Origin of the sequence: Pseudomonas sp. GL-R-19, from assembly GCF_019956375.1 — a bacterium.
In the GTDB taxonomy this organism is placed as follows: Bacteria; Pseudomonadota; Gammaproteobacteria; order Pseudomonadales; family Pseudomonadaceae; genus Aquipseudomonas.
Genome location: NZ_JAHBDJ010000016.1, coordinates 1 through 57,671, shown reverse-complemented (window position 1 = coordinate 57,671; position 57,671 = coordinate 1). Strand labels below are relative to the sequence as shown.

The window sequence follows — 57,671 nt, the reverse complement described above, 5'->3', positions numbered from 1 at the left end:
CGGTGATCGCGAGACCAAGAAAAACTACCTGGCCATGCGCGAATTCTGGGTCGGCTACAGCGGCTTCACGCCCTACCCCGGCGAGATCCTGAAACTCGGTCGCCAGCGCCTGCGCAACGACGACGGCCAATGGCGTGACACCAACATCGAAGCCCTGAACTGGACCTTCGACACCACCTTGCTACGCGCCAACGTCGGTATCGCCGAACGCTTCAGCGAGTACCGCACCGACCTCAAGGAGTTGTCGCCGCAAGACAAGGATCGCCTGCACGCCTACGCCGATGCCGCGTACCAGTGGACCCCGGGCAACTGGGTCGGCATTCGCGGTCATCACACCCACGACAACGGCAAGCTCGACTTCCCGGAGCCGGGTGTGCCGACGGATTCGCTGGACAAGAAACAGAACGGCGACATCAGCTGGCTCGGCCTCACCGCCGACAGCGACGCCTACAACTGGCGCAATACCAACACCGTCAATTACTGGGGCAGCATCACCGGTATGAGCGGCGACATCGACAAGGTCAACCCGCTGAACGCCGATGGCACGCCGCCGGCTGAAGCCAAGCGCGGTGAAAACCTCAATGGCTGGGCTACCGATCTCGGCGTGCGTTTGCGCCTCGATCCGCAATGGCAAGTCGGTGCCGCCTACGCCCGCGCCAGCGCCGAGTACGAACAGAACGGCCTGGAAAGCAACCGCTCGAACTACACCGGCACCCGCTCGCGGGTACACCGTTTCGGCGAGGCCTTCCGTGGCGAAATGAACAACATGCAGAGCGCCACCCTGTTCGGTTCGTGGATGCTCAACGACGAATACGACGCCAGCCTGATCTACCACAAGTTCTGGCGCGTCGACGGCAACAAGCCGGTCGGCAGCAATGGCATCAACGCCGTCCAGAACAACACCGACGACGTCACCGGCGCGATCCTCTCCAGCACTTCGCTGCCGCTGAACGATGGCGAGAAAGACCTCGGTCAGGAAATGGACCTGGTGGTCACCAAGTACTTCAAGCAAGGCTTGTTGCCCGCGTCGATGAGTCAGGCGATCGATGAGCCTTCGGCCCTGGTGCGCTTCCGTGGCGGCGTGTTCAAGCCGGGCGATGCGTACGGCAAGGAAGTCGATTCGTACATGCACCGTGCGTTCGTCGATGTGATCTGGCGCTTCTGATGCGAACCGCGAAGGGAGTGCCCGACATGAACAGTGCCAAGAAAGGTTCCTTGACCTTGCTGGCCGGCGCAATGCTGCTGGCCAGCGCGGCTGCCTTCGCCAATGTGGAGCCGGCGGTGCCTCAACAAGGCAAGCCGGCCACCGTCGCCAAGGGACTGCAACAGGCCAAGACCTATACCGTCAGCAGCGCACCGACCGCGCCGCTGGAACTGGCCAAGCCGAAACTGCCGGACGTTTCCGGCTACACCGCTGAGGCTATCGCCGCGAAAATCGTGCGCAGCAAGGCCGGCAAGATCAGCGTGCGCCGGATGATGCAGGAAGACGCCCTGAAGGACTTCATCGGTGGTGACAACAAGATGGCCGAGTGGGTGGTGCGTCAGCACGGCATCCCCCAGGCGATCTTCGTCGACGACGGCTACATGAACCTCAAGGACCTGGCGAAGAAGCTGCCCAAGCAGTACTTCAGCGAAACCTCGCCGGGTGTGTTCCTCTCGCGGTTGCCGATCGTGGTCGGTCGCCACGGCATCCTGGAAATCGACAAGCAGACCCAGGAACTGCGCCTGTCCCAGGAGGCCGGTACGTTCCTGGTCAACGACGGCCAGCTGTTCGTTCGCGATACCAAAATCACTGGCTGGCGCGAGAAAGACAACGGCCCGGCGACGTTCACTTCGCCCAAGGAATTCCGTCCGTTCCTGCTGGCCTGGGGCGGTACCGAGACCTACATCGCCAACAGCAAGATCGCCAGCTTCGGCTACGCCAACAGTAAGTCCTATGGCGTGAGTATTTCCCAGTACACGCCAAACATGGCCAAGGTGCTCAAGCGCCCTGAGCCGACCGGCTGGATCGTCGGCTCCGAATTCTCGGACATGTGGTACGGCTTCTACTGCTATGAAACCCGCGACTTCGTGGTCAAGGGCAACACCTACAAAGACAACATCGTCTACGGCATCGACCCGCACGACCGTTCCCACGGCCTGATCATTGCCGACAACACGGTGTATGGAACGAAGAAGAAGCACGGGATCATTATTTCCCGTGAGGTCAACGACAGCTTCATCTTCAACAACCGCAGCTACGACAACCACCTCTCGGGGCTGGTGATCGACCGTAACAGCGTCAACAACCTGATTGCCCACAACGAGATCTACCAGAACCACACCGACGGCATCACCCTCTACGAGAGTGCTGACAACCTGCTGTGGGGCAACCGCGTGTTGAGCAACAAGCGCCACGGCATCCGCATTCGTAACAGCGTGAACATTCGCCTCTACGAAAACGTCGCCATGGCCAACGGCCTGACCGGCGTCTACGGGCACATCAAGGACCTGAGCAACACCGACCGTGACATCAAGCTCGACCCGTTCGACGCCCAGGTGTCGCTGATCGTGGTCGGCGGTGAGCTGGCGGCCAACGGCAGTGGCCCGCTGTCCATCGACTCGCCACTGAGTGTCGAGCTGTATCGCGTGTCGATGCTCGCGCCGACCAAATCCAGCGGCATCAGCTTCACCGGCATCCTTGGCGAGCGCCAGGATGAAATTCTCGACCTGCTGGTGCGCCAGCAGAAAGCCGTGCTGATCGACCCCGTCGAACGCCAGACCGAAATGCGGGACTGAGGATAATCTTATGCACCCACACCTGATCAAATTACTCAGCCTGTCGGCCCTGACCGCCGGCATTCTCGCGGCCAGCGGTGGCGCGCGTGCCGATGAAGTTGCCCCACCAAAATTCTCTGCCGAACCGTGCTGCAGCCTGTGCCCGGCTGCTCACGATCCGAAAAACTACACCACCCGTTACCAGCAGAACTTCACCACGCTGGTACAGGCCCAGGGTGACTGGTTGTTCCGTACGCAAGAAGACTTGCGCACCGAATTCGACACCACACCCGCCGGCTACAAACGCATGAAACAACTGCACGATGCGTTCAAGAGCAAAGGCGTGGAACTGGTTGTCGTGTACCAGCCGACCCGTGGCCTGGTGAACCGCAACAAGCTCAACCCGGCGGAGAAAGCCAGCTACGACTTCGACAAGGCACTGAGAAACTACAAGTCCATGCTCGGTCGTTTCGCGCAGATGGGCTACGTCGTTCCGGACCTGTCGCCGCTGACCAACGAGTCATTGCCCGACACCCTGCCCGCCCACGACTTCTACTTCCGTGGCGACCAGCACTGGACCCCGTACGGTGCCCAGCGCACAGCGAAAATCGTCGCCGAGAAGGTCAAGCAATTGCCTGAATTCGCCGACATTCCCAAGCGCGAATTCGAGACCAAAAAGTCAGGTCGCATGGGCAAGACCGGAACATTGCACAACATGGCCGGTCAACTCTGCGGCACCAGCTACGCGATCCAGTACATGGATCAGTTCACCACAGAGCCCAAGGGCGAAGCGGGCGATGGCGATCTGTTCGGCGACTCCGGTAACCCGCAGATCACCCTCGTGGGCACGTCCCATAGCGGCAAGAACTACAACTTCGCCGGATTCCTCGAAGAAGCCATCGGCGCTGACATCCTCAACGTGGCGTTCCCCGGCGGTGGCCTGGAAGGTTCGATGCTGCAGTACCTGGGCAGCGACGAGTTCCAGAAGAACCCGCCGAAGATTCTCATCTGGGAATTCTCGCCGCTGTACCGCCTCGACCAGGAAACCATCTACCGCCAGATGATGGCGCTGCTGGACAACGGTTGCGAAGGCAAGGATGCACAGATGTCCGGCAGCGCCACGCTCAAGCCGGGCAAAAACGAGTTGATGGTCAACAGCAAGAACATGGACCTGCGCAACGGTAGCCACCAGGTCGACATCCGCTTCGCCGACACTTCGGTGAAAACCCTGCAAGCCACCCTCTGGTACATGAACGGTCGCCACGAGGACATCAAGATCGACAAACCGGAAACCTCCGAGACTGACGGGCGTTTCGCCTTCGAGTTGCGCACGGACGAAGACTGGGCCTCGCAGAACCTGCTGGCCGTCGAAGTCCAGGGCCCGGAACAAGCCGGTGCCGCGCCACAGAAAGTCGAAGCGAAAATTTGCAAACGCAACGTGTTCCCGGGCGCCGAGCAGCGTACTGCTTCGGTCGGGCAATGAGGTCTGCCATGCGCAATCCGAAATTTTCAACACTGTTGGCACCGACGCTTTTGAGCCTGGCGATGTTCGCCGGAGCCACACAAGCGGCTGCGCCACTGCGTCCACCCCAGGGCTATTTTGCGCCTGTGGATAAATTCAAGACGGGCGACAAGAGCGAAGGCTGCGATGCAATGCCGACGCCGTACACCGGCTCGTTGCAATTTCGCAGCAAGTACGAAGGTTCGGACAAGGCCCGCGCGACCCTGAATGTGCAGTCGGAAAAAGCCTTTCGCGAGAGCACCGCCGACATCACCAAGATCGAGCGCGGCACCAGCAAGCGCGTGATGCAGTTCATGCGTGACGGTCGCCCGGAACAACTGGAATGCACGTTGAGCTGGCTGACGACCTGGGCCCAGGCCGATGCATTGATGTCCAGGGACTTCAACCACACCGGCAAGTCGATGCGCAAATGGGCATTGGGCAGCATGGCTTCGGCGTATATCCGCCTGAAGTTTTCCGACTCCCACCCGCTGGCCACCCATCAGCAGGAAGCGCAGTTGATCGAAGCCTGGTTCAGCAAGATGGCCGACCAGGTGGTCAGCGACTGGGACAACCTGCCGCTTGACCAGACCAACAACCACTCGTACTGGGCTGCCTGGTCGGTGATGGCCACTTCCGTCGCCACCAACCGTCGCGACCTGTTCGACTGGGCGGTGAAGGAATACAAGGTCGGCGCCAATCAGATCGATGCCGACGGCTATCTGCCCAACGAACTCAAGCGCCAGCAACGGGCGCTGGCCTACCACAACTACGCCCTGCCGCCGCTGACGATGATCGCCAGTTTCGCCCAGGTCAACGGCGTGGACTTGCGCCAGGAAAACAATGGCGCACTCAAACGCCTGGGTGATCGGGTGCTGTCCGGGGTGAAAGACCCGGATGAGTTCGAGGAAAAGAACGGCAAGGAACAGGACATGACCGACCTGAAAGAGGGCATGAAATTCGCCTGGCTCGAACCGTTCTGCTCGCTCTACACCTGTACGCCGGACGTACTGGAGAAGAAGCACAAGATGCAACCGTTCAAGAACTTCCGCCTAGGCGGTGACCTGACCAAGGTCTACGACCCGGCCAATGAAAAGGGCAGCAAGGGTTCTTAGGACAAACACCCCCCTGTAGGAGCTGCCGAAGGCTGCGATCTTTTGATCCTGCTTTTAAAGATCAAGATCAAAAGATCGCAGCCTTCGGCAGCTCCTCCAAGGGCGGTGTCGGGTTTTAGATTTGTGTAATCCCCCCGGATTTTTGTGGGGGGTTTGGGGGGGCCGCTGGCCCTTGACTGTTGGTTCAAACAAGGAGAGACCGGGATGGTTTTTTCATCCAACGTGTTCCTGTTTTTGTTCTTGCCGATCTTCCTCGGCTTGTACTACCTGAGCGGGCAACGCTATCGCAATCTGCTGCTGCTGATTGCCAGTTACGTGTTCTACGCCTGGTGGCGTGTGGACTTCCTCGCGCTGTTCGCCGGCGTCACGCTGTGGAACTACTGGATCGGCCTGAAAGTCGGTGCCGCCGGGGTCAGGACCAAACCGGCACAGCGCTGGCTGCTGCTCGGCGTGGCCGTCGACCTGTGCATCCTCGGCTACTTCAAGTACGCCAACTTCGGCGTCGACAGCATCAACGCGATGATGACGTCGGTGGGTCTTTCGCCGTTCATCCTGACCCACGTGCTGCTGCCGATCGGGATCTCGTTCTACGTCTTCGAGTCCATCAGCTACATCATCGACGTCTACCGTGGCGATACCCCGGCGACCCGCAACCTGATCGACTTCGCGGCGTTCGTGGCGATCTTCCCGCACTTGATCGCCGGCCCCGTGTTGCGTTTCCGTGACCTGGCCGACCAGTTCAACAACCGCACCCACACCCTCGACAAGTTCTCCGAGGGCTGCACGCGGTTCATGCAGGGTTTCATCAAGAAAGTCTTCATCGCCGATACCCTGGCGGTGGTGGCCGACCACTGTTTCGCCCTGCAAAACCCGACCACGGGCGATGCCTGGCTCGGCGCGCTGGCGTACACCGCGCAGCTGTATTTCGACTTCTCCGGTTACAGCGACATGGCCATCGGCCTGGGCTTGATGATGGGTTTTCGCTTCATGGAAAACTTCAAGCAGCCTTACGTCAGCCAGTCGATCACCGAGTTCTGGCGGCGCTGGCACATCAGCCTGTCGACCTGGCTGCGTGACTACCTGTACATCACCCTCGGCGGTAACCGCAAAGGCACGCTGATGACCTATCGCAATCTGTTCCTGACCATGCTGCTCGGCGGTCTGTGGCACGGCGCGAACATCACCTACATCGTCTGGGGTGCGTGGCACGGCATGTGGCTGGCGATTGAAAAAGCCATCGGCCTGAATACTTCTCCACGCAGCTTCAATCCGATCCGCTGGGTGATGACCTTCCTGTTGGTGGTGATGGGCTGGGTGATCTTCCGCGCAGAAAACCTGCACGTCGCCGGGCGCATGTACGGCGCGATGTTCAGCTTCGGCGACTGGTCGCTGTCGGAACTCAACCAGGCCAGCCTCACCGGCCTGCAAGTGGCAACGCTGATCGTGGCTTACGTGACCCTGGCGTTCTTCGGCCTGCGCGACTTCTACACCAATCAGCCACCGGCCAAGACCAAGCCTGCAGTGAACGTCGACGCCGACGGCCCGGCCGCTGCGACACCGGGAACGATCAAGGCCGTGCCTGGGGATAACCCGGCAAACATCCACCAGCCTGGCTACACCGTCGGCGTCGAAGCCCAGGTGCAACCGGCCTACTGGACCGCTGACTGGTCGCGCTACGTGATGCGTGCGCTGGTGCTGCTGCTGTTCATCGCCTCGATTCTCAAACTCTCGGCGCAAAGCTTCTCGCCGTTCCTTTACTTCCAGTTCTGAGGGATCTGACCATGACCCGCTCATTACGCATCTTCTACATCGCGCTGTTCCTGGTGACCCTGCTGGTGCTCGGTCTGTGGTCGGTGCGCAGCTTCTTCGGCTTCAGCACCAACGCCGATGCGACGGTGCTCAACGGTCGCTGGACCAAGGCCGTGGAAACCCACTACGACGACGAGTTCCCGATCAAGCGCCTGGGCACCAACCTCTGGGCCGCGCTGGATTTCAAGCTGTTCAACGAAGGTCGTCCGGGCGTGGTGCTCGGTCGCGACCAGTGGTTGTACAGCGATGAAGAATTCCACCCGGTGGTCAACGAAGAGTTGAACCTGCAAGGCAACTACGCGCTGGTCGAAGGCGTGCGCCAGACCCTGAAAGAGAAAGGCGTGCAACTGGTAATGGCGGTGGTGCCGGCCAAAGTGCGCCTGTACCCGGAACACCTCGGTGAGGTGAAGCCGGCGAGCATCCACGCCAACCTCTACAAGGACTTCCACCAACGCCTGGCCGCCGACCGGATTCCAGCCCCTGACCTGCTCGGCCCGCTGCAACAGGCCAAACAGGATGGCCAGCAAGTGTTCCTGCGCACCGACACCCACTGGACGCCGCAAGGTGCCGAGATCGCTGCCAACCGTCTGGCCAAGACCATTGCCGACAAGTACCCGCTGAGCGGCGAGCCGCAGCGTTTCGTTACTGAACCGGCGGAGACCATCACCCACAAGGGTGACCTGCGTCTGTTCCTGCCACTGGACCCGCTGTTCGAAAACCTGATGCCCAAGGAAGAACCCTTGCAGAAGCGCAATACGGTCGCGGCTGAAGATCAGCCCGCTGGCGACGACGCGCTGTTCGCCAACACCGAAGTGCCGGTAGCCCTGATCGGCACCAGCTACAGCGCCAACCCCAACTGGAACTTCGTCGGTGCGCTCAAGCAGGCGCTGCACAGCGACGTGGTCAATTACGCCGAAGACGGCCACGGCCCGATTCTGCCGATGCTCAGCTACTTGAAAAGCGATGCCTTCAAGAACAGCCCGCCACAGGTGCTGATCTGGGAGTTCCCTGAACGATATCTGCCTGTGAACAACGAAATCGGCGACGCCGACCCGCAGTGGGTCGCAGAGCTTAAACAAGCCGGCGCGCGCCAACAAAACGTAGCCATCACCAACAAATCCGAGACGCCCGACCGGGCGCAAAACTGAAAGAGAGGTACACCATGACTTTCACTACAACTCCGCGTCGTCTCGCCAAACGCTTTGCCCTGGTTGCCGGCCTCAGTGTGCTGTCGGTACAGGCTTTCGCCGGTGGCGACGCTGCCCTGTACGGCCCGACCGCACCGAAAGGCTCGACCTTCGTGCGTATCTACAACGCCAGCAACGCCGAAGTCAGCGCCACCGTCGGCAGCACCAACCTGAGCGACGTCGCGCCGCTGTCGAGCAGTGACTTCAGCTTCATGCCGGGCGGCGACTACAGCGCCAAGGTCGGTAGCCAGACCCTGCCGGTGAAACTGGCCGGCGACCACTATTACACCCTGGTCAACAACGCCAGCGGCGCACCACAACTGATCGAGGAACCGCCGTTCAAGAACAAGCAGAAGTCCCTGGTACGCATGCAAAACCTCAGCGACAAGGCGCTGACCCTGAAGACCGCCGATGGCAAGACCGACGTGGTCCCGAACGTGGCAGCCAAAGGCCGTGGCGAGCGTGAAATCAACCCGGTGAAGGTCAGCCTGGCGCTGTATGACGGCACCACCAAAGTCGGCGACGTGAAACCGGTCGCCCTGGAACGCGGTGAAGCCGCGGTGCTGTACGTCACCGGCAGCGGCAGCAGCCTGTCGCCGGTCTGGGTCAAACGCCCGGTGTCGACGCGCTAATACATTTTTCAGGCTGACCAAGACCCTGTAGGAGCGAGCTTGCTCGCGATGAACTCAAGGGCACCGCGTTGCTTCTGGTGCCCAACATCATCGTTAGCCTCCATCGCGAGCAAGCTCGCTCCTACAAAGGCCAGCCGGACACGGAACAAAAACAAGAGTGAAACGACAGAACTTTCGTGGCTCTAACCAATCGATATTCAAGGAGTAACAACATGATTCCGGTGATCTTGTCAGGTGGTAGTGGCTCACGTCTTTGGCCGCTTTCCCGCAAACAATTCCCTAAGCAGTTCCTGGCCCTGACCGGCGAACACACCCTGTTCCAGCAAACCCTGGAACGCCTGGTGTTCGAAGGCATGGATTCGCCAATCGTGGTCTGCAACAAGGACCACCGTTTCATCGTCAACGAGCAGCTGGCCGCCCGCAAGCTGGAATCCCAGCGCATCCTGATGGAGCCGTTCGGTCGCAACACTGCGCCGGCCGTGGCCCTGACCGCGATGATGCTGGTCAGTGAAGGTCGCGACGAGCTGATGCTGGTATTGCCGGCCGACCACGTGCTGGAAGACCAGAAAGCCTTGCAACGCGCCCTGGCCCTGGCCACCGTCGCCGCCGAAAACGGTGAAATGGTGCTGTTCGGCGTACCGGCCACCAAACCGGAAACCGGTTATGGCTACATCAAGTCGACCAACGACTCGCTGCTGCCTGAAGGCGTCAGCCGCGTCTCGCACTTCGTCGAAAAACCCGACGTGAAGCGCGCCACCGAGTTCGTCCAGTCCGGCGGTTACTTCTGGAACAGCGGCATGTTCCTGTTCCGCGCCAGCCGTTTCCTCGAAGAGCTGAAAAAGCACGATCCGGACATCTACGACACCTGCCTGCTGACCCTGGAACGCAGCCAGCAGGATGCCGACACCATCACTTTCGACGAAGCTACCTTCGCCTGCTGCCCGGACAACTCCATCGACTACTCGGTGATGGAAAAAACCCAACGCGCCTGCGTCGTGCCGCTGACCGCTGGCTGGAGCGATGTCGGCTGCTGGTCGTCGCTGTGGGAAGTCAATAAAAAAGACGCCAACGGCAACGTCACCAAAGGCGACGTGGTGATCCAGGACAGCAAAAACTGCATGATCCACGGCAACGGCAAACTGGTGTCGGTGATCGGCCTGGAAAACATCGTCGTGGTGGAAACCAAGGACGCCATGATGATCGCCCACAAGGACAAGGTCCAAGGCGTGAAACAGATGGTCAACACCCTCAACGAACAGGGCCGCAGCGAAACCCAGAACCACTGCGAGGTCTACCGTCCGTGGGGCTCCTACGACTCGGTGGACATGGGCGGGCGCTTCCAGGTCAAGCACATCTCGGTCAAACCGGGCGCGTGCCTGTCGCTGCAGATGCACCACCACCGCGCCGAACACTGGATCGTGGTCAGCGGCACTGCTGAGGTGACCTGTGACGAGAACGTGTTCCTGCTGACCGAGAACCAGTCGACCTACATTCCGATTGCTTCGGTGCATCGCCTGCGTAATCCGGGGAAGATTCCGTTGGAGATCATCGAGGTGCAGTCGGGGAGTTATCTGGGAGAGGACGATATCGAGCGGTTTGAGGATATCTACGGGCGGTCGACGCCGATTGAGCGTGGGGTTGCGGTGAAGACTATCGCGCAGTAAGCGATTGGTAAAAATAGCCCCCATTCAGTCTACTGCGTCCCTATCCGCAGTGGGTTGGGTGGGGGCTTTTTCTTGCCTGGATTATGTGTTGCTCGCGATGGAGCCCAGCCAACCGTCGCTGAATGAATGCCCGTTCTTCGAGGAGCCGGGGTCGCAGAGGAGCGCTCGAATCGAAGCGGTGGTGATGGACATGAACACCGCTTTTGACCTGGAGGTTCGTGAGCACTGCCCCAAAGCGCGAATTGTCTACGACCTCTTCCATGCGGTGGCCAAATCTAGCCGAGAGGTGATTAACCGGGTCTGTGTCGATGAAGCTAATCAGCTGCGTCATGACAATCCTGCTCGAAAGGTCATCAATCGGATGGCGTACGGCTACCTAAATAGCAGAAGTGACACACAATATTGCGAGCGCTCACACACAATAGATGCCCCTTTTCAAACCACATTAACTGACGCGCTAGCCAAATTATGTGATTTCCACCCACATGATGGACACTTCATTGAGACAGTCAAATCTACCAAGAAAACGGCCGGTTTTATGAGGTTGTTTCAGTCATCATCAGAAAGTGGGTAGAGCAAGCTGCCGTGTCATCAGCAGACATTTGAGTATGTCAATCCTTCCCAGTCCGAATTAGTCAGTTTATTCGAACGTAGAGAAGCATGAGCAAGATGAGAAAACTCCGGCATGGGGACTACATTTTTGTCCAAAAGGAGATTTCATCAGAGTCCCCCCTCGGAGAAAGCAATTCCGGGCGATTACAAAACTAAACCTTACATAAAACATGGGATAATTGCCACTCCACACGCCCCCACTTAAATTACCCGCCCTTCATTTTTCGGTGTCTATTTTTCTATATTCCTTCCTCCAGTTTGAGTATGCACTTCTTAATGTTGCTGAAATAACCACCCTGACATTTTCCATGGTAGGAATTAAATCTGCGTTTTTGAACACCTCAAAAGTTTTCGGATGCCTGACCTCTGTAATAACGTCTTCAATAACGTATATAGGATTGGGACCCAGCAGCACCTCTCTTTCACCGGGAAAAGCTGAAAGTGCAGATATAATAGATATCTTAATACCTTCAGGAATTTTCAACATTAAAAGTGTGTCCTTATCTATTGTAATGCCTGCCGCACGCCCTGAAGAGAAACTCTCAAAACCTTTGTTTTTTATCTGTGCGCCGTCTGCCGTATTTTCATTGAATCCAGTAAAGCCATTAACCCCTCGATATATAATATCAAATTTTGGATCAGGGAGTTTATCCATCCCCACCAGCAATGCTGTCACCACATTATGTATTTCCTTATTGTTTTTTGCCATCTTGCTTTGCCCTCCGCCAACTCTTAACTGCCTAACCAGATCTTGAAATTCCGTACCCGTGTATTTAGCGACAGCATTGCGCTCATCATAAGATAGTGTTTTTTTGGCCACATCAAACTCAACATCATGGGTTTCATTTCTGACATCACTTGGCTTCCAAGTTTGTAATTTCCATTGTCGCCTGAGCACCTCCTGCGCAATATCCCCCACGTTTTCATTTATAAGTATTTCTAACGCATCCTCTAAAGTGTCTGGTGCTAAACCGTTTTTATCTGCGAGACTGACAGGATTATTCCGAACCATCCTGTAAAGGTTCAATCCGTCTATCGTCCCCGCTGGGTCGGAGCTCAACCAGCGTCCGGCCCCTGACTGATAATACCGGTAGCCGTAGTAATACAACCCCGTCACGTCCTGCTCTTTCCCCGAATAACGCACTGTTCTGTAACTCGCTTCTACCTCGCCGCGTCCGGCGAACCACGCGGTAGTGCCAAACGGGTGATAACGCTCCTGGCTGATCACTTCACCATCGTCGTCGAGTTCCAGGGTGCAGGAGCCCAGATGATCATTAAGGTGGTAGCGGTATTGATCATTGGCGCTGTCCTTCGGTGGCTGAGAGTCCCAATGCAACACCCGCACACTGCTGCGCCCGGCCTGGACGCTGATCACCTGCAGCTCTTCGCCCGTGCCACTGTCATTGCGCAGCTCCAGGTTCGGCAGATAGCGGTTTTCAGCGATCAGCGTCCGGGCATTGGTGTGGGCCTCACGGACTTTGCGCAGGCGCATGCCGTCGGCGCCGTAGACATAACGTTCGCGGTCGTTGAGACCTGAGTCACGTTCCACTGGCCGCACTTCACGCAGCTGGTTGCGCAGGTCCCATGCCAAGGCCTGCCCCGGTTGCAGGTTGAGCAGGTTGCCGTTGCCGTCGAAGCCTCGGCGGAAGTCGTCCTCACCCGGCTCCACACCTTCCAGCACCGGCAGGCAACGGTTGCCGTGCGCTGCCGCGACCAGTCGATGACCGTGGTTTTGCGGGCCTTCGTGAGTCAATTCCAGCAGATTGCTGCCCGCATCGTAGCGATAGGTCTGGCGGTAATTGGCGCGGGGCGCGGGGTCATCGAAAGTCGAAAACTGTGGGCCTTTATTGGCGCCGCCCGCTTCCCAGCCGGTGGCTTCGATCAATTGCGACAGGCTGTCGTATCCATAACGATTGACCGGCTCAATCCGCTGGTTGGCGAAGTAGTAAATCGGTAGCGCCGCATCCTCGATGCTCAGCACGTTGCCTACCGGATCGTAGGCATAGCGCAGGTCTTGCAGGGCTTCGTTGTTGCGTTGGGCCCCGAGGCGGGTCAGACGGCCGTTTTGTGAATCGTACTCCAGCGTAGTGACCACGCCGTTGCCGGCGACCTCCCGTTCGGTCTGACCGTGAGCGTTGTAAGTGATGGCGCTGACCAGCGTTTTCGGAGTGGATGCACCGTTGAGTTGCAGACGCACCGCGCGCAACTGGCCGTCGAGGGTCTGACTGAATAACTGGCGGTGGCCTTTGGCATCGGTTTGATGGGAAATCTCGCCCGCCGCGTTGAAGTGCGATCGGGAGGTTGCGCCCTCACCCGGTTCCAGCAGCAACTCGCGATCCGCTATTGACTCGGGCCAGTCCGGCAGCGTCAAGTCGGTCAGAAAATGCCGCGTCTGCTCCAGCACCGCGCCGTGCAAGCCGAACTCGGTAAACCGCTGCGTGCCCGCCGGGTCATCATCGCGAATCAATTGGCCGCACTGGTTGCGCTCGGCAAAAGTCGGTCCGCTCGCGCCGTAACTCAAACGCTCCGCGCAAAGCGCTTCGCCGTCCATCGCCTGCTCGAACACCGATATGAGACGCAACTGAGCGTCGTATTGCAGCCAGCGCTGCGAACCCCGGCCATCCCAGGCATGAACCGATTGCCCCGCCTCACCCAGCAGCGTCACACGCCACCCGGCATCAACGCTGTCCGTACTCAATACCGCGCCGGACAGGGCATAAATCGTTTGTAAATTGGCCGGTGCCGAAGCGTCCAGAAACAACCGCGGGTCCCACTGCGCAATCGCTCGCCCTGCCCAATCATGGACCGTACGGTTGACCCGTGCCTGAGGGGACACGCCGTCGATATCACGCCAAAAGCCCACGCCGCACACTGCCAGTCCCCGAGGGTCAATCGCGGTCAAGGTCGGCGTGTGGCGGTGGACTGAAAGGGTTGCCGGCACAGTGGGCGCTCCTGAGGCACTTATCCATCAAAGACAGCCATCAGAAATCTGTCTACTGTCAGAAATTACAGGTCAGACAGATGGTCATCAGTTCGTCAAATACACATTCTTGTCATCTGTGCCACCCGCGGAAAATTCTGCTGGAGATTATTGAATCCGCATTTCAACTTATACCCATCTACTTATAAACTTTTGGCGCTATTAAATTCGACTTACCAGACCTTATAGATTTCACTCCCCCGGACTCCTCGATTAAAGCCACAGTAGCCGCAGCGAAAGAGTCGGCATTAGCATACGCGACATCGCTAAAATTCAAGCTTCCACCAGCGCTGGCAATTAAATCATTAAGCGCCGGCAACCGACTATCCGCACTGGGGCACCCGACAGCCAAATCAAAGAGAGGCGTGTGGTTCTTTCCTTCCAAGATCTTCTTGTACACATAGTCTTCAGTACCTAAAGCCACATGTGAAAACTCGTGAATCATCGTTAACACCAGATCAACTACCCCCCTGAGATCCTTTACAACTTTCCAGTTTTTCTCATTCACCAGCAAAAACTTTTTATTTCGCTCAGCCTTATACTGTGTTTTCTTTTCTTTTAATTGTTCGGCGAGCTCTTTTTTATTATCAGCGAAATTTCTTAGCGTGCGGCCAACGCTATCAGTGTAAATTTTGAACTCTGAATACTCTTTTCCATCAACCATTGCGACGGCCTTCTTATACATTCCGCCTTCATAATCATCACCAATCAATTCCAGATTACGATGTATTTTAGTACTTTTCGCAACATCTATGACTTTTAATAAATCAGCAGACCACCGAGCAATACGCTGAGGACTGGCATCATTGAAATATTTAATCATCACATTCTGAATCGCAACAGAGCCACTATTCCTTAGAACCTCAACTGCTGCTTCGGCATAATTTATTGATTCTTTTCGTGCGTTTTCAACCTCATTTTTAACCCCAAACAAAAAAGGTTTCAAACCATCAATATCTATCCTATTAACTGGATTATTAGTCACCATTACATACAGATTAATACCATCAACTTCACCGGCAGGATCTGGATTCAACCACCGCTGCCAGGCCGCCATGTAGTATCTGAACCCATAGTAATAAAGCCCCGTAGCATCCTGCTCCTTCCCTGAATAACGCACTGTTCTGTAACTCGCTTCTGCCTCCCCGCGGCCGCCAAACCACGCGGTGGTGCCATACGGGTGATAACGCTCCTGGCTGATCACTTCACCGTCATCATCGAGTTCCAGGGTGCAGGAACCCAAGTGATCGTTCAGTTGGTAGCGGTATTGATCATTGGCGCTGTCCTTCGGTGGCGCCGATTCCCAATGCAACACCCGCACAGTGCTGCGCCCGGTCTGCACGCTGATCACCTGCAACACTTCGCCCGTGCCGTTATAATTGCGCAGTTCCAGGTTCGGCAAATAACGGGTTTCAGCGATCAGTGTCCGGGCATGGGTGAGCGTTTCGCGGACTTTGCGCAGGCGCATGCCGTCGGCGCCGTAGACGTAGCGTTCGCGGTCATTGAGACCCGAGTCGCGCTCCACTGGCCGTACTTCACTCAACTGGTTGCGCAGATCCCATGCCAAGGCCTGCCCCAGTTGCAGGTTGAGCAGGTTACCGTTGCGGTCGAAGCCATGGCGGAAGTCGTCCTCACCGGGTTCTATCCCTTCCAGCACCGGCAGGCAACGGTTGCTGTGCGCCGCCGCGACCAGTCGATGGCCATGACTTTGCGGACCTTCGTGGGTTAGCTCCAGCAGATTGCTGCCCGTATCGTAGTGATAGGTCTGGCGGTAGTTCGCGCGGGGCGCGGGGTCATCGAAAGCCGAAAACTGTGGGCCTTTATTGGCGCCGCCCGCCTCCCAGCCCGTGGCTTCGATCAGTTGCGAGAGACTGTCGTACCCATAACGATTGACCGGTTCGATACGCTGGTTGGCGAAGTAGCGAATCGGCTGCGCGGCATCCTCGATGCTCAGCACATTGCCCACCGGGTCGTAGGTGTAGCGCAGGTCTTGCAAGGCTTCGTTGCCACGTAGCGCCTGGAGGCGGATCAGGCGCCCATTCTGCGCGTCGTATTCCTGCGTGGTGATCACGCCGTTGCCGACGACTTCCCGTTCGGTCTGGCCATGGGCATTGTAGGCGATGGCGCTGACCAGCGTTTTCGGAGTGGATGCGCCGTTGAGTTGCAGACGAACCGCGCGCAACTGGCCGTCGAGGGTCTGACTGAATAACTGGCGGTGGCCTTTCGCATCGGTTTGATGGGAGACCTCGCCCAATGCGTTGAAGTGCGAATGGGTGATGGCACTCTCGCCCGGTTCCAGCAGCAACTCACGCTCCGCTACCGGCTCAGGCCAATCAGGCAGCGACAACGCTTGCAGAAAATGCCTCGTCTGCTCCAGTACCGCGGCGTGCAAGCCGAACTCGGTAAACCGCTGCGTGCCCGCCGGGTCATCATGGCGAATCAGTTGGCCGCATTGGTTGTGCTCGGCGGCGAACTGATCGCTCGCGCCGTAACTCAAGCGCTCCGCGCAAAGCGCTTCGCCGTCCACCGGTTGTTCGAACACCGATTCCGGGCGCAGTTGAGTGTCGTACCGCAACCAGTGCTGCGAGCCTCGACCATCCCAGTGGTGAACTGATTGCCCCGCCTCGCCCAGCAGCGTCACACGCCACCCCGCATCAACGCTGTCCGTACTCAACACCGCGCCGGACAGGGCATGAACCGTTTGCAGATTGGCCGCTGCCGAAGCGTCCAGAAACAGTCGTGGATCCCACTGCGCAATCGCGCGCCCTGCCCCATCATGGGCCGTGCGGTTGACCCGTGCCTGAGGAGGCACACCTTCAATGTCACGCCAGTAACCCACAGCGCGGACTGGCAACTCCCGAGGGTCCCTTGCCGTCAGGCTCGGGATGTGGCGGTGGATTGAAAGGGTTGCTGGCACTGGCGCCGCTCCTCGAACACTTCCCCTCATCTAAGCCTGTCGATCAAGTGCCCGGCTACTGTCAGAAATTACAGGGCCGACAGACGGCCTTCTGTACCATCGGCACGCCCCGCCCATCGCCAACCCCACCTGTGCTTAGGTAGGATGACCCTCTCTATTCCCGAGATTTACGTCATGTTCATCGGCGTCCTTCTGGTCATCACCTGGCTAATCCTGTTGCTGCGCTACCCGGCCAAGGCCTTGCCCGTTTCCATGGCTGCCGCCGCGGGGCTGGGCATCGTCGCCACCTGGGTCATCTGGATGGACCACCGCGAACTCAAGCAGCTGCAACGCCTGGAGTTGCGCATCAGCTACGCCCCGCAGCAATGTCCCGCCGATCGGCCACTGCAATTGACCCTGAACAACGGCAATGACGTGCCGCTAACCGAGCTGCGCTGGCGAGTCGCGGCTTATGCACCGGGCGATACGGTGAACCTGGCCGACAACCAATACACCGCCCCACGCTATCGTGGCCCCGGCGAATTGCAGGCCGGTGGCAACTGGGAAGACTGTTTGCCGCTGCCGCCACTGCGCCCTGGCTACCGTCCGGAAACCCTGGAGTTTCGCGCCGAGCGATTGCAGGGTAGTTTTTCCGACTGATCCTTCCCCATTTTTTTTGCACAAGGAATGCGCCATGCCCGTTGCGTTGATTACCGGTTGCTCCAGCGGCATCGGCCGTGCCCTTGCCGATGCGTTCAAGGGCGCCGGCTATGAAGTCTGGGCCAGTGCGCGCAAGGCCGAAGATGTCGCCATGCTGAGCGCTGCCGGATTTACCGCCGTGCAACTTGACGTAAACGACGGTGTTGCCCTTGAGCAGTTGAGCGACCGCATCAACCAGGAGCGCGGTGGTCTCGACGTGCTGATCAACAACGCGGGTTATGGCGCCATGGGACCACTGCTCGATGGCGGCGTACCGGCCATGCAACGCCAGTTCGAAACCAATGTGTTCGCTGTCGTCGGCGTCACCCGCGCGATGTTTCCTGTGCTACGCCGGAGCAAAGGATTGGTCGTGAATATCGGCAGCGTTTCGGGTGTGCTGGTCACGCCATTCGCCGGCGCCTACTGCGCGTCGAAAGCCGCCGTGCATGCCTTGAGCGATGCCTTGCGCATGGAACTGGCGCCGTTCGGCGTGCGGGTGATGGAAGTCCAGCCGGGGGCCATCGCTTCCAGTTTCGCCAAGAATGCCGGGCAAGAAGCCGAGCAACTGATCAGTGAGCAATCGCCATGGTTCCCGCTGCGTGAAGGCATTCGCGCCCGGGCCAGGGCTTCCCAGGACAAACCGACGCCGGCCAGTGAATTCGCTGTCGGGTTGCTCAAGGCTGTGCAACAGGACAAGCCACCGCGACTGATTCGCCTCGGCAATGGCAGTCGTGCGTTGCCGCTGATGGCAAGTCTGTTGCCCAAGGGGTTGCTCGAATCCGGGCTGATGAAGCGGTTCGGGTTGCGTGGGCAGCTCTGAGACCGATTCGGTCGAGCGCGACCCCGGCCCATCGCGAGCAGGCTCACTCCTACATTGAAATGCGTTTCCCTGTAGGAGTGAGCCTGCTCGCGAAGGCGTCAGAACAGACACCACAGAATTTCAGGAAACAACATGACCGACTACACCGAATACTTCGACGAAGTGATCCAGGCCCACGTGACCATCGAACAATGGCTGGCCGAAGAGCGGGACGCGTCCGAGCTCGAAAAGCTGCTGGCCCGTTTTTCGCCACAGTTCTCCATGGTCTCGCCGCTCGGTCGGGTGCTGGATTTTGACGCGCTGAACGAATTGTTCACGTTGGCGGGCGGCAAGAAACTCGGGTTCCGCATCGAGCTCAGTGAGTTGCGTGGTATTGCGTTGTACGACGGCGGCGCGACCGTGAGTTACCGCGAACAACAAACCGATGCGACCGGACTGCACTCGGATCGTCGCTCCACGGTGGTGTTCGAGAAGGTAGATGACAGGATTCTTTGGCGGCATTTGCAGGAAACTTTCTGCTGAAACCGAGGGCGATCAACTGTAGGAGCGAGCTCGCTCGCGATGGACGTCAACGATAACGCGGACATTCGGGTAAGCCTGCGTCGCTCTCCGGTTTTTCGCGAGCGAGCTCGCTCCTACAAGGGTTAAGCACCATCACCTTGCTTCACCACCACCGTACACGTAATCCCCGCTGCCAACACCACACCCTCCGGCACTTCATCGATGTGAATGCGCACCGGCACCCGTTGCGCCAGGCGCACCCAGTTGAAGGTCGGATTGACGTCGGCGATCAACTCGCGGCTCTCCGGGTTGTCGCGGTCGTAGATACCGCGCGAGATGCTTTCCACATGGCCCTTGAGCACTTCGCCGCTCATCAGTTGCATGTCGGCCTTATCACCCACGTGCACATGGGGCAGCTTGGTTTCTTCGAAGAAGCCGTAGACCCAGAACGAGTTCATGTCGACCACAGCCATTTTTGCCTCACCGATGCGTGCGTAGTCGCCGCGATGCACGTTGAGGTTGGTGACGTAGCCGTCCACTGCAGCGCGCACTTCAGTGCGTTTGAGATTGAGTTCGGCGGCTTCCAGTTGCGCCTGAGCCTGCTGGTAATCGGCCAGGGCCGAGTCGGCGAGATTACTGGCATCGTCACGGTTTTCCCGGGAGATCACCAGATTGTCCATATCGGCTCGACGGTGGGCGTTGACCTTGCGCATCTCCCAGGTCGCCTTGCGCGATGCCACCAGACTTTGCGCCTGCTTGACTGCAAGGCGGTAGTGTTCGGGGTCGATCTGCATCAGCAAATCGCCCTTCTTCACCAGTTGGTTGTCACGCACCGGCACGTCTACCACTTCACCGGTGACGTCGGCGGCGACATTGATGATATCGGCGCGCACGCGGCCGTCGCGGGTCCATGGCGTGTTCATGTAGTGCTCCCACAAGGAGTGGCCGACCCACAGCGCGAGGGCCAGCACCAACAGGGTCGCGAGCAGGCTGAAAAACTTTTTCATCGGGGCATTCTTCAGAGATAGAGAGTCAGTGATAGAGAGTCAACGGTAGACAGTCAGCGCCAACGCGCCGAACAAACAGGTAAACAGACTCAGGCGCAGTAACGCCGGGTGCCAGAAAAAACGGTACAGGTCGAACCCGGACAGGAACCGGTCCAGCGCCCAGGCAATCGCCGCCGCGATGAAAAACATCAGGGTCATGGTTGGCATGTACACGCCATGGAAGGCGATTTCACGAGGCATGTTCAAGTCCTTGTCGCTGGCTGCTTGAGAAGGCGGCGAGCGGTGATTGCGGATCGAGTAATGAGGTGCGGATGAAGTGCAGATAGCTCTTCACCCGGCGCAACGCCGAGGTATCGAAGTGCGGGGCGAAGGGTTCGTCAGTGGACTGCACACGACTGATCGCGTGATCGACGGCGACCAACGCGCGCTCGAGGTTGCTGCTGTTCGGTTGCAGGAACAGCCGCACCAACGCACGCCCCATCACCCGGATCGCCTGGCGCCACGGCCGGGATTCGGCATAGGCCGGATGCACCGGCAGAATCGCCTGCTCCTTGCGCAACTCGATGATCGCGTGACCGACTTCCAGCACCACGAACATCCAGCGCAGCAAGTCCCGCTGCACTTGCGGTTGCCCCGCCGCGAAGCCGTAGGCCTGATGCACCAGATCGCGGGTGCGGCTTTCGAAACTCGACGCCAAACCCTTGAGCTTGCCACTGATGGCGTACACCACCTGACCGCGCAAATCCTGCTCCAGCCGACGCCAAAGCCAGCGGCTGTTGGGCGGCAGAATGATCGCCCCGGCCGCTGCGCACACCAGCATGCCCATTACCATGGCGATGTAGTCGTTGATGAAGGTGTAGGGGTTGTAGACCGTGAGGTTGTCCGGCACCGAACCGGTGCTGAAGAAGATCAGCAAGCCCAGGCCGACGCCGACGTATTGCGGCCGCGAAGTCAGGAACGAGCCCAGTACGATCACCGGTGCGAGCATCACGCACAGCAACGCAAATCCGTCGATCCACGGAAAAATGAAAAACATCTCGACGAAGCCGATCAGCGCCCCGAGCAACGTCCCGCACGCCATCTGAAAGGCCATGCGTTTCGGGTTCGGGGTGGCGGCGGACAAGCCCACGGTTGCAGCGGCGATCAGGGTCATGGTCGCGCCGCTCTGCCAGGCGGTTGCCACCCAGTAGCTGCCCAAAACCACCAGGATGAACGCCGCGCGAATCCCCGATGCCGCCGCGGCCATCCAGTTGGTTTGCGGGGTGAACGGCTCGTCCCAGCGCTCCCGTTCGTGAGTGTGATCGGCCAGGGAGGCGTGGGTCTGTGCATAACTGTGCAGGTCGTCGACGAAGCGATAGAGCAGCTCGTACGCGGTGTGGAAGTCCAGCAGTTCGTCGTCGCTCGGTTCGCTCTCCTGAAAGATCGCCCGCAGGCTGCGTACCCGCGCCGGCAACCCTGCCCTGTATGCGCTCAGCGCCGAAACCAGACGCGCCGCATCGGCGCTGGTCAGGGCACGACCACTGAAGCCGTCGAGCAGTTCGGCGAGGTCTTGCAAGCCCGGTTTTATCGCCGCCACGGCATGGTCCGTATTGTTGTTGCGCAAGCGTTCGAGCAACTGATGCAGGGCATTGAAGCGCGTGGTGATGCCCATGAACTCACTGTTCAGGCGACTGAGTCGTCCATTGCGCCGACGCATGTGCGGGTCTTCGAACACGGTGACGCTGCGCAACCCTTCCAGTCCGACTGCCTCGGCAATGAAACGCACGTTGCCGGCCTCGAACGCCTCGCGCTGACTGCGGCCACGCAAGCCGTCGGTGACGAACAGGGCGAACACGCCGAAGCGCTGATACAGGGCATTGCGCATGGCGGCGCTGGCGGTTTGCGGCAGGATTGCAGCGCTGATCAATGTCGAACAGAGAATGCCCAATGAGATTTCCAGCACCCGCCAGACCGCCGCCATGAACGCACCCTCCGGATGGGCCAACGCGGGCAAGCCGACCATCGCGGCGGTGTATCCGGCGAGTACGAAACCGTAGGCGCGGAAGTTGCGGCAGCGGGCGGCACCGGCCGTGCAGATACCGACCCAGATCGCCAGCGAGCCGAGGAACAGTTCAGTGTTCTGCGCAAACAGGGCGATCAGCGCGACCATCACCGCCGACCCGGCCAGGGTGCCGAGAAAACGATAGAAACTCTTGGCGAACACCTGGCCGCTTTGCGGCTGCATGACGATGAACACGGTGATCATCGCCGTGCGCGGTTGCGGCAGTTCCAGGCGCATGGCCAGCCACAGCGCCAGGAATGCCGCGAACAGCACCTTGAAGATGTAAACCCAGGTCACGCCGTCGCTGCGTGCCCAGTCGAAGAACCCCCGGCGCCATTCCAGGGAGTACAGCCAGCGCAAGGGTGCGGGCAAGGGAGTCATTAAATCCTGCTCAGTGAAATTCGATGAAAACCGGCACCTTGTAGGAGTGAGCCTGCTCGCGATAGCGGTGAGTCAGGCAATACAAATTCTGACTGATGCGCCCTCATCGCGAGCAGGCTCGCTCCTACAGGTATTGCATTCACCTCAAAAGGCTCGGAGTTTTCGGCGCCTGGGTCTGGCTGTCGTTCGGTACTTCGTCGCCCGCGCCCAAACCACCACCCAACGCCGTCACCAGCTCTGCATGAGCACTCAATCGCGCCGCCTGAACCTGCTGCTGCACTTGCTGCTGCTTGAACAGCAGAGTCTGGGCGTTGAGCACGTTGAGGTAATCGGTCAAACCGCGTTGGTAGGCGATCATCGCGATGTCGTAGGTCTTCTGCGCGGTGGCCACCGACTCGGCGGCGAAAGCCTGTTGCTTGTCCATGGACTCGCGGCGGATCAACTGGTCGGAGATGTTTTTCAGGGCATTGACCAGGGTCTGGTTGTACTTGGCCACGGCGATGTCATACCCGGCCGAGGCTTCGCCCAGTTCCGAGCGCAAACGCCCGCCGTCGAAGATCGGCAGCGAAATCGCCGGCCCAACGCTGTAGTTGAGTTTCTTGCCGGTCAGGAACTCCAGCGCCCCGCCGCCGGTGGCCATGTAGCCGAGGCTGCCGACCAGATCGACGTTCGGGTAGAAACCGGCATGGGCGACATCGATGCCCCGTGCCTGCGCCGCCACTTGCCAGCGGCTGGCGACCACGTCCGGGCGCTGCCCGAGCAATTGCGCCGGCAGCGAAGACGGCAGTTTCAGCGGTGCACCCAGCGACAGCGTTGGCCGCTGCAACTGCGCGCCCTCCCCCGGCCCCTTGCCAGCGAGGGCGGCGAGCTGGTTGCGGCTCAAGGCGATTTCTTCGTCGAGGGCGTCGATCTGGCGATGGGTTTCCGGCAGCGGCGTCTGGGCCTGGCTGACCTCGAAATGAGTGCCGATACCCCCGCTCAGGCGTTTTTGCGCCAGCTCGAGAATCTGCTGTTGCTGCTTCAAGGTCGCTTCAACGATGTCCCGTTGCGCGTAATGCAGCGAGAGCTCGATGTAGACCCGGACGATGTTGTCCTGCAATTCGAGCTGGGCCTGGCGGGCTTCAGCCACGGTCATGTGCGCCAGGTCCACGGCGCGCTCGGAGGCATTGCTTTCGCGGCCCCAGAGGTCGAGGGCATAGCTGAAGCCCAGCGCGGCATTGTTGTCCCAGGTGGTGCTGTTGGCCAGTTCGCCAGGGCCATAGAACTGGTCGGTCGGCCAGTTGTGGCGCTTGAGAGTGGCATCGCCATTGATCTGCAGCGACTCGGCCGCTTCGGCCACGCCGGCCATGGACCTGGCCTGACGCACCCGGGCGGCGGCCATGGCCAGGGTCGGACTGCCTTGCAGGGCGAGGTCGATCCAGCGATTCAGTTGCGGGTCGCCATAGGCTTGCCACCATTGCGCCGTGGGCCAGTGCGCATCTTGCGCGGCGCTCTGGATCGCTTCGTCGGTGGCCAGGGAATTGGCCTCCAGCGCCTTGCCCTGCGGGGCAATACCTCCGGTTCCGATGCAGCCGCTGATTGCCAGGGTTAAAGCCAAAACACTGAGCGGCTGAAGCGCTCTGCTGATGCGACGCGGCACTGCTGCGATTTCCTGAGGTGGGGTGTTCTTGAGGTGAGCGCAATTCTATGGGGCTGCCTGAAGGGCGATAAGCTGGGATTCCTGTGAATCTTTGTTACCGTTAACGAGATAATCCGTTGGTAGATCTTTAGTCGCCTGTAAATAAACAGAAACTTCGTGTCACAATTTGTCATTCGACGAGAGAGCACCCCATGGACACTTTGCAAAACATGCGCGCCTTCAGTTACGTGGCCGAAGCCGGCAGCTTCACCGCCGCCGCCGTGCAACTGGACACCACCACGGCCAACGTCTCGCGCGCGGTCTCCAACCTGGAAGCCCACCTGCAAACCCGCCTGCTCAACCGAACGACCCGCCGTATCGCCCTGACCGAAGCCGGCAAGCGTTACCTGTTGCGCTGCGAACAGATCCTGGCCTACGTCGAAGAAGCCGAAGCCGAGGCCAGCGACGCCCACGCCCGTCCGGCCGGGCAACTGAAAGTGCACACCATGACCGGCATCGGCCAGCACTTCGTGATCGACGCCATCGCCCGCTACCGCAAGACCCACCCGGACGTGACCTTCGACCTGACCATGGCCAACCGCGTGCCGGACCTGCTCGACGAGGGTTACGACGTGTCCATCGTCCTGGCCCGCGAACTGCCGGACTCGGGTTTCGTCTCCCAGCGCCTGGGCATCACCTACAGCATCGTTTGCGCCTCGCCGGCCTACGTCAAAGCCAACGGCTGCGCACAAAAACCCAGCGACCTGCTCAACCACGCCTGCCTGCGCCTGGTCAGCCCGGTGATTCCGCTGGAGAAATGGGCCTTCGACGGTCCTGACGGCCAGGAGATGGTCACCATCAACAGCTCACCGTTCCTGGTGAACTCCGCCGACGCGATGAAATCCGCGATCATCAGCGGCATGGGCGTTGGCGTGCTACCGCTGTACGCCGCGATAGAAGGCCTGCGCAACGGCACGCTGGTACGCATGATGCCCAAATACCGCTCGCAGGAACTGAACCTGTACGCCATCTACCCGTCGCGCCAGTACCTGGATGCGAAGATCAAGACCTGGGTCGAGTATTTGCGTGGATCGTTGCCGGAATTGCTGGCGGCGCACCAGGCGGAACTGGCGGCGTATGAACTGAGCGGGAGTCTGGGTGGGGTTCGGGTGGCGAATTGACAGGTCCCACGTAGGAGCTGTCGAGTGAAACGAGGCTGCGATCTTTTGATCTTGTTTTTAAAAGGCAAGATCAAAAGATCGCAGCCTTCGGCAGCTCCTACCAGGCCGAGTGTCAGCTCGCCTGCAGCTGTTGAACCAAACCGCAAACTGACAGCGCCGTCAGTTAGCCGTCACCCTCCTGACCGGCAAACAGGTTTATAAAGGAAAATACCAACCGAACACCCAGCCCCGGCGCCCCACTCGCATGCGAATCCAGAAAAAATCGGCCCTGCTCGTCGCCCTTCTGATCGTCCTGGCAGCGCTGGGCCTGTGGTATGCCGCCAAACCGGCCAAAGCCAAACTCGCCCCCCCCACCGCCATCCCCGTGCGAGTGGTCGCCGTTGCCGAAAAAGACGTGCCGCGCTATGTCAGCGGCATCGGTTCGGTGTTGTCCCTGCACAGCGTCGTGGTCCGCCCACAAATCGACGGTATTCTCACCAAAATCATGGTCAAGGAAGGCCAACTGGTGAAAAAAGGCGACCTGCTTGCCACCATCGACGACCGGTCGATCCGCGCCAGCCTCGATCAGGCCCGGTCACAACTGGGCGAAAGCCAGGCGCAGCTCCAAGTGGCGCTGGTCAACCTCAAACGCTACAAACTGCTGAGCGTCGACGACGGCGTGTCCAAGCAGACTTACGACCAGCAACAGGCCCTGGTCAACCAGCTCAAGGCCACCGCCCAAGGCAACCAGGCGGCGATTGATTCTGCCGAGGTACAGCTTTCCTACACACAAATCCGCTCACCGGTCAGCGGTCGTGTCGGTATTCGCACGGTGGACGAAGGCAACTTCCTGCGCATGACCGACACCAAGGGCTTGTTCACTGTCACCCAGATCGACCCGATCGCCGTGGAGTTTTCCCTGCCGCAGCAAATGCTGCCGACCTTGCAGGGCCTGATCAACGATCCACAGCACGCACAGGTCAAGGCCTACATCGGTGCCGACACCGACGGCGAAACCGGCAACCTGCTCGGCGAAGGCCACCTGACCCTGATCGACAACCAGATCAATGCCAGCACCGGCACCATCCGCGCCAAGGCCGAGTTCGACAATCCAGGGCAGAAGCTCTGGCCAGGCCTGCTGGTAACGGTAAAGATTCAGACGGCCCTGGAGAAAAATGCGCTGGTGGTGCCGCCGACAGTCGTACAACGCGGCCTCGACCAGCACTTCGTGTACCGGGTCAATGGCGACAAGGTCGAAGCCGTGCAGGTGCAGATGGTCTATCAAGGCAGCGGCCAGGACATCATCAAAGGTGTGAAGCCCGGTGATGTGCTGGTCAGCGATGGTCAGTCGCGGCTCAAGCCCGGCGCTACTGTGCAAGTGCTGACCGAGCCGCCGCAAGTGGTGCGATCGGAGGCGGCGCAATGAAGGGTCATGGTTCGATTTCAGCCTGGTGCATCGACCACCCGGTGGCCACGGTCCTGCTGACGTTCGCCCTGGTGCTGCTGGGTGTCATCGCGTTTCCGCGCCTGCCGGTAGCGCCGTTGCCGGAGGCAGAATTCCCGACCATCCAGGTGGCCGCGCAACTGCCCGGCGCCAACCCGGAAACCATGGCTTCCTCGGTGGCCACGCCTCTTGAAGTGCAATTCAGCGCCATTCCCGGCGTGACCCAGATGACCTCGAGCAGTGCACTGGGCTCGACCAACCTGACCCTGCAATTCACCCTCGACAAGAGTATCGACACCGCCGCCCAGGAAGTGCAGGCGGCGATCAATACTGCCGCGGGCAAACTGCCCAAGGACATGCCGAACCTGCCGACCTGGCGCAAGGTCAACCCGGCCGACAGCCCGGTGCTGATCCTCAGCGTCAACTCCTCGCTGATGCCCGGCCCGCAGCTCAGCGACCTGACGGAAACCCTGTTGTCCCGTCAGCTCAGTCAGGTCGACGGTGTAGGCCAGGTCGTCATCACCGGTCAGCAGCGTCCGGCGATCCGCGTTCAGGTTTCGGCGGACAAGCTCGCGGCCATTGGCCTGACCCTCGCCGACATCCGCCTGGCGATCCAGCAGACCAGCCTCAACCTTGCCAAGGGTGCGCTGTACGGGGAGTCGAGCATCTCGACCCTGTCCACCAACGACCAGTTGTTCCACCCTGAGGACTACAGCCAGCTGATTGTTTCCTACAAAGACGGTGCGCCGGTTCATCTGCGCGATGTCGCCAAAGTCGTCAACGGCTCGGAAGATGCCTACATCCAGGCTTGGGCAGGCTCGCAACCGGGGGTAAACCTGGTGATCTTCCGCCAGCCGGGGGCCAACATCGTCGAAACCGTGGACCGCATCCAGGCCGCCTTGCCGGCGCTGGAAGCGATGCTCCCCGCCTCGGTGCAGGTCAAGACGCTGATCGACCGCACCCAGACCATCCGTGCCTCGTTGCATGAAGTGGAAATCACCCTGCTGATCGCCATCATGCTGGTGGTGGCGGTGATGGCGCTGTTCCTGCGTCAGTTGTCGGCGACCTTGATCGTCTCGGCGGTGCTGGGGGTTTCGCTGATCGCCAGCTTTGCCCTGATGTATGTGATGGGCTTCAGCCTGAACAACCTGACGCTGGTGGCGATCGTGGTGGCCGTGGGCTTTGTGGTCGATGATGCGATCGTGGTGGTGGAAAACATTCACCGGCACCTGGAGGCCGGCGAAGGCATGCGCGAAGCGGCGATCAAGGGCGCCGGGGAGATCGGCTTCACCGTGGTGTCGATCAGTTTCTCGCTGGTGGCTGCGTTCATTCCGCTGCTGTTCATGGGCGGCGTGGTCGGGCGGTTGTTCAAGGAGTTCGCCCTGACTGCCACCTCGACCATCATGATTTCGGTGGTGGTATCCCTGACCCTGGCGCCGATGCTGGCCGCGCTGTTCATGCGCGCGCCGGTGCATCACGCCCACGACAAACCGGGCTTCGGTGAACGCCTGTTGGCCTGGTACGAAAAAGGCCTGCGCCATGCCCTCGCCCACCAGAAAACGATGATCGGTGTGTTTGCTTTGTCGCTGGGTCTGGCCGTCGCCGGTTACATCTTCATTCCCAAGGGTTTCTTCCCGATCCAGGACACCGGTTTCGTCTTCGGCACCACCGAAGCTGCTGCCGATATTTCCTATGGCGACATGGTGAAAAAACACCTGGCGATGGCCGAAATCGTCGCTGCCGATCCCGCAGTCGAAACGTTTTCACATTCCGTCGGTGTCTCGGGCAGCAACCAGACCATCGCCAATGGCCGCTTCTGGATCACCCTGAAAAAACGTGGCGACCGCGACGTCTCCGCCAGCCAGTTCATCGACCGGATTCGTCCGCAACTGATGAAAGTACCGGGTATCGTCCTGTACCTGCGCGCCGGCCAGGACATCAACCTCAGCTCCGGCCCAAGCCGTGCCCAGTACCAATACGTACTCAAGAGTAACGACGGCGGCACACTCAGCACCTGGACCCAGCGCCTGACGGAAAAACTGCGCGCCAGCCCGGCCTTCCGCGACATTTCCAATGACTTGCAACTGGGCGGCAGCATCACCCATATCAGCATCGACCGTAGCGCCGCTGCCCGTTTCGGTCTGACCGCCAGCGACGTCGACGAAGCGCTGTACGATGCGTTCGGCCAGCGCCAGATCAATGAATTCCAGACCCAGGTCAACCAGTACAACGTGATCCTGGAACTGGACACCAAGCAGCGCGGCAAGGCCGAGAGCCTCAATTACTTCTACCTGCGCTCGCCCCTGAGCGGGGAAATGGTGCCGCTGTCGGCCCTGGCCAGGTTTGATGCGCCAACCATCGGCCCGCTATCCATCGCCCATGACGGCATGTTCCCGGCGGCCAACCTGTCATTCAACCTGGCCCCCGGTGTGGCGTTGGGCGATGCGGTGATCATGCTCAACCAGGCCAAAGTCGACATCGGCATGCCGACCGCCATCAGCGGCAATTTCCAGGGCGCGGCCCAGGCGTTCCAGAGTTCGCTGGCCAGCCAGCCGTGGCTGATCCTGGCAGCGCTGGTGGCGGTGTACATCATTCTCGGCGTGCTCTACGAGAGTTTCGTGCACCCGCTGACGATCATTTCGACCTTGCCTTCAGCGGGCCTCGGCGCGGTGATCATGCTGTGGATCTGCGGCCAGGACTTTTCGATCATGGCCTTGATCGGCCTGGTGCTGTTGATCGGTATCGTCAAGAAAAACGGCATCCTGATGATCGACTTCGCCCTCGAAGCGCAGCGCAATGGCGGACTGTCACCTGAAGAAGCGATCTTCAAGGCCTGCATCACGCGGTTCCGGCCGATCATCATGACCACCCTCGCCGCCCTGCTCGGCGCCCTGCCGCTGATGCTCGGCTACGGCACCGGCGCCGAGTTGCGCCAGCCCCTGGGGATCGCGGTGGTCGGCGGCTTACTGGTGAGCCAGGCGCTGACGCTGTTCACCACGCCGGTCATATACTTGTGGCTGGAGCGTCTGTTCCATCGGCCTAAACCTGCGCCAGTACCGGTGCTGGCGAGCACAGACTGAGGCGGGTCATGCGCGTTCTGATTATCGAAGACGAAGAAAAAACCGCGGACTATCTGCATCGCGGCCTGACGGAACAGGGTTTCACCGTGGATCTGGCCCGCGATGGTGTGGAAGGCCTGCACCTGGCGCTGGAGAGCGACTACGCGGTGATCGTCCTCGACGTGATGCTGCCGGGCCTCGACGGCTTCGGTGTGTTGCGCGCCCTGCGTGCACGCAAGCAAACCCCGGTGATCATGCTCACCGCCCGCGAGCGTGTGGAAGATCGCATCAAGGGCCTGCGTGAAGGCGCCGATGACTATCTGGGCAAACCGTTTTCCTTCCTGGAACTGGTGGCGCGCCTGCAAGCGCTGACCCGCCGTAGCGGTGGCCATGAACCGGTGCAAGTGAGCATCGCCGACCTGTGGATAGATTTGATCAGCCGCAAGGCGACTCGAGGTGGCACACGGCTGGACCTGACCGCCAAGGAGTTCTCGCTGCTCAGCGTGCTGGCCCGACGCCAGGGTGAAATCCTGTCGAAAACCGCCATTGCCGAAATGGTCTGGGACATCAATTTCGACAGCGATGCCAACGTCGTCGAAGTCGCGATCAAACGCCTGCGGGCCAAGCTCGACGGGCCGTTCGAAGAGAAACTGTTGCACACCATTCGCGGCATGGGTTATGTGCTGGAGAGCCGTGGTGTCCAGTAACTCGATCGCGCTGCGTTTAAGCGGGATGTTCACGCTGGTGGCGCTGTTAGTCTTTCTGTTGATCGGTTGGGCGCTGTACCAGCAGGTCGACAAGGGCCTGGGCCTGTTGCCCGAAGCCGAGCTGGACGCGCGCTACAGCGTGCTCGAATCCACGGTCGGCCGTTACGGCACGCCCGAGCACTGGGTGAAGATCAACAACAAGCTCAATCTGCTGAGCGAAGAAGACAAGCGCATCCGTTTCTGGATCATCAGCGGCGATCCACACTACGAATACGGCAGCCTGACACCGCAAATCCGCGCCTTTGCCCAAGGGCCGCTGGGCACCCGCGACATGCATCTGCCGGATCACCCCTATCCGCTGAAAGTGCTGGTCAGCGAATTCCCGGCCAAGGATCAGCGTCCACCGCTGCGTTTCATGATCGCCATCGACACCGAGACGTTTTTCCAGACCCAGCATCAACTGCTGACCGCGCTGATCAGCCTGGCGATTGTCGGCGTGCTGCTGGCCTCGGCACTGGGATACTGGGTGGCGCGGATCGGGCTCAAGCCGCTGATCAAACTGTCCCAGGAAGCCCAGCGCCTGGCCCCGCCGTTGCGCTCGGGGCGCTTGCGACTCTCACCGTTGCCGCCGGAACTCGATCAATTCGTCAGTTCGTTCAACTCGACCCTGGAACGGGTTGAACAAGCGTACTCGCGCCTTGAATCGTTCAACGCCGACGTCGCCCACGAACTGCGCTCGCCACTGACCAACCTGATCGGCCAGACCCAGGTCGCATTGACCCGCGGACGCTCCGCCGAGCATTACTTCGAAGTGCTGCAATCGAACCTCGAAGAGCTTGAGCGACTGCGTTCGATCATCAACGACATGCTGTTCCTCGCCAGCGCCGATCAGGGCAGCAAGGCGACCAAACTCACCTCAACCTCACTGGCCGATGAAGTGGCGACGACCCTGGAGTACCTGGATTTCATTCTCGAAGACGCTCAGGTCCGGGTTGAGGTCAGTGGTGACGCGCAAGTGCGGATCGAGATCGCTCATCTGCGCCGGGCGTTGATCAATCTGCTGAACAACGCGGTGCAGCACACCGCGCCCGGGCAGGTGATTCAGGTGCGCATTGAGGCCGCAGAACACCAGGTCAGCATCGGCGTTGCCAACCCCGGTTCGCCGATTGCCCGTGAACACCTGCCACGGCTGTTCGAGCGCTTCTATCGGGTCGATGCTTCGCGCAGCAACAGCGGTCAAAACCATGGATTGGGACTGGCCATCGTCAAGGCCATTGCGTTGATGCATGGCGGCGATGTGTTTGTGCGCAGTGACCATGGCATGAATACCTTCGGTATCCATCTCCCGGTCTGATACACCTGGAAAGTCAAAAGATCGCAGCCTGCGGCAGCTCCTACTGCTGGACTGTTTTTCTGTAGGAGCTGCCGCAGGCTGCGATCTTTGCTTTTGCTGTAACAGTCCTTTCATGAATCCGCTCTTTTTCCCCTCACCCCATATCCTTATCTTTGCCCGCACCAAACAGCACTTGCCAAGCAAGAAGGTTTTAAAGATGTCCAACAGTATGGGTATTGCCAGCGCTTTCGTTTTGTCCTCTTTGTTCCTGTCACCCTTGGCGATGGCGGAAGAGTCGCAAACTTTCGTCGCGCATAACACCGCACGCGCTGCGGCGTTCAAAGAGCATCGGATCGAGATGTCCGCCAAGGCTGCGCAAGACGCCCAGGCCCCGCAAGCATCCAGCACTCAGGCCCAGCCACGGGTCGAGAAAGACAGCTGATCTGCACTGTTCACTCACGTTTCCCTCGACACTTTTCATCGGCTCTTCCCTTTGCAAAGTTGTCTTCAAAGCCGCTGCTGTCAGCGGCTTTTTTTTATAGTGGCGACTCAACCTTCATTGCAACTTTTGCAACGAAAGTCACTGACGCCCACCCCATCGATCAATCGTTCGAGCAACAGAAACGATTCATTCGGCTGCTACGTTTATGCAACTACGCTTACAACGTCCCTCTAGCAGACGCCAGCCCTATGACCGCAAGCCGCACCCCACACTTTCAAGGCCCGCCCGGGCGACCCGAGATCATGGTGATCCTCGGCAGCACCCTGACTGTCATCTCGATCCTGTGCATTGTCACTTACCTGCTGATCCGCGAGCACGCCAATGCCCAGCAGACCGCCACACGCAGCGCGACCACCATTGCGCAACTGATCGATGCCGATGTCCTGCGTACGGTCGAGCTCTATGACTTGACCTTGCAGGGCCTGATCGCCGCCGCCCAACGGGACGACCTGAAACAGGTTTCGCCGCAGATCCGGCACCTGGTGCTGTTCGACCGCTCCACCACCGCGCGCTACAAGGGCGACATCCTGCTGCTGGACAAGCACGGCGACGTGCTGGCCGACTCATCGTTGATCGAACCGAAACCGGGCAACTTCGCTGACCGCGATTATTTCCTGGCCCATGTCTTCAATCGCGACGCTGGAATGTTTGTCAGCCGACCGTTCAAGACACGTTGTGACTGCGATGACAGCGACGAATGGCGCATCAGTTTCAGCCGACGCATTTCCTCGCCCACAGGTGAATTTCTGGGGGTCGCGGTGGCGTCGATGCGCATGAGCTACTTCGACCAGCTGTTCAACAGCCTCGAAATCGGCTCCGGCAGTACGCTGGGCATCATCAACGACGACGGGATTCTCCTGGCGCAGAAGCCGTACCGGGAACAAAACGCCGTCGGCAAAAACTTCTCCAGCCGCCCCAACGTCGCACGCATGCTGCAGGAGCGCAGTGGGACCTTCGAAAGCGTGTCGAGTGTCGACCATCAGCGGCGCCTGTACACCTTTTCCCGGGTCGGCAATCTGCCGCTGACCGTCATCGTGGCCCTTTCTATCGATGAAGTGTTCGCCACCTGGAACCGCACGGCCTATGTGATCAACGGTGCGACGGGGGTTTTGTGCATCGGTCTGTTGTGGCTGACCTGGCTGCTCTGCCGCGAGCTGCGACTGCGCCAATATGCCGAGCTGGAATTGTCGCAATTGGCGGCCACCGACGCCTTGACCGGCGTGGCCAACCGTCGATCTCTTGATCAGACCCTGCGCCATGAGTGGTTTCGTGCGCAGCGCAGCGGCAAGCCGCTGTCGTTGCTGATGATCGATGCCGATCACTTCAAGGCCTTCAATGACCGGCACGGGCATCAGGCCGGCGACGACGCCTTGCGGGCATTGGCCGAGGTCATCCGCGCCAGTGTCCATCGCCCGGCAGACCTGGTGGCTCGCTATGGCGGTGAAGAGTTTTCGGTGGTCCTGGCCGAAACTGACAGCGAAGGCGCGCGGCAGATCGCCGAGCATATCCGTGAGGCGGTGCAAAAACTGCTGCTGGCGGATGCCGGTGAACCACCGATGAGCGTGAGTATCGGTATTGCCACCTGGACTGAAGCCAGCGATATCAACCTGGAGCAATTGCTGTTCAGTGCCGACAAGGCGTTGTATCAGGCCAAGGAAGGGGGGCGTAATCGGGTGGTGTGCGCGGATTGAAGCAAAGATCTTTTGCTTCATAAAAAAAGGCCACCCGAAGGCAGCCTTTAAAAACTAGAGAGGTTTTTACTTACACGGCCGCAACCGGACGCATGTAAGAGATCGGTGCAGTGCTGGCGTCTTCGAACGTCACGACTTCCCAGGCATCTGTCTGCTCAATCAACTTGCGCAGCAGCTGGTTGTTCAGTGCGTGGCCGGACTTGAAGCCCTTGAACTCACCGATCAGGCTATTGCCCAGCAGGTAGAGGTCACCAATTGCATCGAGAATCTTGTGCTTCACGAATTCGTCTTCATAGCGAAGGCCGTCTTCGTTCAGTACGCCATCGGCGTCGACCACAATAGCGTTTTCAACACTGCCGCCGAGTGCGAGGTTGTGCTTGCGCAGGTACTCGATGTCACTCATGAAACCAAAGGTACGGGCGCGGCTGACTTCTTTTACGAACGAAGTGCTGGAAAAATCCACGCTTGCACTTTGTGTGCGGTCACGGAAAACCGGGTGATCGAAATCGATCTCGAAGCTCACCTTGAACCCTTCGAAAGGGACGAAAGTGGCGCGCTTGTCGCCGTCTTCCACTGTCACTTCACGCAGGATGCGGATGAACTTCTTGGCGGCGTCCTGTTCTTCCAGTCCAGCCGATTGAATCAGGAATACGAAAGGTCCAGCGCTACCATCCATGATCGGGACTTCGGACGCGGAGAGCTCGACGTAGGCGTTATCGATGCCCAGGCCTGCCATGGCCGAGAGCAGGTGCTCTACCGTGTCCACTTTGACGTCACCATTAACGAGCGTGGTCGACATAGTGGTTTCACCAACGTTTTCCGCGCGGGCAGGAATCTGCACGACGGGGTCGAGGTCGGCGCGACAAAACACAATGCCGGTGTCGACAGGCGCTGGCTTGAGGGTCAGGTAGACCTTCTCCCCGGAGTGCAGGCCGACACCTGTGGCACGGATAATATTCTTCAGGGTGCGTTGTTTAATCATGGCATGGGCCGCTTCAGCGCAAATTGCGAACTGGTATCAACAAAGGCTGGCGATGATAGCAGACCAGACCTTTGCTGAACACCAATCACCCTAATACCCCTGATACATTTCATCAATCGGCCTGACGACGCAGAAATGCCGGGATGTCCAGGTAGTCCAGGTCATCTTGCGGATTCATCTTCGCGGCAGCCGCAGCACCGGCCTGGGCCTGGTTGCGCATGACGGTCGGACGGTCCAGGTCACGGTAGTTCACCGCTGGAGCTTCATGACGAACAGGGGCCTGTTGTTGTGGCTGTGCAGCCATCGAAGTATGGACAGTGTTGTCGATGACCTTCACAGGCTTCTCGATTTTGGCGCCCAGACCCGTGGCAACGACCGTCACGTGCAGCTCGTCGCGCATGTCCGGATCGATAACGGTACCGACCTTGACCATCGCGTGCTCGGAAGCGAACGCCTCGATGATGCTACCCACGTCGGAGTATTCGCCCAGGGACAGATCGGGACCCGCGGTGATGTTCACCAGGATGCCGCGAGCGCCTTGCAGGTTCACGTCTTCCAGCAGCGGGTTACGAATGGCCGCTTCGGTGGCTTCGCGTGCACGGTTCGGACCGCTGGCGCAGCCAGTGCCCATCATCGCCATGCCCATTTCGCTCATCACGGTACGCACGTCGGCGAAGTCGACGTTGATCATGCCCGGACGCTTGATGATGTCGGAGATACCGCGAACGGCACCGGCCAGTACATCGTCGGCCTTGGCGAAAGCCGACAAGAGGCTTGCGTCTTTACCGAGGATGGTCAGCAGCTTCTCGTTGGGAATGGTGATCAACGAGTCGACGCTTTCAGACAGCAGACGAATACCTTCGTCGGCAATCTGCATGCGCTTGCGGCCTTCGAACGGGAACGGACGAGTCACCACCGCGACGGTGAGAATGCCCATTTCCTTGGCCACTTCAGCAATGATTGGCGCAGCACCGGTACCGGTGCCACCGCCCATGCCCGTGGTGATGAACACCATATTGGTGCCCTGCAGGACTTCGGCAATGCGCTCACGATCTTCGAGAGCGGCCTGACGACCTACTTCAGGGTTGGCGCCAGCGCCGAGACCTTTGGTCACGCCGGTGCCCAGTTGCAGGATGGTCCGCGCGCCGATGCTTTTCAGCGCTTGAGCATCGGTGTTGGCGCAGATGAACTCGACGCCTTCGATGTTGCTCTTGACCATGTGGTTGACAGCGTTGCCGCCGCCACCGCCGACACCGATAACTTTGATTACCGGGCTTGCGGGGATGTTGTCTACGAGTTCGAACATTTTCCCTCTCCTTTACATTCTCTAGTTTTTTCGCCTACTGCGTGCTTCGGTGTAACGGTGTAACGGTAAATCTTCAGAAATTGCCCTGGACCCACTTCTTCAGGCGGTCCAGCAGCGGAGCCTGCGGCTCTTCGTTGCTGTAGCTGTCGCGGCTGCCGATGCCCGAGAACGAGATGCCGTCGGACTGCTTCTGCAGGCCGTACATCAACAGGCCGACGCCGGTGGAATAGATCGGGTTGCGCACCACGTCATCCAGACCTTTCACGCCGTGAGGCACGCCCAGACGCACCGGCATGTGGAAGATTTCCTCGGCCAGTTCGGTAGCGCCTTCCATCTTCGACGTACCACCGGTCAGCACGATGCCGGCCGGGATCAGGTCTTCGTAGCCGCTGCGGCGCAGTTCGGCCTGGATCAGCGTGAACAGTTCGTCGTAGCGCGGCTCGACCACTTCGGCCAGGGCCTGGCGGGACAGCTCGCGTGGTGGACGGTCGCCAACGCTTGGCACCTTGATGGTTTCACCGGCACCGGCCAGTTTGGCCAGGGCGCAGGCGTAGCGAATCTTGATTTCCTCGGCGTACTGGGTCGGAGTGCGCAACGCCATGGCGATGTCGTTGGTCACCTGGTCGCCGGCAATCGGGATTACCGCGGTGTGACGGATCGCACCTTCGGTGAAGATCGCGATGTCGGTGGTGCCACCGCCGATGTCCACCAGGCACACACCCAGCTCTTTCTCGTCATCGGTCAGTACCGAGTACGCGGAAGCCAGTTGCTCGAGAATGATGTCGTCGATTTCCAGGCCACAACGACGCACGCATTTTTCAATGTTCTGTGCGGCATTGACGGCGCAGGTGACCACGTGGACCTTGGCTTCCAGACGCACACCGGACATGCCCAGTGGCTCGCGGACGCCTTCCTGGTTATCGATTACGTAATCCTGCGGCAGGGTGTGCAGCACGCGCTGGTCAGCCGGGATCGCCACGGCCTGGGCGGCGTCGAGTACACGCTCAAGGTCCGCCGAGCTGACTTCGCGATCACGAATCGCCACGATGCCGTGGGAGTTCAGGCTGCGGATGTGATTGCCGGCCACGCCGACGAACGCCGAGTGAATGCGGCAACCCGCCATCAGCTGCGCTTCTTCGATGGCGCGCTGGATCGATTGCACGGTGGATTCGATGTTCACCACCACGCCTTTTTTCAGGCCACGGGACGGATGGGTACCGATCCCGACGATTTCCAGCGTGCCGTCGTCCGCGACCTCGCCCACCAGCGCCACCACCTTGGAGGTGCCGATATCGAGACCGACGATCATTTTGCCGCTTTGCACGTTTGCCATGGGTCCTGCCTCTTCTTAATTCTTCGCGACAGCGGGTTGGGCTGCCGTGGGCGCTACAGGTTCCCGCCAGCCAACAGCGAGGCCGTTGGCGTAGCGCAGATCGATGCGCGCAATGTTCGTAATCTGTTCTTTGAGCGTCTTGTCATAGATGGCGATGAAACGGCGCATCTTTTCCACCTGGTTGCCGCGTCCCAGCAGCAGTTCGATCCCGGGACCCGCGCTGCCGGGGCCGGTGGTCAGGAACCAGCTGCCGCGATCACGCAGTTCCAGGCGTGCAATCGAGAAACCCAGCGGCCTGAGCATCTGGCTCAGCACCTGGTATTGCTGCATCACTTGCTGTTGAGCCCGCTGCGGGCCAAACAGCTGAGGCAAGTGTTCGTAGTTCGCCAGCTCGCGTGGAGTGAACGCCTGGCCCTGGTTGTTCAACAGCGACTCGTCACCCCATCGGGCCACCGGCAGTTGTTCTTCCAGGCGGATCACCACTTGATCCGGCCACACCCTGCGCACTTCGGCGTGGGCAATCCATGGCATCGTTTCCAGCTCGGTGCGCATGCTCGCCAGGTCGATGGTGAAGAAGCTCGACGCCACGTACGGGGCGATCCGCTGCTGCACCGCTTGCTGGCTGATGTAACTCAAGTCGCCCTGCACATTGATTTTGGTGATCGGCCGGTCGGCATACGGCAACAGCCGTGTCGCGCCTTCGTAAGTACCGAACCCCAAAGCCACCAGCACTACCGGCCAGAACAACGCTTTGAGAAAACCGAAGTTGGCTTTCGGCAGGCGCGCGGACATCGGCTCTTTGGCCACCATTCGGCTGGCACCCCGCGGCACCGGCTTGCGGCCGGGCGATGCGGAGGGCTGATGTCTGAGCTGAGCGCCTTGCATGGCCTTAACCTCTCGTCGACTCTTGGTTACCGGCAGTGTTGCCGGCAACGCTCTCGGCCAGAATGGCCAGAACCAGTTGCTGGAAATCCAGACCGGCGGCACGGGCCGCCATCGGCACCAGGCTGTGATCGGTCATGCCCGGTGCGGTGTTGACTTCCAGGAACCAGAACTGCCCTTCGGCGTCCTGCATCACGTCTGCCCTGCCCCAACCGGCGATACCCAGCGCTTCACAGGCTTTCGCCGTGAGGTCCATGAGTTCCTTTTCCTTGGCGCTGTCCAGACCGCACGGAATGCGGTACTGGGTATCGTTGGCGATGTACTTGGCGTCGTAGTCGTAGAAGCTGTGCGTCGTGCCCAGGGCAATTGGTGGCAACACCTGGTCACGCAGGGTGGCGATGGTGAACTCCGGACCGTGAATCCATTGCTCGACCAGCACTTGCGAATCGTAGGTACTGGCCGCTTTCCATGCGTCGATCAATTCGGACGCGGAGCTCACTTTGGCCATACCGATACTTGAACCTTCATGGGCCGGTTTGACGATCAAAGGGAAGCCCAGTTCCGTCGCCGCCGAAATACAATCGGCTTCGCTGCTCAGTACCGCGTGACGTGGGGTCGGAATGCCCAGGCTGTGCCAGACCTGCTTGGTGCGCAGTTTGTCCATGGCCAGGGCCGAAGCCAGGATGCCGCTGCCGGTGTACGGAATGCCCAGGCATTCGAGCAGGCCCTGTATGCTGCCGTCTTCACCGCCACGGCCGTGGAGGATAATGAAGGCGCGGTCGATCTTTTCGTCGAGCAGGCGCTGCAGCAGGTCATCGCCCACGTCGAGGCCGAATGCGTCCACACCGGCGCTTAGCAATGCGTCCAGAACGGCGTTACCCGATTTCAGGGAGACCTCACGCTCGGCACTCTTGCCGCCGAACAGCACGGCGACGCGGCCGAAGTCTTTCGGTGCGATCGTGGAGACCAGGTTGGCGTAGACAGCAGTCATTTCAACTTCCCCTTCTCCGGCGCGGCAATGGCACCTGCGAACAACTCGCTTTTCAACAGTTTTGGTGCGAGACCGCCGATATCGCCGGCGCCCTGGCACAGCAGGATGTCGCCGGCGCGCAGCAGCGGCTTGACCACTGGCGCAAGGTCGACACCACGCTCGATGTAGATCGGGTCGAGCTGGCCACGCTGACGGATGCTGTTGCACAGCTTGCGGCTGTCGGCGCCCGGAATCGGCTCTTCGCCGGCCGGGTAGACTTCCATCAGCAGCAGTACGTTGGCGTCGGCCAGCACATTGACGAAATCGTCGTACAGGTCACGGGTGCGGCTGTAACGGTGCGGCTGGTAGACCATCACCAGGCGGCGCTCCGGCCAGCCACCGCGCACGGCCTTGATCACGGCCGCGACTTCGGTCGGGTGGTGACCATAGTCGTCGACCAGCATCACATTGCCGCCGTCTACCGGCAGTTCGCCGTAGACCTGGAAGCGTCGGCCGACACCCTGGAACCCGGACAGGCCCTGGACGATGGCTTCATCGCTGACGCCTTCGTCGGTGGCAATGCAGATGGTCGCAAGGGCGTTCAATACGTTGTGGTTGCCCGGCATGTTCACCGAAACATCCAGTGGCTCGCGGTCGGGACGCAGTACGGTGAAGAAGGTCTGCATGCCTTGCTGGCGCACATTGATGGCACGCACGTCGCAGTCTTCGCCGAAGCCGTAGGTAACGGTCGGACGCTTGACCTGCGGGAGGATTTCACGCACCACCGGATCGTCCAGGCACACCACAGCCAGACCGTAAAACGGCAGGTTATGGAGGAATTCGACGAAGGTTTTCTTCAGTTTGTTGAAGTCACCGTCGTAGGTCGCCATGTGATCGGCGTCGATGTTGGTGACCACGGCCACCAGCGGCTGCAAGTGCAGGAAGCTCGCATCGCTTTCGTCGGCCTCGGCGATCAGGTAGCGGCTGGTGCCGAGCTGGGCATTGGTGCCCGCGGCATTCAGGCGGCCACCGATCACGAACGTCGGGTCCAGGCCACCGGCGGCGAACACCGAAGCGATCAGGCTGGTGGTCGTGGTTTTGCCGTGGGTACCGGCAACGGCGATGCCGTGGCGATAACGCATCAGCTCAGCCAGCATCTCTGCGCGCGGCACCACCGGAATGCGGCGCTCCAGTGCGGTCGCGACTTCCGGGTTGGACGTGTTCACGGCGCTCGACACCACCAGCACATCGGCAGCAGCGGCGTTCTCGGCGCGGTGGCCGATGAAGATCTGCGCCCCAAAGGACTCCAGACGCTCGGTCACCGGCGAAGCCTTCAGGTCGGAACCGGACACTTCATAGCCCAGGTTCAACAACACTTCGGCAATCCCGCACATGCCCACGCCGCCGATCCCGACGAAGTGGATGCGACGGATACGGCGCATTTCCGGTTGCGGCATGGCTTTCTGACTCTCAACCATGGGCCACCTCCAGGCAGCTGTCGACCACGTTACGGGTGGCATCGGGTTTGGCCAGGCGGCGCGCCGCGGTAGCCATTTCATTGAGTCGTTGTGGTTGCATCAGGACCTCTGTCAGGCGAGCGGCAAGATCCGCTGCGCCAGTCGTTCTTTGCGGCATCAGGAAGGCTGCGCCTTCACGGGCCAAATATTCGGCGTTGCGGGTCTGGTGATCGTCGATGGCATGAGGCAAAGGCACCAGCATCGAGGGCAGACCGGCGGCGGCCAGTTCACTGATGGTCAGCGCGCCTGCGCGACATACCACCAGGTCGGCCCAGCTGTAGGCTTGGGCCATGTCTTTGATGAAGGGCTGCACCTGCGCCTCGACGCCAGCCGCGCGATAGCGCTCTGCAGTCACTTCATCGTGGTTTTTGCCGGCCTGATGGAACACTTCCGGACGCAAATCGGCAGCGACTTGCGACAGGGCTTCAGGCAGCAACTTGTTCAACGGTTCTGCGCCCAGGCTTCCGCCCAGGATCAGCAAACGCGCCTTGCGACCAGCCAGGGCAGGTCGCGATGTCTCGAGGAACAGCTCGGTGCGCACCGGATTACCGGTGGTCCGGCGGCTGCTCGACAGGGTAAAGGTGTCGGGGAACGCTTCACAGACCCGGGCGGCCAACGGCACCAGCAACCGATTGGCGGTACCGGCCACGGCGTTCTGTTCGTGAACAATCACCGGCACGCCGGCCAGTTTGGCTGCAACGCCACCAGGACCGGTCACATAACCTCCAAAGCCGACCACGCAGACCGGCCGCAGCCGACGAATGATCGCCCGCGCCTGCCAGACCGACTTGAGCAACATGAACGGTGCCTTGAGCAGGGACAGCTTGCCCTTGCCGCGCAGCCCGCTGGCATTGATCCGGTGCAACTCGATACCGGCCGCCGGCACCAGATCGTTCTCGATGCCACGCGGGGTGCCGAGCCAGTGCACGGTATAGCCGCGCGCCTGGAATTCGCGGGCACAGGCCAGCGCCGGGAACACGTGGCCACCGGTGCCGCCGGCCATGATCATGACGTTAGCGCCCATGGTGCGGCTCCTCGGCGAAGTCGCTCTCATGGAACTCCATCTCTTCACTGCCCAGGTGGGTTCGACTTTCCCACTCAATGCGCAGCAACAAGCCGAGACAGGCACAGCAGATCACCAACGAACTACCGCCATAACTGAGGAACGGCAGGGTCAGTCCCTTGGTCGGAAGCAGGCCCACGTTCACGCCGATATTGATCAGGAATTGACCAATCCACAGGAACGACAGACCGTAGGCGACATAAGCAGCAAAAAACTGCTTGGCCTTTTCAGCCCATAGTCCGATGTACATGCCACGAATACACACGAAGACGAACAATGCCACTGTGCACAGTGAACCCACCGCGCCCAGTTCTTCGGCCAGGACCGAGAATACGAAGTCAGTGTGGGCTTCCGGCAGGTAAAACTGTTTCTGCACGCTGTTGCCCAAGCCAACGCCCAGCCATTCACCGCGACCGAAAGCGATCAATGCCTGGGACAACTGATAGCCGGCGCCGAACTGGTCGGCCCACGGGTCGGCAAAGTTGGTCAGACGCGCCATTCGATAGGGCTGCATTTGAATCAACAGCACCACTGCACCGACGGCCAAGACCACCATCAGGGAAAAACGGAACAGGCCGACGCCGCCGAGGAACAGCATCGCCGCGGCAGCGCCCATCATCACCACGGTGGCACCGAAGTCCGGCTCCATCAGCAGCAGGCCCGCCATCGGCAGCAGCACGATGAACGGTTTGAAGAAGCCCATCCAGCTTTCGCGCACTTCTTTCTGGCGACGCACCAGATAACCGGCGAGGTAGATCACCACGAACACCTTGGCGATCTCGGAAGGCTGGACGTTGAAGAAACTGAAGCCGATCCAGCGCATCGAGCCGTTAACCTCACGACCGATTCCCGGGACGATCACCATCACCAGCAAGCCGAACGCCCCCAGTAGCATCAACCAGCCCAGGCGTTGCCAGGTGGCAATCGGGATCATCATGGTGACGATGCAGGCACCCAGGCCCAGCACCACGTAAATAAGGTGGCGAATCATGTAGTACAGGGCGCTGCCTGACTGCACGGCCGCCACTTCAGTCGATGCCGAGGCGATCATGATCAGCCCAAGGCCGAGCAGCGTCAGGCAACCAGCGAGCATCGGGAAGTCGAGGTCGATACCGCGCCCGGTGATGATCGGCGAAGGGTATGGCTTAATGATATCTTTCAGGCTCATGCCAGATCCTCCACGGCTTGGACGAACTGGTGACCGCGGTCTTCGTAGTTCTTGAACATGTCGAAACTGGCGCAGGCTGGCGACAGCAGCACCACGTCGCCCGGCTGGGCGGCGGCGCGGCATTGCTCGACGGCTTCGACCAGGGAGCCGGCGCGGATCAGCGGTACGGCGTCGCCGATGGCCTCACCGATCTTGTCGGAGTCACGCCCCATCAGCACCACGGCGCGGCAGTTGGCCGCCACCGGATCGCGCAGGTCCTTGAACTCGGCACCCTTGCCGTCGCCGCCGGCGATCAGCACGATCTTGCCTTCGATGTCCGCGCCCAGGCCTTCGATGGCCGCCAGTGCGGCACCGACGTTGGTAGCCTTGGAATCGTTGTAGTAGCCCACGCCGTCAAGATCGCGGACCCATTGGCAGCGATGTTCGAGACCGGCGAAGGTGCGCAGGCTCGACAGCATGGCATCGAATGGCAGGCCGACCGCATGGCCCAGGGCCAGGGCTGCCAGGGCGTTGGACTGGTTATGGGCACCGCGAATCTTCAATTCGCGCACCGGCATCAGGTTCTGGAACTCGAAGGCCAGGTATTTTTCGCCGTCTTCTTCACGGATACCGAAGGATTTGAAGTCGGGTTTGCTCAGGCCGAAGGTCCAGCATGGCTGCCCTTCGCCCATCAACGGACGACTCAGGGCATCCTGACGATTGACCACGAACTGTCTGGCGCCACGGAAAATCCGGTGCTTGGCCAGGTGATAGGCCGGCAGACCGCTGTAACGGTCCATGTGGTCTTCGCTGATGTTGAGCACGGTCGCCACTTCGGCGTTGAGTTGGTCGGTGGTTTCCAGCTGGAAACTCGACAACTCCATCACGTACAGCTCGACGTCGTCGCGCAGCAGATCCAGCGCCGGCGTACCGAGGTTGCCGCCAACGGCAACACGCTTGCCCGCCGCAGCGGCCATCTCGCCGACCAGGGTGGTCACGGTGCTTTTCGCGTTGGAACCGCTGATGGCCACGATCGGCGCCTTCGCGTTACGCGCGAACAGTTCGATGTCGCCGGACAATTTCACGCCACGGGCGGCGGCGGCCTGCAGGGCCGGGGTCGCCAGCGCCAGGCCGGGGCTCACGTAAAGCTCGTCGGCACGGCACAGGAACTCGACGTCCAGCTCGCCACAACGCACTTCCACGTGCGGATAGTCACGCTTGAGCGTGGCCAGTTCCGGTGGATTTTCCCGCGTATCGGCCACGGCAAACGCCACGCCCTGGTTCGCCAGGAAGCGAACCAGGGACATGCCGCTCTTGCCGAGGCCGACAACGATGCGGAAGTGGTCAGAAGCGATCAGAGACACGAGTTTCTACCTCAGCTTCAGGGTGGCAAGGCCGACCAGCACGAGAATCACGGTGATGATCCAGAAACGGACGATCACGCGCGGCTCGGGCCAGCCCTTGAGTTCAAAGTGGTGGTGAATCGGTGCCATGCGGAATACGCGGCGACCGGTCAGTTTGAAAGAGGCGACCTGAATGACCACTGACAGGGTTTCCATCACGAACACGCCGCCCATGATGAACAGGACGATTTCCTGACGGACGATCACCGCGATGGTGCCCAGGGCCGCGCCCAGCGCCAGTGCGCCGACGTCGCCCATGAAGACTTGTGCCGGATAGGTGTTGAACCACAGAAAGCCCAGGCCGGCTCCGATCAGTGCGCCACAGAACACGATCAGCTCGCCTGCGCCCGGTACGTAAGGGATCAGCAGGTATTCGGCGAATTTCACGTTACCCGACAGGTAGCAGAAAATGCCCAGGCCGCCGCCCACCATCACCGTCGGCATGATCGCCAGGCCGTCGAGGCCATCGGTCAGGTTGACCGCGTTGCTCGAACCGACAATCACGAAATAGGTCAGGACGATGAAGCCGGCGCCCAATGGAATGCTGTAGTCCTTGAGCATCGGCAGGATCAGCGTGGTTTCCACCGGCGTGGCGGCGGTCACATACAGAAAGATCGCTGCGCCCAGACCGAATACCGACTGCCAGAAATACTTCCAGCGGCTTGGCAGGCCGCGGGAGTTTTTCTCGATGACCTTGCGGTAGTCGTCGACCCAGCCGATGGCGCCGAACAGCAGGGTCACCAACAGTACGACCCAGACGTAACGGTTGCTCAGGTCAGCCCAAAGCAGGGTGCTGACCCCGATGGACGACAGAATCAGTGCGCCGCCCATGGTCGGGGTACCCGACTTGGACAGGTGCGACTGCGGGCCGTCATTGCGAACGGACTGACCGATCTGACGGTTCTGCAGGGTGCGGATCATCCACGGGCCATAGCACAGCGACAAGACCAGCGCGGTCAGTACACCGAGAATCCCGCGCAGGGTCAGGTACTGGAAGACCGCGAAGCCTTTGTAGAACTGTTGCAGATACTCCGCTAGCAGCAGCAGCATTAATGTTTCTCCAGACTGGACCCGCACAAGGCGGCGACGACGTTTTCCATCGCAGCGCTGCGCGACCCCTTGATCAAAATGGTGGTGTTTGTGTCTTGTTCGGCGCCCAGGGCCTTGATCAGCTCAGCCTGCGTGCTGAAGTGAAAAGCCTGTGGACCGAATGCGTTCACGGCGTGAGCCATCATTGGCCCGACGGCGTACAGCGCAGAAACCTTGCCACGGGCGTACTCGCCCACGTCGCGGTGCCCCTGCTCCGCCCATTCGCCCAACTCGCCGATATCCCCGAGCACCAGGACGGTGCGACCGGAAAAGCCGGCCAGTATATCAACGGCAGCGCACATGGAGGTGGGATTGGCGTTGTAAGTGTCATCGATCACGCGCATGCCATTGCTGGCCAATTGCGCAACGGTACGCCCCTTGACCGGTTGCACCGCGCCAAGGCCAGCGGCGATACCGGACAGCGACACACCCAGGGCATGGGCGGCAGCGGCGGCGGCCATGGCATTGGTGACGTTGTGGGTGCCGAGCAGGTTCAGTTGAACGCGCGCCACACCTTCAGGGCTGTGCAGGTTGAACGCCGGGCAGCCGCGAGCATCGGTGGCCAGGTCACTGGCATGGAAATCGGCGCTGGCGTTGCTCAACGCAAACGTCAGCACTTTGCGGTCACCGGCGCGCGCTTTCCAAATACCGAACGCCTTGTCGTCAAGATTGAGAACGGCGACGCCATCGGCATCCAGCCCTTCGATAATCTCGCCTTTGGCTTCGACGATTTTTTCCGGACCGCCGAACTCGCCGACGTGGGCGGTCCCGGCGTTATTGAGAACGGCCACATGGGGTTTGGTCATGCTCACGGTGTAGGCAATTTCGCCTAGGCGCGAGGCACCCAACTCGATCACCGCAGCGGTATGTTCCGGCGCCAGTTCGAGCAGGGTCAGCGGAACGCCAAGGTCGTTGTTCAGGTTCCCACGGGTGGCCAGCACCGGACCATGGGTGCGCAGGATGCTCGCAAGCATCTCCTTGACCGTAGTCTTGCCGCTGGAACCGGTAATGGCCGCGACCGGACGGGTGTAGGCGGCGCGATTCAGCGCGCCTAACTGGCCAAGGGCCTGGCGAGTGTCGCTGACCAGCAATTGCGGCAACGTGCTGTCGGCGACTTCACGCTCGACCAGCGCAGCCACGGCGCCCTTGGCGGCGACTTCATTGAGATAGTCATGACCGTCAAAACGCGGACCGGCCAGGGCAATAAACAGCTGACCCGGCTTGATTGCACGGCTGTCGATACTGACGCCGTCGAAGCTGGCATTGGCAGACACCAGGCGAGCATTCAGCGCGCCGGTCAGTTCACTCAGCCTCAAGGCCTTAAGCATGGGCCACCTCCCACGCGGTCAAGGCACGATCGGCCTCGACCAGATCGGAAAAGGCATGGCGTTCGCCGTTGATTTCCTGATAGTCCTCGTGACCTTTACCGGCCAGGACAATCACGTCATCCACCGAGGCGCTGGCGATCAACCGGGCAATCGCCTGACCGCGACCGGCAACGAACTCCACTTTATCCACAGCCGTGAAACCGGCGCGGATGTCATCGAAAATCACCGATGGATCTTCAGTGCGCGGATTGTCATCGGTCACCAGCACGCCATCGGCCAGGCGCTCGACCACTTCGGCCATCAATGGACGCTTGCCGCGATCGCGGTCGCCGCCACAGCCGAACAGGCACAGCAACCGGCCCTTGGCGTGTGGACGCAGGGCCAGCAGTACTTTTTCCAGCGCATCCGGGGTGTGGGCGTAGTCGACCACCACCAATGGCTGCGAGCCACCGCCCAGACGCTGCATGCGCCCGGCAGGGCCTTCGAGCTCTGGCAACACCTTGAGGATTTCGTCCAGGGCGTAATCCAGTCCGAGCAACGCGCCGACCGCCGCCAGGACATTGCTCAGGTTGAAGCGACCGAGCAAGGTGCTGCGCAAGAGGTGCTCGCCCTGTGGCGTGACCAGCGTGGCGCGCACACCTTCGTCGTCGAATTGCGCCTGACGGCAATACAGGTAGGCGCTGGAATCTTCCAGGCTATAGGTAATCAGCCGCGACTCGCGCTTGTCGGCTGCCAGTTGCCGACCAAATTCGTCGTCGAGGTTGACCACGCGGCATTTCAAATCATTCCAGGCAAACAGCTTGGCCTTGGCTTCGCCGTAGACCTGCATGGTGCCGTGGTAATCCAGATGATCGCGGGACAGGTTAGTCATCACCGCCACATCGAAGGCCAATGCCGTCACGCGCCCCTGGTCCAGGCCATGGGAAGACACTTCCATCGCCACGGCTTTGGCCCCGGCCTTCTTCAGGTCCGCCAGGGTCGCTTGCACGGCAATCGGATTCGGCGTGGTGTGCAGGCCGCTTTCCAGCGCGCCGTAGAAACCGGTACCGAGTGTGCCGACCAGGCCGCAGTGCTGGCCGAGCAGGTCCAGTGCCTGGGCGACCAATTGCGTCACGCTGGTCTTGCCGTTGGTGCCGGTAACGCCCACCAGGTTCAGGTGATGGCTCGGCTCGCCATAAAAACGCCCGGCGATGTCCGACAGTTGAGCCGCCAGGCCCTTGACCGGAATCAGCGGCACTTCAGTGATCGGCAGGATCGTGGCGCCTTCTACTTCATAGGCCACCGCAGCCGCGCCGCGTTGCAAGGCGTCGGCAATATGAGCGCGCCCATCGAACTTCCCGCCCGGGACGGCCAGGAACAAATCACCTGCGCGCACATTACGGCTGTCCAGGGCGAGTTCGCGAATCAGCAGATCGTGGCCGGCGTGAGGGAAAATCTTGTTCAGGCTCAGAGACATCAGCCGCGCCCTCCATTGGCTTTCAGCGGAACGACCGGTGTTGCGTTCGCTTGTTGAGTAGGTGGCAGGTTGTCCGGCGTAATGTTCATCAGGCGCAGGGTGCCCGACATCACGCGGCTGAACACCGGCGCGGAAACCAGGCCACCGAAGTAACCGGCCTTGGTCGGCTCGTCGATCACCACCACGATGGCGTAACGCGGATCGCTCATCGGGCCGAAGCCGGCGAACAGCGACCGGTAGGAGTTCTCGGCGTAGCCCTTGGTGCCAACCGAGGTTTTACGCGCAGTACCCGACTTGCCGCCCACGTGATACGCCGGCACCTGCGCACGGAATACGCCGCGCGGGGCTTCGATCACTTGTTGCAGCATGCCTTGCATGGTTTTCGCGACGGCCTCCGGCAACACCTGGGTGGTTTGCGGCGCCTTGTCGGTCTTGATCAAAGTCAGTGGTGCGAGGCGACCGTTGTTGGCCAGGGCCGAGAAGGCGTGGACCAGCTGGATTGCGGTCACGGAGATACCGTAGCCGTAGGACAGCGTGGCGGTTTCTGCCTTGCGCCACTCGCGGTAGTTCGGCAGGTTGCCGACGCGCTCGCCCGGGAAGCCCAGGCCGGTGTCCTGGCCGAGGCCGACTTTCTGCGCGAGACGGAAAATGGTTTCGCCGCCAATGTCGAAGGCAACCTTGCTCATGCCGACGTTACTGGAGTTGATCAGAATGCCGGTCAGGTCGAGTACCGGGCCCTCAGTCTTGGATACGTCCTTGATGGTGTACTTGCCAATCTGCAAGGAGCCCGGATACACCTCGACGGTGTCGCTCGGTTTCCAGCGGCCGGTTTCGATGGCGGCGCTCATCGAGATCGCTTTCATGGTCGAACCCGGCTCGAACACGTCGATCATCGCGCGGTTACGCATCATCGCCGGTTGCAGGTTGCGACGGTTGTTCGGGTTGTAGGTCGGCTGGTTGACCATTGCGAGAATCTCACCGGTCTTCACGTCCATGATCACCAGACTGCCGGCCTTGGCGCCGTTCTCGATGATCGCGTTGCGCAATTCGCGGTTGGCCAGGTATTGCAGGCGCAGGTCAATGGACAACGCCAAGGGCTTGCCGGCCTTGGCGTTTTTGGTGACCTGGACATCCTTGATCAGCCGGCCGCGCCGGTCCTTGATCACCTGACGCTTGCCAGGGACCCCGGCCAGCCATTCGTCGTAGGCCAGTTCGACGCCTTCACGACCATGATCGTCGATGTCGGTAAACCCGACCATATGGGCGGTGACTTCGCCGGCAGGATAAAACCGCCGGAACTCTTCGATGCCGTAGACACCTGGCACCTTCAGGTCGAGCACGGCCTGGCCCTGCTCAGGCGTCAGCCCGCGCACCAGGTAAATGAATTCCTTGTTGGCCTGGGCTTCGAGACGTTCGGCCAGGGCTTTCGGGTCCTGTCCCAAGGCAGCCGCCAGTGCTGGCCACTTCTCTTTGGCCGTTTGCATTTCCTTGGCATTGGCCCAAAGGGTGGTGACCGGAGTACTCACGGCCAAGGGCTCGCCGTTACGGTCGGTGATCAGACCACGGTGGGCCGGAATCGGAATATGACGAACACTGCGGGCATCGCCCTGTCCTTTGAGGAAGGCACGGTCGACTACTTGCAAATCGATGATGCGCCAGGCAATCGCGACCACCATGATGCCGAGCAAACCCAGCACCACGCGGAACCGCCAAGGAAAGAGTGCACCTTCGAGCTTCATCATGGCGCCACCATCTTCACGTCAGCGGCACCGGGAATGTGCATTTTCAGTTGTTCGGTGGCCAGCACTTCGATACGGCTGTGGGCGGTCCAGGTGCTCTGCTCCAGAATCAACCGGCCCCACTCGGCTTGCGCCTTGTCGCGCACGCTCAATTCGTTGTACAGCGAATTCAATAGCTGACGGTTCCAGTGGGCGCTGTAGGACACGCCAATGGCCGAAATGAGCACGCCGACAAACAGCAGCAGCATGAAGAAGCTTCCGCCGGGCAATGGCTTGGCGAAAAGCTTGCTCACCGCAGCTTCTCCGCCACACGCATGACAGCACTACGGGAACGTGGGTTGGCTTTGAGTTCGGCGTCGGAGGCCGTCTGCGCTTTGCCATGGACTTTGATTTTCGGTTCGAAGGCGACATGCCGAACCGGGAGGTTGCGCGGCAGGTTGTCGGCTTCGCCTTTCACCAGCTTGCGCATGAACAGTTTGACGATGCGGTCTTCCAGCGAATGGAAGCTGATGACGACCAGACGACCGCCCACTTCCAGGCACTCCAGGGCGGCTTCGAGGCCGGCTTCCAGATCACCCAGTTCGTTGTTGACGTGAATACGCAAGCCCTGGAACGCACGGGTTGCAGGGTTCTTGCCCTTTTCCCACGCCGGATTGGCGACCTTCAGGACTTCTGCCAGGTCACCGGTGCGCTCGAATGGCTTGATGTCGCGGCGCTCGGCCACTGCTCGGGCCATGCGACCGGAGAAACGCTCCTCGCCGTATTCCTTGAACACCCGGGCGATTTCTTCCACGGGCGCGGTGTTGACGAACTCGGCGGCGCTGATGCCACGGGACGGATCCATGCGCATGTCCAGCGGACCATCATTGAGGAAGCTGAAACCGCGCTCAGGATCGTCGAGCTGTGGCGAAGACACGCCCAGATCCAGCAGAACGCCACTGACCTTGCCGGCCAGACCGCGTTCGGCGACCTCCGAACCGAGCTCGGCAAAGCTGCGCTGCACAACGACAAAGCGGCCGTCTTCGGCCGCTAGCGTTTGCCCGGTGGCAATCGCTTGTGGATCTTTATCGAATCCGAGCAACCGACCATCGGGACCGAGCTGGCTGAGAATCAACCGGCTGTGTCCGCCGCGTCCGAACGTGCCGTCCAGATAGCAGCCATCAGGACGTACGGCGAGAGCCTCGACGGCTTCGTCAAGCAGTACGGTGATGTGGTTAAAGCCGCTATCAATAGTCACAGGATCAAATCACGCAGTTCATCAGGCATAGCGCCCGGTTGTTGAATGGCAGCCAGGTCAGCGGCAGAAACCGCGTTCCAGGCATCCTCGTCCCACAATTGGAACTTGTTCAGTTGGCCTACCAACATCGCGCGCTTATCCAACCTGGCATATTCACGAAGACGCGGCGGAACCAGAAAACGACCACTGCCATCGAGCTCGAGGTCGACGGCATTACCAATCAGTAAACGTTGCAGGCGACGGTTCTCTTCGCGAAGCGAAGGCAGTGCGCGCAGTTTGGTTTCAATAATTTCCCACTCATCGAGGGGGTAAACACACAAACATGGATCAACGGCATCAATCGTGACGATCAACTGCCCGGAACTCCGCGAATCGAGCTCGTCACGGTACCGACTCGGCATTGCGAGACGGCCCTTTGCATCGAGACTGATAGCGTTGGCTCCGCGAAACACGTCAGCGTCTCTCCAAATTCTAGCGTTTTGAGTTCAAAAAACCCACTTCATGCCACTTTCCGCCACTTACGCACACTATAGGAATGCCCCCACCACACCGTCAAGGCGCGGATTAAAGGAAAATCCTTACAGAACTGAGATTTAGGAGCATTAACGGAGAGGCAACGAAAATCCGACAGATGAATCCACCCGATAACTTGAATCAGCACAGAAGGCTGCGTTCGGAAGTTAAAGTGTTTTATTAAGAGTAAGATTTTTTTGGTATTACAAAAGAGGTTCTGCTGACGATTGTGTAAGGAGGGAAACCGGTGCTTCGTGGAGTTTATGCGATCACTACAAGCGCGGGCTAATCGATATCACAAAACCGCTTCTCCTGACGTTTGTGCCTGGAGAAAATTGCTATCACCAACACTCTGCCCAATGATTTAAGCAGAGGAGAAAAAAGGTGGAGAGTCGATCTGTAAGCCGGGTTCTGTCTTGAACAGTCATTCGTCTACGATGGCCATCACTGGACATCTTTAGCAACCTACCCGGTCCCAGCGCGGGCCACGCCTTGGGACCCTATTTGGTCTTGCTCCAAGTGGGGTTTACCTAGCCACGAACTGTTGCCAGACGTGCGGTGCGCTCTTACCGCACCTTTTCACCCTTACCGGCGCCGAAGCGCTTAGGCGGTTATTTTCTGTGGCACTTTCCGTAGGCTCGCGCCTCCCAGGCGTTACCTGGCACTTCGCCCTATGGAGCCCGGACTTTCCTCCCCCCCCTAATTTTCATAGGGGGCAGCGACTGTCCGATCGACTCTCCGCCGCGAAGGTTACCGGCAGAGCGCCCGAAGAACAAGCACCAAGCGCCATAGAGCACGCCTGCGCGTCGGGTTTTACTCGCCCTTCTGCTGATCCAGCGCGATCTGGTACAGCACATTCTTTCGTTCGCCGGTGATTTGTGCCGCCAAAGCCGCCGCTCGCTTGAGCGGCATTTCTTCGAGCAACAGGTTGAGGATGCGCATCGCCTCGCTGCTGACGGCGCCCTCCTCCTCGGGCGCAGACCAGCCCGCCACCAACACCACGCACTCGCCGCGCTGCTGATTGCTGTCCGACTCGACAAACTCGCGTAGCTCAGCCAGTGGCAGGCCCTTGAGCGTTTCAAACGTCTTGGTCAACTCACGGGCAAGCAGCGCCGGACGCTCGGGACCGAACACCAGCTCCATGTCTTGCAGGCATTCAAGGATGCGATGCGGAGCCTCGTAGAAGATCAAGGTGCGCGGCTCTTCCTTTACCTGTTCGAGACGCGCCCGCCGCCCCACCGCCTTGGCCGGGAGGAAACCTTCGAAAATGAATCGGTCGGAAGGCAGACCCGCCGCCGACAACGCTGCAATCAACGCGCAGGCACCTGGAACCGGCACCACATTGATGCCTGCAGCCCGAGCCTGCCGGACCAGGTGATAACCCGGATCGGAAATCAGCGGCGTCCCGGCGTCGGAGATCAACGCCACGTCGTCACCGGCAAGCAGGCGAGTGATAAAGCGGCTACCTTCATCCCGCTCGTTGTGCTCATGGCAGGCCGCCAATGGCGTCGCAATGCCGAAGTGCTGCATCAGGCGCTGGGAATGGCGGGTGTCTTCCGCGGCAATCAAGGCCACTTCACGCAGGATCTTCAGCGCCCGCGCACTGATGTCATCCAGGTTGCCGATGGGCGTCGCCACCACATAAAGCGAGCCAGCAGCGGAATTCAAAGCACCTGGAGCAGTCAAAGCGCACACCTCATGATCGGTAAAAGTCGCCATTGTAGCGCGTAGCGAGGCTCACGATACGCGCAACCAAAGGAGGCCTCGGCGTCTGTTTGTGCGCTGGTGCAACATTTACACCAGCTAAATTGATCGATTCACACCAGTAACATCGCGCCCCGGCCAGTGCTTGGGTACAATTCCACGCTAATTTGATCGAGTATCAGGAACGCTTACATGATCGCTTGCCTGCGGCTGTTATCTGCCCTCTGCCTCGCTGCCTTGCTGGCGGCTTGCGCCAGCTCGCCCTCCTCCAGCCTTGGCGAACTTCCACGGACACCGGATGCCAGTATCGAGCAACTGCTTGAGAAGGCCTCCCAAAGCAAATCGCCGGAAGACGCCGCCTTGCTGCGCTTGAGTGCTGCCGACCTGGCCTATCACCAGGGCAATGCCGGCCAGTCCGCGCAAATCCTGCAACAGGTTCCGACCGAGCAGCTCAAGCCGGGCCAACAGATTTTCGCCAACACCCTGGCGGCTGAACTGGCCATGACCCGCAACCAGCCCAAGGCCGCGCTGACGGCCTTGAGCCATCCGAGCATGCAACGCTTGAGCGAGCTGCCCGAAGAGCAGCAGGTCCGCACCGGCACCGTTCACGCCCGTGCCCTTGAAGCCGACGGCCAGACCCTCGCTGCTGCTCGGGAGCGCATTTTCATCGCACCGATGCTCAAAGGTGAAGCAGCCAGCAAAAATCACGAAGCCATCTGGACCCTGATCGCTTCGCTGCCGACCGAGCAATTGCAACCGAACACCACCGACGATCTCGGCGGCTGGATGGCCCTCGCGCTGGCCGTGAAATCCGCCGGCACCCTGGAGCAGCAACAAGCCGCCATCGACAACTGGCGCACGCGGAATCCGAAACACCCGGCAGCCATTCAATTGCCGCAGCCACTGACCCAACTCAAGGAACTGGCCAGCCAGCCCCTGAACAAGATCGCCTTGCTGCTGCCTCAGGACGGTCCTTTGGCCTCGGTCGGCAAAGCACTGCGCGACGGCTTCATGGCTGCTCACTACCAGGCACAACAGGCCGGGCAGAAACCACCCGCCATCGAGTTCTATGACAGCTCGCGCCTGACCTCCATGGACGAGTTCTACCGCAAGGCCCAGGCCGATGGCGTGCAACTGGTCGTCGGCCCACTGGAGAAGCCGCTGGTCAAACAGCTGAGCGCTCGCCCGCAATTGCCGATCACCACACTCGCGCTGAACTACAGCGAAGGCGATCAGGGTCCGGCGCAATTGTTCCAGTTCGGTCTTGCCGCTGAAGATGAAGCCCGTGAAGTGTCGCGCCGCGCTCGCGCCGATGGCCTGCACCGCGCAGCCATCATGGTGCCGAAAGGTGAATGGGGCGACCGCGTACTCAAGGCATTCAGCCAGGACTGGCAAGCCAATGGCGGCACCATCGTCGCCACCGAACGCGTCGATCAGCCGGTCCAGTTGGCCCAGCAGATTGCCGACATGTTCCAGCTGCGTCAGAGCGAAGGTCGCGCCAAGAGCCTGCAAAGCACCGTTGGCTCGCAAGTCGCTGCCCAGCCATCGCGCCGCCAGGACATCGAGTTCATCTTCCTCGCGGCAACACCACAACAGGCCCAGCAGATCAAACCGACCCTGAACTTCCAGTACGCAGGCGATGTGCCGGTCTACGCCACCTCTCACGTGTTCAGCGCCAGCGGCGACGTCAACCAGTACAACGACATGAATGGCATCCGCTTCTGCGAGACGCCATGGTTGCTGGACGCCAACGACCCGCTGCGCCGCCAGGTCACCGCCCAGTGGCCTCAAGCCGCTGGCAGCCTGGGGCGCCTGTATGCCATGGGTGTGGACGCTTATCGCCTGGCACCGCGCCTGGGCCAACTCAAGTCTCTGCCGGACAGCCGCATCAACGGTGAATCGGGCAGCCTTGGCATGTCTCAGAGCCAGCGGGTCGTACGCCAGTTGCCATGGGCCGAGTTCGCCAATGGCCAGGTCCAGCGCCTGCCGGATACCACTCGCTGATGCCTGACAGGTCACGCCAGCAAAGCGGCATGGATGCCGAGCGCCATGCGCTCGAGCATCTTCAACAACAGGGTCTGCGCCTGCTGGCGCAGAACTGGTCGTGCAAACGCGGCGAGCTTGATCTGGTCATGCTAGATGGCGATACAGTAGTATTCGTTGAAGTCCGCTACAGAAAAAACACTCAATGGGGTGGCGCGCTCGACAGCATCGATGAGCGCAAACGGCAAAAACTGATTTTCGCCGCGCAATATTTTCTTCAGCGCGAGTCGCGCTGGGCCAATTCCCCTTGCCGCTTCGACGTGATTGCCATCGACAGCCACCTCGATCAGTTGAACTGGCTACAGAATGCCTTCGACGGTTGATCGCCGGCAGTGCGAACCGGACACTATCACCGAACACTTTTGCTCTTTGCTTTGCGGGCTGCACATTCATGTGCCGAACAGCCGCGCCACTTAAGGTCACACAGATGGACATGCAATCCCGAATTCGCCAGCTTTTTCAGGCCAGTATCGACACCAAGCAACAGGCGATGGAAGTACTTGCACCGCACATCGAGCAAGCCAGCCAGGTCATGGTCAACGCCCTGCTCAACGAAGGAAAAATGCTTTCCTGTGGTAACGGCGGCTCTGCCGGCGACGCCCAGCACTTCTCATCCGAGCTGCTCAATCGCTTTGAGCGCGAGCGCCCGAGCCTGCCGGCCATCGCCCTGACGACCGACAGCTCGACGATCACCTCGATCGCCAACGACTACAGCTACAACGAAATCTTCTCCAAGCAGATCCGCGCACTCGGCCAACCGGGCGATGTGTTGCTGGCTATCTCCACCAGCGGCAACTCGGCCAACATAATTCAAGCGATCCAGGCCGCACATGATCGCGAAATGATTGTCGTAGCATTGACGGGACGTGATGGCGGCGGCATGGCGTCGCTGCTGTTGCCCGAGGACGTCGAGATTCGCGTACCGGCCAACGTCACCGCTCGTATTCAAGAAGTCCACCTGCTGGCGATCCATTGCCTTTGCGACTTGATCGACAGCCAATTGTTCGGGAGTGAAGAATGACCCCTAATCGCCTTGGCCTACTGGCCTTGACCCTGTGCCTCGGCATCAGTGGCTGCACCTCGGTGGTGACTGCCAGCCGTGAAGCACCGATTGAAGATGACCGCGGCACCCGCACACTGGGCAGCAAGATCGACGACTCCCTGATCGACACCAAGGTTGGCGTGAACATCGCCAAGGCCGACCCGGCCCTTGATAAGGACTCGCACATCGTCGTCACCAGCTTCAACGGCGTCGTGCTGCTCGCCGGGCAAACGCCACGCGCAGACCTCAAGGCCAAGGCCGAACAGGCCGCTGCCGCGGTCCAGCGCGTGAAGCAGGTGCACAACGAACTGCAGATCCTGCCACCCTCCAGTTTCCTGGCCCGTCAGAACGACACCTGGTTGACCTCCAAGATCAAGGCCCAGATGCTCGCCGATGCCAACATCCCCGGTTCGCGCATCAAGATCGTCACTGAAAACGGCATTGTCTACATGCTGGGCCTACTGACCAAACAGGAAGCTGCGCAGGCGACCAACCTGGTGCAAGGTGTTTCCGGCGTGCAGAAGATTGTGAAGTTGTTTGAGTACATCGACTGAACCCCATCCTGTAGGAGCGAGCCTGCTCGCGAAAAACGTCCGGTGAATGCGCTCCAGCCCGCGTCATCGTTCACGACCATCGCGAGCAAGCTCGCTCCTACATCGTTTGAAGGTGGTGAATGTCTAGTCCTGAAATAGGTTTACACCTGTTTCAGCCTCAAAACGCCCGATGCACCGCATCGGGCGTTTTGTATTTCAGCGACAGATGAGGCCGCTCGTTGTTATAGATCTGCACCGACTCGTCCAC

At 60.1% G+C, this 57,671-nt stretch carries 46 protein-coding genes, 1 other RNA gene and 1 pseudogene (1 of these 48 running past the window's edge); 23 read left to right on the top strand and 25 right to left on the bottom strand.

The window, feature by feature from the left end:
* The 9 genes and pseudogenes from KGA83_RS10100 to KGA83_RS10060 all read left to right on the top strand — a co-directional run.
* Positions 1-1,165 carry the 3' portion of an alginate export family protein gene (locus KGA83_RS10100; RefSeq protein ID WP_108214946.1) on the top strand. It extends 317 nt beyond the left edge of the window, so the window shows 1,165 of its 1,482 coding nt (coding positions 318-1,482); its start codon lies off the left edge, out of view; its stop codon occupies positions 1,163-1,165.
* Between the two features lie 26 nt (positions 1,166-1,191).
* Positions 1,192-2,778 carry a mannuronan 5-epimerase AlgG gene (gene algG, locus KGA83_RS10095; RefSeq protein ID WP_108214945.1) on the top strand — a complete coding sequence of 529 codons (1,587 nt, stop codon included), beginning with the start codon at positions 1,192-1,194 and terminating at the stop codon, positions 2,776-2,778.
* Positions 2,779-2,788: 10 nt separating this feature from the next.
* Complete coding sequence (locus KGA83_RS10090) at positions 2,789-4,240, top strand: alginate O-acetyltransferase (protein ID WP_108214944.1); 1,452 nt, start codon at positions 2,789-2,791, stop codon at positions 4,238-4,240.
* Positions 4,241-4,248: 8 nt separating this feature from the next.
* Entirely contained in the window at positions 4,249-5,373 is a 1,125-nt protein-coding gene (locus tag KGA83_RS10085) for a mannuronate-specific alginate lyase (RefSeq protein ID WP_108214943.1), read from the top strand.
* Between the two features lie 204 nt (positions 5,374-5,577).
* Entirely contained in the window at positions 5,578-7,143 is a 1,566-nt protein-coding gene (locus KGA83_RS10080) for an MBOAT family O-acyltransferase (RefSeq protein WP_108214942.1), read from the top strand.
* Between the two features lie 11 nt (positions 7,144-7,154).
* Positions 7,155-8,330, top strand: coding sequence for an alginate O-acetyltransferase (locus KGA83_RS10075; protein ID WP_108214941.1), 1,176 nt, complete (start codon positions 7,155-7,157; stop codon positions 8,328-8,330).
* A gap of 14 nt (positions 8,331-8,344) precedes the next feature.
* Positions 8,345-9,001: an alginate O-acetyltransferase AlgF gene (locus tag KGA83_RS10070; protein ID WP_108214940.1), complete on the top strand. Its 657-nt coding sequence runs from the start codon at positions 8,345-8,347 to the stop codon at positions 8,999-9,001.
* Positions 9,002-9,213: 212 nt separating this feature from the next.
* A complete protein-coding gene (locus tag KGA83_RS10065; RefSeq protein ID WP_218426788.1) occupies positions 9,214-10,665 on the top strand; it encodes a mannose-1-phosphate guanylyltransferase/mannose-6-phosphate isomerase in 1,452 nt (483 codons plus the stop codon).
* A gap of 163 nt (positions 10,666-10,828) precedes the next feature.
* Positions 10,829-11,239, top strand: a pseudogene (locus KGA83_RS10060) (transposase); the annotation flags it as partial.
* Positions 11,240-11,494: 255 nt separating this feature from the next.
* Here the strand turns inward: KGA83_RS10060 and KGA83_RS10055 are convergent.
* The gene (locus tag KGA83_RS10055; RefSeq protein WP_223529620.1) at positions 11,495-14,218 is read right to left on the bottom strand and encodes an RHS repeat-associated core domain-containing protein; all 2,724 of its coding nucleotides are present in this window, start codon (positions 14,216-14,218) and stop codon (positions 11,495-11,497) included.
* Between the two features lie 178 nt (positions 14,219-14,396).
* On the bottom strand, positions 14,397-17,174 hold the full coding sequence (locus KGA83_RS10050) for an RHS repeat domain-containing protein (RefSeq protein ID WP_223529619.1): 2,778 nt from the start codon (positions 17,172-17,174) through the stop codon (positions 14,397-14,399).
* 174 nt (positions 17,175-17,348) lie between these two features.
* Between KGA83_RS10050 and KGA83_RS10045 the strand changes: the two genes are divergently transcribed.
* The 3 genes from KGA83_RS10045 (at position 17,349) to KGA83_RS10035 (ending at position 19,194) form a co-directional block, all read left to right on the top strand.
* Complete coding sequence (locus KGA83_RS10045) at positions 17,349-17,813, top strand: multidrug transporter (RefSeq protein WP_108214937.1); 465 nt, start codon at positions 17,349-17,351, stop codon at positions 17,811-17,813.
* 34 nt (positions 17,814-17,847) lie between these two features.
* Positions 17,848-18,672, top strand: coding sequence for an SDR family oxidoreductase (locus tag KGA83_RS10040; RefSeq protein WP_108214936.1), 825 nt, complete (start codon positions 17,848-17,850; stop codon positions 18,670-18,672).
* Positions 18,673-18,804: 132 nt separating this feature from the next.
* Positions 18,805-19,194, top strand: a complete 390-nt coding sequence (locus KGA83_RS10035) for a DUF4440 domain-containing protein (RefSeq protein ID WP_108214935.1) — start codon at positions 18,805-18,807, stop codon at positions 19,192-19,194.
* 122 nt (positions 19,195-19,316) lie between these two features.
* Here the strand turns inward: KGA83_RS10035 and KGA83_RS10030 are convergent, their stop codons facing one another.
* The 4 genes from KGA83_RS10030 to KGA83_RS10015 form a co-directional block, all read right to left on the bottom strand.
* Positions 19,317-20,180, bottom strand: coding sequence for an HlyD family secretion protein (locus KGA83_RS10030; protein ID WP_108214934.1), 864 nt, complete (start codon positions 20,178-20,180; stop codon positions 19,317-19,319).
* Positions 20,181-20,219: 39 nt separating this feature from the next.
* On the bottom strand, positions 20,220-20,420 hold the full coding sequence (locus tag KGA83_RS10025; protein WP_108214933.1) for a DUF1656 domain-containing protein: 201 nt from the start codon (positions 20,418-20,420) through the stop codon (positions 20,220-20,222).
* Positions 20,410-22,602 carry an FUSC family protein gene (locus KGA83_RS10020; RefSeq protein WP_108214932.1) on the bottom strand — a complete coding sequence of 731 codons (2,193 nt, stop codon included), beginning with the start codon at positions 22,600-22,602 and terminating at the stop codon, positions 20,410-20,412. Before KGA83_RS10020 ends, KGA83_RS10025 begins: the two co-directional genes overlap by 11 nt.
* A 139-nt stretch (positions 22,603-22,741) precedes the next feature.
* Entirely contained in the window at positions 22,742-24,241 is a 1,500-nt protein-coding gene (locus KGA83_RS10015; RefSeq protein ID WP_223529618.1) for an efflux transporter outer membrane subunit, read from the bottom strand.
* A gap of 191 nt (positions 24,242-24,432) precedes the next feature.
* Here KGA83_RS10015 and KGA83_RS10010 point away from each other — a divergent pair, with 191 nt between their 5' ends.
* The 7 genes from KGA83_RS10010 (at position 24,433) to KGA83_RS09980 (ending at position 34,116) form a co-directional block, all read left to right on the top strand.
* Entirely contained in the window at positions 24,433-25,401 is a 969-nt protein-coding gene (locus KGA83_RS10010; protein WP_223459805.1) for a LysR family transcriptional regulator, read from the top strand.
* A gap of 244 nt (positions 25,402-25,645) precedes the next feature.
* The gene (locus KGA83_RS10005) at positions 25,646-26,806 is read left to right on the top strand and encodes an efflux RND transporter periplasmic adaptor subunit (RefSeq protein WP_108214929.1); all 1,161 of its coding nucleotides are present in this window, start codon (positions 25,646-25,648) and stop codon (positions 26,804-26,806) included.
* A complete protein-coding gene (locus tag KGA83_RS10000) occupies positions 26,803-29,904 on the top strand; it encodes a multidrug efflux RND transporter permease subunit (protein WP_223529617.1) in 3,102 nt (1,033 codons plus the stop codon). The genes KGA83_RS10005 and KGA83_RS10000 overlap by 4 nt, the downstream gene beginning before the upstream one ends.
* Positions 29,905-29,912: 8 nt before the next feature.
* On the top strand, positions 29,913-30,590 hold the full coding sequence (locus KGA83_RS09995; protein ID WP_223529616.1) for a heavy metal response regulator transcription factor: 678 nt from the start codon (positions 29,913-29,915) through the stop codon (positions 30,588-30,590).
* Positions 30,580-31,944 (top strand): heavy metal sensor histidine kinase, encoded by a 1,365-nt coding sequence (locus KGA83_RS09990; RefSeq protein ID WP_108214926.1) that lies wholly within the window; start codon positions 30,580-30,582, stop codon positions 31,942-31,944. The genes KGA83_RS09995 and KGA83_RS09990 overlap by 11 nt, the downstream gene beginning before the upstream one ends.
* 196 nt (positions 31,945-32,140) lie before the next feature.
* Positions 32,141-32,365, top strand: coding sequence for a hypothetical protein (locus KGA83_RS09985; RefSeq protein WP_108214925.1), 225 nt, complete (start codon positions 32,141-32,143; stop codon positions 32,363-32,365).
* Between the two features lie 248 nt (positions 32,366-32,613).
* Complete coding sequence (locus KGA83_RS09980) at positions 32,614-34,116, top strand: sensor domain-containing diguanylate cyclase (protein WP_108214924.1); 1,503 nt, start codon at positions 32,614-32,616, stop codon at positions 34,114-34,116.
* A gap of 70 nt (positions 34,117-34,186) precedes the next feature.
* Here KGA83_RS09980 and lpxC read toward each other — a convergent pair whose 3' ends face one another.
* The 18 genes from lpxC to rsmI all read right to left on the bottom strand — a co-directional run bounded on the left by lpxC (position 34,187) and on the right by rsmI (position 53,800).
* Positions 34,187-35,098, bottom strand: coding sequence for a UDP-3-O-acyl-N-acetylglucosamine deacetylase (gene lpxC / locus KGA83_RS09975; RefSeq protein ID WP_007939852.1), 912 nt, complete (start codon positions 35,096-35,098; stop codon positions 34,187-34,189).
* Positions 35,099-35,210: 112 nt separating this feature from the next.
* A complete protein-coding gene (gene ftsZ, locus KGA83_RS09970; RefSeq protein ID WP_108214923.1) occupies positions 35,211-36,404 on the bottom strand; it encodes a cell division protein FtsZ in 1,194 nt (397 codons plus the stop codon).
* A 73-nt stretch (positions 36,405-36,477) separates the two neighbouring features.
* Positions 36,478-37,737 (bottom strand): cell division protein FtsA, encoded by a 1,260-nt coding sequence (gene ftsA, locus KGA83_RS09965; RefSeq protein WP_007989901.1) that lies wholly within the window; start codon positions 37,735-37,737, stop codon positions 36,478-36,480.
* A gap of 15 nt (positions 37,738-37,752) precedes the next feature.
* Positions 37,753-38,622, bottom strand: a complete 870-nt coding sequence (locus KGA83_RS09960) for a cell division protein FtsQ/DivIB (RefSeq protein WP_223529615.1) — start codon at positions 38,620-38,622, stop codon at positions 37,753-37,755.
* Between the two features lie 4 nt (positions 38,623-38,626).
* On the bottom strand, positions 38,627-39,610 hold the full coding sequence (locus tag KGA83_RS09955; protein ID WP_223529614.1) for a D-alanine--D-alanine ligase: 984 nt from the start codon (positions 39,608-39,610) through the stop codon (positions 38,627-38,629).
* Positions 39,607-41,067 (bottom strand): UDP-N-acetylmuramate--L-alanine ligase, encoded by a 1,461-nt coding sequence (murC, locus tag KGA83_RS09950; RefSeq protein ID WP_223529612.1) that lies wholly within the window; start codon positions 41,065-41,067, stop codon positions 39,607-39,609. Before murC ends, KGA83_RS09955 begins: the two co-directional genes overlap by 4 nt.
* The gene (gene murG / locus KGA83_RS09945) at positions 41,060-42,130 is read right to left on the bottom strand and encodes an undecaprenyldiphospho-muramoylpentapeptide beta-N-acetylglucosaminyltransferase (RefSeq protein ID WP_108214919.1); all 1,071 of its coding nucleotides are present in this window, start codon (positions 42,128-42,130) and stop codon (positions 41,060-41,062) included. The genes murC and murG overlap by 8 nt, the downstream gene beginning before the upstream one ends.
* Positions 42,120-43,337, bottom strand: a complete 1,218-nt coding sequence (gene ftsW / locus KGA83_RS09940) for a putative lipid II flippase FtsW (RefSeq protein WP_108214918.1) — start codon at positions 43,335-43,337, stop codon at positions 42,120-42,122. The genes murG and ftsW overlap by 11 nt, the downstream gene beginning before the upstream one ends.
* Positions 43,334-44,680 carry a UDP-N-acetylmuramoyl-L-alanine--D-glutamate ligase gene (gene murD, locus KGA83_RS09935; RefSeq protein ID WP_108214917.1) on the bottom strand — a complete coding sequence of 449 codons (1,347 nt, stop codon included), beginning with the start codon at positions 44,678-44,680 and terminating at the stop codon, positions 43,334-43,336. The genes ftsW and murD overlap by 4 nt, the downstream gene beginning before the upstream one ends.
* A 6-nt stretch (positions 44,681-44,686) precedes the next feature.
* Complete coding sequence (gene mraY, locus KGA83_RS09930; RefSeq protein WP_108214916.1) at positions 44,687-45,769, bottom strand: phospho-N-acetylmuramoyl-pentapeptide-transferase; 1,083 nt, start codon at positions 45,767-45,769, stop codon at positions 44,687-44,689.
* Positions 45,769-47,136 carry a UDP-N-acetylmuramoyl-tripeptide--D-alanyl-D-alanine ligase gene (locus KGA83_RS09925; RefSeq protein ID WP_223529610.1) on the bottom strand — a complete coding sequence of 456 codons (1,368 nt, stop codon included), beginning with the start codon at positions 47,134-47,136 and terminating at the stop codon, positions 45,769-45,771. Before KGA83_RS09925 ends, mraY begins: the two co-directional genes overlap by 1 nt.
* A complete protein-coding gene (locus tag KGA83_RS09920) occupies positions 47,129-48,592 on the bottom strand; it encodes a UDP-N-acetylmuramoyl-L-alanyl-D-glutamate--2,6-diaminopimelate ligase (protein WP_223529608.1) in 1,464 nt (487 codons plus the stop codon). Before KGA83_RS09920 ends, KGA83_RS09925 begins: the two co-directional genes overlap by 8 nt.
* Positions 48,592-50,331 (bottom strand): peptidoglycan D,D-transpeptidase FtsI family protein, encoded by a 1,740-nt coding sequence (locus KGA83_RS09915; RefSeq protein WP_177413221.1) that lies wholly within the window; start codon positions 50,329-50,331, stop codon positions 48,592-48,594. The genes KGA83_RS09920 and KGA83_RS09915 overlap by 1 nt, the downstream gene beginning before the upstream one ends.
* Positions 50,331-50,624 carry a cell division protein FtsL gene (gene ftsL, locus KGA83_RS09910; RefSeq protein WP_057398001.1) on the bottom strand — a complete coding sequence of 98 codons (294 nt, stop codon included), beginning with the start codon at positions 50,622-50,624 and terminating at the stop codon, positions 50,331-50,333. Before ftsL ends, KGA83_RS09915 begins: the two co-directional genes overlap by 1 nt.
* The gene (gene rsmH, locus KGA83_RS09905; protein WP_411741905.1) at positions 50,621-51,568 is read right to left on the bottom strand and encodes a 16S rRNA (cytosine(1402)-N(4))-methyltransferase RsmH; all 948 of its coding nucleotides are present in this window, start codon (positions 51,566-51,568) and stop codon (positions 50,621-50,623) included. The genes ftsL and rsmH overlap by 4 nt, the downstream gene beginning before the upstream one ends.
* A complete protein-coding gene (mraZ, locus tag KGA83_RS09900) occupies positions 51,565-52,020 on the bottom strand; it encodes a division/cell wall cluster transcriptional repressor MraZ (protein WP_090286131.1) in 456 nt (151 codons plus the stop codon). Before mraZ ends, rsmH begins: the two co-directional genes overlap by 4 nt.
* Positions 52,021-52,465: 445 nt before the next feature.
* An RNA gene (rnpB, locus tag KGA83_RS09895) (RNase P RNA component class A) lies at positions 52,466-52,819 on the bottom strand.
* A gap of 75 nt (positions 52,820-52,894) precedes the next feature.
* Positions 52,895-53,800, bottom strand: a complete 906-nt coding sequence (rsmI, locus tag KGA83_RS09890) for a 16S rRNA (cytidine(1402)-2'-O)-methyltransferase (RefSeq protein ID WP_177413212.1) — start codon at positions 53,798-53,800, stop codon at positions 52,895-52,897.
* A gap of 177 nt (positions 53,801-53,977) precedes the next feature.
* Between rsmI and KGA83_RS09885 the strand changes: the two genes are divergently transcribed.
* The 4 genes from KGA83_RS09885 (at position 53,978) to KGA83_RS09870 (ending at position 57,424) form a co-directional block, all read left to right on the top strand.
* Positions 53,978-55,789, top strand: coding sequence for a penicillin-binding protein activator (locus tag KGA83_RS09885; protein ID WP_108214911.1), 1,812 nt, complete (start codon positions 53,978-53,980; stop codon positions 55,787-55,789).
* Positions 55,789-56,151 (top strand): YraN family protein, encoded by a 363-nt coding sequence (locus KGA83_RS09880; protein ID WP_108214910.1) that lies wholly within the window; start codon positions 55,789-55,791, stop codon positions 56,149-56,151. Before KGA83_RS09885 ends, KGA83_RS09880 begins: the two co-directional genes overlap by 1 nt.
* 104 nt (positions 56,152-56,255) lie before the next feature.
* Positions 56,256-56,849: a phosphoheptose isomerase gene (locus KGA83_RS09875; RefSeq protein ID WP_007972584.1), complete on the top strand. Its 594-nt coding sequence runs from the start codon at positions 56,256-56,258 to the stop codon at positions 56,847-56,849.
* On the top strand, positions 56,846-57,424 hold the full coding sequence (locus KGA83_RS09870; RefSeq protein ID WP_108214909.1) for a BON domain-containing protein: 579 nt from the start codon (positions 56,846-56,848) through the stop codon (positions 57,422-57,424). Before KGA83_RS09875 ends, KGA83_RS09870 begins: the two co-directional genes overlap by 4 nt.
* Positions 57,425-57,581: 157 nt before the next feature.
* Here KGA83_RS09870 and KGA83_RS09865 read toward each other — a convergent pair.
* Positions 57,582-57,671 (bottom strand): integrase core domain-containing protein (locus KGA83_RS09865; protein WP_146615305.1); only part of this gene is annotated, 90 nt, incomplete at its 5' end.

What these genes read in the sequence shown, in the direction of transcription:
- algG (WP_108214945.1), top strand. Translation starts at nt 1,192, where the DNA reads ATGAACAGTGCCAAGAAAGGTTCCTTGACCTTGCTGGCCGGCGCAATG.
- KGA83_RS10090 (WP_108214944.1), top strand. Translation starts at nt 2,789, where the DNA reads ATGCACCCACACCTGATCAAATTACTCAGCCTGTCGGCCCTGACCGCC.
- KGA83_RS10085 (WP_108214943.1), top strand. Translation starts at nt 4,249, where the DNA reads ATGCGCAATCCGAAATTTTCAACACTGTTGGCACCGACGCTTTTGAGC.
- KGA83_RS10080 (WP_108214942.1), top strand. Translation starts at nt 5,578, where the DNA reads ATGGTTTTTTCATCCAACGTGTTCCTGTTTTTGTTCTTGCCGATCTTC.
- KGA83_RS10075 (WP_108214941.1), top strand. Translation starts at nt 7,155, where the DNA reads ATGACCCGCTCATTACGCATCTTCTACATCGCGCTGTTCCTGGTGACC.
- KGA83_RS10070 (WP_108214940.1), top strand. Translation starts at nt 8,345, where the DNA reads ATGACTTTCACTACAACTCCGCGTCGTCTCGCCAAACGCTTTGCCCTG.
- KGA83_RS10065 (WP_218426788.1), top strand. Translation starts at nt 9,214, where the DNA reads ATGATTCCGGTGATCTTGTCAGGTGGTAGTGGCTCACGTCTTTGGCCG.
- KGA83_RS10045 (WP_108214937.1), top strand. Translation starts at nt 17,349, where the DNA reads ATGTTCATCGGCGTCCTTCTGGTCATCACCTGGCTAATCCTGTTGCTG.
- KGA83_RS10040 (WP_108214936.1), top strand. Translation starts at nt 17,848, where the DNA reads ATGCCCGTTGCGTTGATTACCGGTTGCTCCAGCGGCATCGGCCGTGCC.
- KGA83_RS10035 (WP_108214935.1), top strand. Translation starts at nt 18,805, where the DNA reads ATGACCGACTACACCGAATACTTCGACGAAGTGATCCAGGCCCACGTG.
- KGA83_RS10030 (WP_108214934.1), bottom strand. Translation starts at nt 20,180, where the DNA reads ATGAAAAAGTTTTTCAGCCTGCTCGCGACCCTGTTGGTGCTGGCCCTC.
- KGA83_RS10025 (WP_108214933.1), bottom strand. Translation starts at nt 20,420, where the DNA reads ATGCCTCGTGAAATCGCCTTCCATGGCGTGTACATGCCAACCATGACC.
- KGA83_RS10020 (WP_108214932.1), bottom strand. Translation starts at nt 22,602, where the DNA reads ATGACTCCCTTGCCCGCACCCTTGCGCTGGCTGTACTCCCTGGAATGG.
- KGA83_RS10010 (WP_223459805.1), top strand. Translation starts at nt 24,433, where the DNA reads ATGGACACTTTGCAAAACATGCGCGCCTTCAGTTACGTGGCCGAAGCC.
- KGA83_RS10005 (WP_108214929.1), top strand. Translation starts at nt 25,646, where the DNA reads ATGCGAATCCAGAAAAAATCGGCCCTGCTCGTCGCCCTTCTGATCGTC.
- KGA83_RS10000 (WP_223529617.1), top strand. Translation starts at nt 26,803, where the DNA reads ATGAAGGGTCATGGTTCGATTTCAGCCTGGTGCATCGACCACCCGGTG.
- KGA83_RS09995 (WP_223529616.1), top strand. Translation starts at nt 29,913, where the DNA reads ATGCGCGTTCTGATTATCGAAGACGAAGAAAAAACCGCGGACTATCTG.
- KGA83_RS09985 (WP_108214925.1), top strand. Translation starts at nt 32,141, where the DNA reads ATGTCCAACAGTATGGGTATTGCCAGCGCTTTCGTTTTGTCCTCTTTG.
- KGA83_RS09980 (WP_108214924.1), top strand. Translation starts at nt 32,614, where the DNA reads ATGACCGCAAGCCGCACCCCACACTTTCAAGGCCCGCCCGGGCGACCC.
- lpxC (WP_007939852.1), bottom strand. Translation starts at nt 35,098, where the DNA reads ATGATTAAACAACGCACCCTGAAGAATATTATCCGTGCCACAGGTGTC.
- ftsZ (WP_108214923.1), bottom strand. Translation starts at nt 36,404, where the DNA reads ATGTTCGAACTCGTAGACAACATCCCCGCAAGCCCGGTAATCAAAGTT.
- ftsA (WP_007989901.1), bottom strand. Translation starts at nt 37,737, where the DNA reads ATGGCAAACGTGCAAAGCGGCAAAATGATCGTCGGTCTCGATATCGGC.
- KGA83_RS09960 (WP_223529615.1), bottom strand. Translation starts at nt 38,622, where the DNA reads ATGCAAGGCGCTCAGCTCAGACATCAGCCCTCCGCATCGCCCGGCCGC.
- KGA83_RS09955 (WP_223529614.1), bottom strand. Translation starts at nt 39,610, where the DNA reads ATGACTGCTGTCTACGCCAACCTGGTCTCCACGATCGCACCGAAAGAC.
- murC (WP_223529612.1), bottom strand. Translation starts at nt 41,067, where the DNA reads ATGGTTGAGAGTCAGAAAGCCATGCCGCAACCGGAAATGCGCCGTATC.
- murG (WP_108214919.1), bottom strand. Translation starts at nt 42,130, where the DNA reads ATGGGCGCTAACGTCATGATCATGGCCGGCGGCACCGGTGGCCACGTG.
- ftsW (WP_108214918.1), bottom strand. Translation starts at nt 43,337, where the DNA reads ATGAGCCTGAAAGATATCATTAAGCCATACCCTTCGCCGATCATCACC.
- mraY (WP_108214916.1), bottom strand. Translation starts at nt 45,769, where the DNA reads ATGCTGCTGCTGCTAGCGGAGTATCTGCAACAGTTCTACAAAGGCTTC.
- KGA83_RS09925 (WP_223529610.1), bottom strand. Translation starts at nt 47,136, where the DNA reads ATGCTTAAGGCCTTGAGGCTGAGTGAACTGACCGGCGCGCTGAATGCT.
- KGA83_RS09920 (WP_223529608.1), bottom strand. Translation starts at nt 48,592, where the DNA reads ATGTCTCTGAGCCTGAACAAGATTTTCCCTCACGCCGGCCACGATCTG.
- KGA83_RS09915 (WP_177413221.1), bottom strand. Translation starts at nt 50,331, where the DNA reads ATGAAGCTCGAAGGTGCACTCTTTCCTTGGCGGTTCCGCGTGGTGCTG.
- rsmI (WP_177413212.1), bottom strand. Translation starts at nt 53,800, where the DNA reads ATGGCGACTTTTACCGATCATGAGGTGTGCGCTTTGACTGCTCCAGGT.
- KGA83_RS09885 (WP_108214911.1), top strand. Translation starts at nt 53,978, where the DNA reads ATGATCGCTTGCCTGCGGCTGTTATCTGCCCTCTGCCTCGCTGCCTTG.
- KGA83_RS09880 (WP_108214910.1), top strand. Translation starts at nt 55,789, where the DNA reads ATGCCTGACAGGTCACGCCAGCAAAGCGGCATGGATGCCGAGCGCCAT.
- KGA83_RS09875 (WP_007972584.1), top strand. Translation starts at nt 56,256, where the DNA reads ATGGACATGCAATCCCGAATTCGCCAGCTTTTTCAGGCCAGTATCGAC.
- KGA83_RS09870 (WP_108214909.1), top strand. Translation starts at nt 56,846, where the DNA reads ATGACCCCTAATCGCCTTGGCCTACTGGCCTTGACCCTGTGCCTCGGC.